Origin of the sequence: Kocuria atrinae (assembly GCF_039531425.1) — a bacterium.
GTDB lineage: Bacteria > Actinomycetota > Actinomycetes > Actinomycetales > Micrococcaceae > Kocuria > Kocuria atrinae.
Map to the genome: position 1 here is coordinate 1 of NZ_BAAAQA010000018.1, position 57550 is coordinate 57550.

General features: G+C 63.8%; 55 protein-coding genes (1 of these 55 cut by a window edge). 7 read left to right on the plus strand and 48 right to left on the minus strand.

Features of this window, described 5'->3' with window-relative positions; translation table 11 throughout:
• Window positions 1-451 precede the first annotated feature (451 nt).
• From tyrS to ABD283_RS09320, 7 genes are all read right to left on the minus strand, one after another.
• Window positions 452-1756: a tyrosine--tRNA ligase gene (gene tyrS, locus ABD283_RS09290; RefSeq protein WP_344224714.1), complete on the minus strand. Its 1305-nt coding sequence runs from the start codon at window positions 1754-1756 to the stop codon at window positions 452-454.
• A gap of 13 nt (window positions 1757-1769) precedes the next feature.
• Window positions 1770-4088 carry a HelD family protein gene (locus ABD283_RS09295; RefSeq protein WP_344224715.1) on the minus strand — a complete coding sequence of 773 codons (2319 nt, stop codon included), beginning with the start codon at window positions 4086-4088 and terminating at the stop codon, window positions 1770-1772.
• A 58-nt stretch (window positions 4089-4146) separates the two neighbouring features.
• Window positions 4147-4674: an adenine phosphoribosyltransferase gene (locus tag ABD283_RS09300; protein ID WP_344224716.1), complete on the minus strand. Its 528-nt coding sequence runs from the start codon at window positions 4672-4674 to the stop codon at window positions 4147-4149.
• Window positions 4675-4723: 49 nt separating this feature from the next.
• Window positions 4724-5446, minus strand: coding sequence for a DNA-3-methyladenine glycosylase (locus ABD283_RS09305; RefSeq protein WP_344224717.1), 723 nt, complete (start codon window positions 5444-5446; stop codon window positions 4724-4726).
• 12 nt (window positions 5447-5458) lie between these two features.
• Complete coding sequence (argH, locus tag ABD283_RS09310; RefSeq protein ID WP_344224718.1) at window positions 5459-6904, minus strand: argininosuccinate lyase; 1446 nt, start codon at window positions 6902-6904, stop codon at window positions 5459-5461.
• A gap of 113 nt (window positions 6905-7017) precedes the next feature.
• On the minus strand, window positions 7018-8226 hold the full coding sequence (locus ABD283_RS09315) for an argininosuccinate synthase (RefSeq protein WP_344224719.1): 1209 nt from the start codon (window positions 8224-8226) through the stop codon (window positions 7018-7020).
• A gap of 89 nt (window positions 8227-8315) precedes the next feature.
• Window positions 8316-9833 carry a long-chain-fatty-acid--CoA ligase gene (locus ABD283_RS09320; RefSeq protein ID WP_344224720.1) on the minus strand — a complete coding sequence of 506 codons (1518 nt, stop codon included), beginning with the start codon at window positions 9831-9833 and terminating at the stop codon, window positions 8316-8318.
• 252 nt (window positions 9834-10085) lie between these two features.
• Here ABD283_RS09320 and ABD283_RS09325 point away from each other — a divergent pair, with 252 nt between their 5' ends.
• The gene (locus ABD283_RS09325) at window positions 10086-10517 is read left to right on the plus strand and encodes an ankyrin repeat domain-containing protein (protein WP_344224721.1); all 432 of its coding nucleotides are present in this window, start codon (window positions 10086-10088) and stop codon (window positions 10515-10517) included.
• Between the two features lie 25 nt (window positions 10518-10542).
• Here the strand turns inward: ABD283_RS09325 and ABD283_RS09330 are convergent, their stop codons facing one another.
• The 6 genes from ABD283_RS09330 to argC form a co-directional block, all read right to left on the minus strand.
• Window positions 10543-11037, minus strand: coding sequence for an arginine repressor (locus tag ABD283_RS09330; protein ID WP_344224722.1), 495 nt, complete (start codon window positions 11035-11037; stop codon window positions 10543-10545).
• A complete protein-coding gene (argF, locus tag ABD283_RS09335) occupies window positions 11034-12008 on the minus strand; it encodes an ornithine carbamoyltransferase (protein ID WP_344224723.1) in 975 nt (324 codons plus the stop codon). Before argF ends, ABD283_RS09330 begins: the two co-directional genes overlap by 4 nt.
• Before the next feature lie 30 nt (window positions 12009-12038).
• Complete coding sequence (locus ABD283_RS09340; protein ID WP_344224724.1) at window positions 12039-13289, minus strand: acetylornithine transaminase; 1251 nt, start codon at window positions 13287-13289, stop codon at window positions 12039-12041.
• A complete protein-coding gene (argB, locus tag ABD283_RS09345) occupies window positions 13286-14233 on the minus strand; it encodes an acetylglutamate kinase (protein WP_344224725.1) in 948 nt (315 codons plus the stop codon). The genes ABD283_RS09340 and argB overlap by 4 nt, the downstream gene beginning before the upstream one ends.
• A 12-nt stretch (window positions 14234-14245) precedes the next feature.
• Window positions 14246-15451 carry a bifunctional glutamate N-acetyltransferase/amino-acid acetyltransferase ArgJ gene (gene argJ / locus ABD283_RS09350; RefSeq protein WP_344224727.1) on the minus strand — a complete coding sequence of 402 codons (1206 nt, stop codon included), beginning with the start codon at window positions 15449-15451 and terminating at the stop codon, window positions 14246-14248.
• A 72-nt stretch (window positions 15452-15523) separates the two neighbouring features.
• Complete coding sequence (gene argC / locus ABD283_RS09355) at window positions 15524-16573, minus strand: N-acetyl-gamma-glutamyl-phosphate reductase (RefSeq protein ID WP_344224728.1); 1050 nt, start codon at window positions 16571-16573, stop codon at window positions 15524-15526.
• Between the two features lie 174 nt (window positions 16574-16747).
• Between argC and ABD283_RS09360 the strand changes: the two genes are divergently transcribed.
• Window positions 16748-17722: a quinone oxidoreductase family protein gene (locus tag ABD283_RS09360; RefSeq protein WP_425552825.1), complete on the plus strand. Its 975-nt coding sequence runs from the start codon at window positions 16748-16750 to the stop codon at window positions 17720-17722.
• Window positions 17723-17845: 123 nt separating this feature from the next.
• Here ABD283_RS09360 and ABD283_RS09365 read toward each other — a convergent pair whose 3' ends face one another.
• The 9 genes from ABD283_RS09365 to infC form a co-directional block, all read right to left on the minus strand.
• Entirely contained in the window at window positions 17846-18442 is a 597-nt protein-coding gene (locus ABD283_RS09365; RefSeq protein WP_344224729.1) for a hypothetical protein, read from the minus strand.
• A 17-nt stretch (window positions 18443-18459) separates the two neighbouring features.
• Complete coding sequence (gene pheT, locus ABD283_RS09370; protein ID WP_344224730.1) at window positions 18460-21015, minus strand: phenylalanine--tRNA ligase subunit beta; 2556 nt, start codon at window positions 21013-21015, stop codon at window positions 18460-18462.
• 2 nt (window positions 21016-21017) lie between these two features.
• Window positions 21018-22076: a phenylalanine--tRNA ligase subunit alpha gene (gene pheS, locus ABD283_RS09375; RefSeq protein ID WP_344224731.1), complete on the minus strand. Its 1059-nt coding sequence runs from the start codon at window positions 22074-22076 to the stop codon at window positions 21018-21020.
• A 124-nt stretch (window positions 22077-22200) separates the two neighbouring features.
• The gene (locus ABD283_RS09380) at window positions 22201-23694 is read right to left on the minus strand and encodes a DHA2 family efflux MFS transporter permease subunit (RefSeq protein ID WP_344224732.1); all 1494 of its coding nucleotides are present in this window, start codon (window positions 23692-23694) and stop codon (window positions 22201-22203) included.
• Window positions 23695-23696: 2 nt separating this feature from the next.
• Window positions 23697-24176, minus strand: a complete 480-nt coding sequence (locus ABD283_RS09385) for a (deoxy)nucleoside triphosphate pyrophosphohydrolase (protein WP_344224733.1) — start codon at window positions 24174-24176, stop codon at window positions 23697-23699.
• Window positions 24173-25093, minus strand: a complete 921-nt coding sequence (locus tag ABD283_RS09390; RefSeq protein ID WP_344224734.1) for a TrmH family RNA methyltransferase — start codon at window positions 25091-25093, stop codon at window positions 24173-24175. The genes ABD283_RS09385 and ABD283_RS09390 overlap by 4 nt, the downstream gene beginning before the upstream one ends.
• An 8-nt stretch (window positions 25094-25101) precedes the next feature.
• Complete coding sequence (gene rplT, locus ABD283_RS09395; protein ID WP_016998297.1) at window positions 25102-25488, minus strand: 50S ribosomal protein L20; 387 nt, start codon at window positions 25486-25488, stop codon at window positions 25102-25104.
• A gap of 96 nt (window positions 25489-25584) precedes the next feature.
• On the minus strand, window positions 25585-25782 hold the full coding sequence (rpmI, locus tag ABD283_RS09400; RefSeq protein ID WP_016998296.1) for a 50S ribosomal protein L35: 198 nt from the start codon (window positions 25780-25782) through the stop codon (window positions 25585-25587).
• 125 nt (window positions 25783-25907) lie between these two features.
• Window positions 25908-27050, minus strand: coding sequence for a translation initiation factor IF-3 (gene infC, locus ABD283_RS09405; protein WP_344224861.1), 1143 nt, complete (start codon window positions 27048-27050; stop codon window positions 25908-25910).
• Between the two features lie 339 nt (window positions 27051-27389).
• Here infC and ABD283_RS09410 point away from each other — a divergent pair, with 339 nt between their 5' ends.
• On the plus strand, window positions 27390-27815 hold the full coding sequence (locus ABD283_RS09410) for a DUF1844 domain-containing protein (RefSeq protein WP_344224735.1): 426 nt from the start codon (window positions 27390-27392) through the stop codon (window positions 27813-27815).
• Here the strand turns inward: ABD283_RS09410 and ABD283_RS09415 are convergent.
• The 7 genes from ABD283_RS09415 to ABD283_RS09445 form a co-directional block, all read right to left on the minus strand.
• On the minus strand, window positions 27812-28672 hold the full coding sequence (locus ABD283_RS09415; protein WP_344224736.1) for an SseB family protein: 861 nt from the start codon (window positions 28670-28672) through the stop codon (window positions 27812-27814). The genes ABD283_RS09410 and ABD283_RS09415 overlap by 4 nt on opposite strands.
• Window positions 28665-29414 (minus strand): bifunctional 1-(5-phosphoribosyl)-5-((5-phosphoribosylamino)methylideneamino)imidazole-4-carboxamide isomerase/phosphoribosylanthranilate isomerase PriA, encoded by a 750-nt coding sequence (gene priA / locus ABD283_RS09420; RefSeq protein ID WP_344224737.1) that lies wholly within the window; start codon window positions 29412-29414, stop codon window positions 28665-28667. Before priA ends, ABD283_RS09415 begins: the two co-directional genes overlap by 8 nt.
• Window positions 29415-29492: 78 nt before the next feature.
• Complete coding sequence (locus tag ABD283_RS09425; protein WP_344224738.1) at window positions 29493-29654, minus strand: hypothetical protein; 162 nt, start codon at window positions 29652-29654, stop codon at window positions 29493-29495.
• Window positions 29651-30376, minus strand: a complete 726-nt coding sequence (gene hisH, locus ABD283_RS09430; protein WP_344224739.1) for an imidazole glycerol phosphate synthase subunit HisH — start codon at window positions 30374-30376, stop codon at window positions 29651-29653. Before hisH ends, ABD283_RS09425 begins: the two co-directional genes overlap by 4 nt.
• Complete coding sequence (gene hisB, locus ABD283_RS09435; protein ID WP_344224740.1) at window positions 30373-30990, minus strand: imidazoleglycerol-phosphate dehydratase HisB; 618 nt, start codon at window positions 30988-30990, stop codon at window positions 30373-30375. The genes hisH and hisB overlap by 4 nt, the downstream gene beginning before the upstream one ends.
• 116 nt (window positions 30991-31106) lie before the next feature.
• Window positions 31107-32210, minus strand: a complete 1104-nt coding sequence (locus ABD283_RS09440) for a histidinol-phosphate transaminase (RefSeq protein ID WP_344224741.1) — start codon at window positions 32208-32210, stop codon at window positions 31107-31109.
• A 37-nt stretch (window positions 32211-32247) separates the two neighbouring features.
• The gene (locus ABD283_RS09445) at window positions 32248-32607 is read right to left on the minus strand and encodes a LysM peptidoglycan-binding domain-containing protein (protein WP_344224742.1); all 360 of its coding nucleotides are present in this window, start codon (window positions 32605-32607) and stop codon (window positions 32248-32250) included.
• A gap of 306 nt (window positions 32608-32913) precedes the next feature.
• Between ABD283_RS09445 and lexA the strand changes: the two genes are divergently transcribed.
• Window positions 32914-33663, plus strand: coding sequence for a transcriptional repressor LexA (gene lexA / locus ABD283_RS09450; protein WP_425552826.1), 750 nt, complete (start codon window positions 32914-32916; stop codon window positions 33661-33663).
• A 109-nt stretch (window positions 33664-33772) separates the two neighbouring features.
• Here lexA and ABD283_RS09455 read toward each other — a convergent pair whose 3' ends face one another.
• Together ABD283_RS09455 and hflX are read right to left on the minus strand one after the other, a co-directional pair.
• Window positions 33773-35833, minus strand: coding sequence for an ATP-dependent DNA helicase (locus tag ABD283_RS09455; RefSeq protein ID WP_344224744.1), 2061 nt, complete (start codon window positions 35831-35833; stop codon window positions 33773-33775).
• 2 nt (window positions 35834-35835) lie between these two features.
• Window positions 35836-37485, minus strand: coding sequence for a GTPase HflX (gene hflX, locus ABD283_RS09460; RefSeq protein ID WP_344224746.1), 1650 nt, complete (start codon window positions 37483-37485; stop codon window positions 35836-35838).
• 86 nt (window positions 37486-37571) lie between these two features.
• On the opposite strand from hflX, the gene ABD283_RS09465 reads away from it, so the two are divergent.
• Entirely contained in the window at window positions 37572-38195 is a 624-nt protein-coding gene (locus ABD283_RS09465; protein WP_344224747.1) for a class I SAM-dependent methyltransferase, read from the plus strand.
• 111 nt (window positions 38196-38306) lie between these two features.
• Here the strand turns inward: ABD283_RS09465 and dapF are convergent, their stop codons facing one another.
• Genes dapF through miaB form a run of 3 tightly spaced genes read right to left on the minus strand, consistent with a single transcriptional unit; the run spans window position 38307 to window position 41710 of the window.
• Window positions 38307-39239: a diaminopimelate epimerase gene (dapF, locus tag ABD283_RS09470; protein WP_425552830.1), complete on the minus strand. Its 933-nt coding sequence runs from the start codon at window positions 39237-39239 to the stop codon at window positions 38307-38309.
• 22 nt (window positions 39240-39261) lie between these two features.
• Complete coding sequence (gene miaA / locus ABD283_RS09475; protein ID WP_344224748.1) at window positions 39262-40197, minus strand: tRNA (adenosine(37)-N6)-dimethylallyltransferase MiaA; 936 nt, start codon at window positions 40195-40197, stop codon at window positions 39262-39264.
• A 1-nt stretch (window position 40198) separates the two neighbouring features.
• Window positions 40199-41710 (minus strand): tRNA (N6-isopentenyl adenosine(37)-C2)-methylthiotransferase MiaB, encoded by a 1512-nt coding sequence (gene miaB, locus ABD283_RS09480; RefSeq protein ID WP_344224863.1) that lies wholly within the window; start codon window positions 41708-41710, stop codon window positions 40199-40201.
• 69 nt (window positions 41711-41779) lie between these two features.
• On the opposite strand from miaB, the gene ABD283_RS09485 reads away from it, so the two are divergent.
• Complete coding sequence (locus ABD283_RS09485) at window positions 41780-41977, plus strand: FAD-dependent oxidoreductase (RefSeq protein ID WP_344224749.1); 198 nt, start codon at window positions 41780-41782, stop codon at window positions 41975-41977.
• Here the strand turns inward: ABD283_RS09485 and ABD283_RS09490 are convergent.
• The 14 genes from ABD283_RS09490 to rpsO all read right to left on the minus strand — a co-directional run bounded on the left by ABD283_RS09490 (window position 41974) and on the right by rpsO (window position 57341).
• Window positions 41974-42600 (minus strand): regulatory protein RecX, encoded by a 627-nt coding sequence (locus ABD283_RS09490; RefSeq protein ID WP_344224750.1) that lies wholly within the window; start codon window positions 42598-42600, stop codon window positions 41974-41976. The genes ABD283_RS09485 and ABD283_RS09490 overlap by 4 nt on opposite strands.
• A 16-nt stretch (window positions 42601-42616) precedes the next feature.
• The gene (gene recA / locus ABD283_RS09495) at window positions 42617-43750 is read right to left on the minus strand and encodes a recombinase RecA (protein WP_344224751.1); all 1134 of its coding nucleotides are present in this window, start codon (window positions 43748-43750) and stop codon (window positions 42617-42619) included.
• Between the two features lie 163 nt (window positions 43751-43913).
• Window positions 43914-44135, minus strand: coding sequence for a DUF3046 domain-containing protein (locus tag ABD283_RS09500; protein ID WP_344224752.1), 222 nt, complete (start codon window positions 44133-44135; stop codon window positions 43914-43916).
• Between the two features lie 100 nt (window positions 44136-44235).
• Entirely contained in the window at window positions 44236-44661 is a 426-nt protein-coding gene (locus ABD283_RS09505; RefSeq protein ID WP_016996785.1) for a helix-turn-helix domain-containing protein, read from the minus strand.
• Window positions 44662-44817: 156 nt separating this feature from the next.
• Window positions 44818-45315: a CinA family protein gene (locus ABD283_RS09510; protein WP_344224753.1), complete on the minus strand. Its 498-nt coding sequence runs from the start codon at window positions 45313-45315 to the stop codon at window positions 44818-44820.
• Window positions 45315-45968, minus strand: a complete 654-nt coding sequence (gene pgsA / locus ABD283_RS09515) for a CDP-diacylglycerol--glycerol-3-phosphate 3-phosphatidyltransferase (RefSeq protein ID WP_344224864.1) — start codon at window positions 45966-45968, stop codon at window positions 45315-45317. Before pgsA ends, ABD283_RS09510 begins: the two co-directional genes overlap by 1 nt.
• A complete protein-coding gene (locus ABD283_RS09520; protein ID WP_344224754.1) occupies window positions 45968-48904 on the minus strand; it encodes an FtsK/SpoIIIE family DNA translocase in 2937 nt (978 codons plus the stop codon). The genes pgsA and ABD283_RS09520 overlap by 1 nt, the downstream gene beginning before the upstream one ends.
• An 82-nt stretch (window positions 48905-48986) precedes the next feature.
• On the minus strand, window positions 48987-50681 hold the full coding sequence (locus ABD283_RS09525; RefSeq protein ID WP_344224755.1) for a ribonuclease J: 1695 nt from the start codon (window positions 50679-50681) through the stop codon (window positions 48987-48989).
• 16 nt (window positions 50682-50697) lie between these two features.
• Window positions 50698-51633: a 4-hydroxy-tetrahydrodipicolinate synthase gene (dapA, locus tag ABD283_RS09530; RefSeq protein WP_344224756.1), complete on the minus strand. Its 936-nt coding sequence runs from the start codon at window positions 51631-51633 to the stop codon at window positions 50698-50700.
• Between the two features lie 19 nt (window positions 51634-51652).
• Complete coding sequence (locus ABD283_RS09535; RefSeq protein WP_344224757.1) at window positions 51653-52321, minus strand: tetratricopeptide repeat protein; 669 nt, start codon at window positions 52319-52321, stop codon at window positions 51653-51655.
• Complete coding sequence (gene dapB, locus ABD283_RS09540) at window positions 52318-53085, minus strand: 4-hydroxy-tetrahydrodipicolinate reductase (protein WP_344224758.1); 768 nt, start codon at window positions 53083-53085, stop codon at window positions 52318-52320. Before dapB ends, ABD283_RS09535 begins: the two co-directional genes overlap by 4 nt.
• A gap of 12 nt (window positions 53086-53097) precedes the next feature.
• Window positions 53098-54516, minus strand: coding sequence for a M16 family metallopeptidase (locus ABD283_RS09545; protein WP_344224759.1), 1419 nt, complete (start codon window positions 54514-54516; stop codon window positions 53098-53100).
• Window positions 54517-54537: 21 nt separating this feature from the next.
• Window positions 54538-56805, minus strand: a complete 2268-nt coding sequence (locus tag ABD283_RS09550; protein WP_344224760.1) for a polyribonucleotide nucleotidyltransferase — start codon at window positions 56803-56805, stop codon at window positions 54538-54540.
• Window positions 56806-57071: 266 nt separating this feature from the next.
• On the minus strand, window positions 57072-57341 hold the full coding sequence (gene rpsO / locus ABD283_RS09555; protein WP_344224761.1) for a 30S ribosomal protein S15: 270 nt from the start codon (window positions 57339-57341) through the stop codon (window positions 57072-57074).
• A 192-nt stretch (window positions 57342-57533) separates the two neighbouring features.
• On the opposite strand from rpsO, the gene ABD283_RS09560 reads away from it, so the two are divergent.
• Window positions 57534-57550: the 5' end (the start) of an S-ribosylhomocysteine lyase gene (locus ABD283_RS09560; RefSeq protein WP_344224763.1), read on the plus strand. It continues 442 nt past the right edge of the window; only the first 17 of its 459 coding nucleotides appear in the window; the start codon lies at window positions 57534-57536; its stop codon lies beyond the right edge, outside the window.

Here is a 57550-nt window from a genome sequence, read left to right on the forward strand (position 1 = left end):
CCAAAAAATAAAACATTCTTGGTATCAACAAACTAGGCACACTATTGAGTTGACAAACAACAAACCACACGGCGGATCTTAGCGATTCTGTCGTTGGTTGAAATTTCTGCTTCTCTGTTTCGAACCTCTCGGTTCTGCTCGGAAGCAACTTTTCTATCGTAGTACCGTCTGTCTCGGCGTGTCAACTTGATCTCTCAAGCATCTTCGCTGCCACTTCAGGTAGCTGTCGATTCCGCATGAACAAGGCGCAGGAACAACCTGTGCTGATCTTTACGGGATGTTCACCGCTGCTTTGGTCTTTCGGCCTTGCCTTGCGGCGACTCGGACTACATTACACACGGATCGGGTGGCGCGCAAAACCACTGTTCGCTTCCCTACTCAGTCATGTGAAGAGCCCTGGACTGCTCCCGCAGCGGGAACAATCCAGGGCTCAGTACTCAGTACTCAGTACTCAGACGACAGTAACTGCAGCGAGGTTCTTCTTACCCCGGCGGAGCAACACGAATCGACCGTGGAGCAGATCATCAGGATCCAGAGTTGCGTCCTCGCCCGAGACTTTGTGGTTGTTCACCGAAACCCCGCCCTCTTTGAGGGTGCGGCGGGCGGCCGACTTGGATTCTGAGAGGCCCGTAGCAACCAGCAGATCAACGATCGATGTCTGATCGGCATCGACCTCCGCGTGGGGCAACTCGGCTGCAATCATCCCCAGGGTTTCCTCATCGAGCTCAGAGAACTGGCCCTTACCGAAGACAGCCGCCGATGCGGCGATCGCCTTGCGCGTGGCGTCTTCACCGTGGACCAGGGTGTTGACCTCGTAAGCCAGTGCCTTCTGAGCTTCCCGTCTGTACGGTTCCGTCTCCGTAAGACGACCGAGTTCTTCGATCTCCTCGCGGGTGCGGAACGTGAAGACCTTAAGCCGGTCCACCACATCCGCATCTGCGGTGTTGAGCCAGAACTGGTAGAAGGCATACGGAGAGGTGAGCTCCGGGTTCAACCAAATTGCGTTGCCCTCAGACTTACCGAACTTGGTGCCGTCCGAGTTGGTGATCAAGGGGGTACCGATTGCGTGGACCGCAGCGCCCTCAACCTTGCGCACCAGTTCAGTACCCGAGGTCAGGTTGCCCCACTGGTCCGATCCACCGGTCTGGAGTACACAGTCGTACTCGCGGTACAGGTTCAGGAAGTCCATACCCTGCAGGATCTGGTAGCTGAATTCGGTGTAGGAAATGCCCTCATCCGAATTCAGCCGCTTGGCCACGATGTCCTTCTTGATCATGGTGCCCACGCGGAAGTTCTTGCCGACGTCCCTCAGGAAGTCGATTGCGGACATCTGAGATGTCCAGTCCAAGTTGTTGACCATTCGTGCGGCGTTCTCGCCTTCGAAGGAGAGGAACCGCTGCACCTGCTCGCGTAGTAACTCAACCCATTCGGCCACGGTCTCGCGGGAGTTCAGCACGCGCTCGGACGTCTGACGGGGATCACCGATCAACCCGGTAGAACCACCGACCAACCCGATGGGGTTGTGACCCCCCAACTGCAAGCGGCGGAGCAGCAGCAACTGAACCAGGTGCCCCAAGTGCAAGGAGGCAGCGGTTGGGTCGAACCCGCAGTAATACGTGATGGGCCCCGCTTCCAAGGCATCCTCGATGGACTGGGCGTCCGTGGATACCTGGACCAGGCCGCGCCAATTCAATTCTTCCCACAAGGAATTGAAAGTCGGGTCGTTGTGCTGCTTACTCAGATCGGTGGTTGACACGAGGACTAAGTTATCAGTCTTGCGACGTGGAGCCGGTTTGTTCCACGCCCGCAGGCATGCCATGCGCGGCCACCATGTAAAGGCGCTGTGTGGGTCGAGTCATAGCCACGTACAAGTTGCCCACTCCCCCGGCAGGATCGCCGGCAATGTCACCCGGTTCCACTACCACCACGGAATCGAATTCAAGTCCCTTGGCGTCCCAGGGGGTGAGCAGCATGATTTGGCGATCCAGACGCCGCATACCCGCAGCTACCAGCCCCGGGAACGCTTCATCGAGGGCTGAAGCCACCGAAGCAATCGAGTCACCCGGGCACACCACCCCGATGAGCCCGCCCTCGACGAGCTCTAGTTCGCCGCGCACTTGTTCGACCACCGAGTCAGCCACTTTTTTCTCGTCAGCCACGGTGATGAGTACAGGATCTTGACCGTCACGAACGGCTTGCGGGTCGGACACGCGAAGGCCTGCTGCGCGCGCGACCCGCACAGCGGCGTCGGCAATGGGCTGGGGTGTGCGGTAGTTGACCGTGAGCTCTTCGAGGGAGAATCGGTCCCCCACGAATGGCTCCAGTGCGCCCTCCCACGTGGTCGCGGCAGCGGCATTTCCGGCCTGGGCGATGTCGCCCACCACCGTGAACGACTTCATGGGACACCGGCGCATCAGTGTGCGCCATTGCATGGCGGACAGTTCCTGCGCCTCGTCCACCACCACGTGCCCGTAGGCCCAGGTCCGGTCCGACGACGCCGCTTCGGCCGCCGTCATGCGCCGTACCGATTCCTCGTTCAAGGTGGTCAGTTGGTCCACGGTGATAATCCCCTGGGCACCGATGTCTTCGAAACCCTCGGCCATCGTCGCGAGAACCTTCTCCGCGGACTCGGCCGCCTTGCGTTGCTCGGCCGCTTGGCCGCGCATTTTGATACCCGCGGAATCGAAGTCACCGAGCAGTTCCGCGGCCTCGTCGAGCAGGGGAACATCGGCCACGGTGAGCGGGGCGTCGGGTGCCCTGAGCAGTTGCGCCACCTGCGCATCACTGAGCTCGGGAGCCGCGGAACGCAGGTAGTGCTCCTTGGAAAAGAGCTGACGCACCAGCTGCTGCGCTGTCAACGGCAACCACAACAGGTTGAGGGCAACTCGTACTTCGCGTGACTGGCGCAGGTCTTCCTTCAAGTAGGAGCGGTCCATGGTGGAACCGGCCTTGTCGTTGAGCTGCTGACCCAGGGTCTCGGCGAGTTGCTTGATGATGATCTTCACGAAGGTAGCGCGGGCTTCATTGTGAGGCTTACCCGTGGCGCGGGCGCGTTCACGAGCGAGTCGAACCAAGGAGCGCTTGATCTTGACGGAGTGGCCGTCCACGGTCAGCCAGAGGTTCTTCTCCGGAACCTTCTCGCGATCGGCGACCGCTTGCTTGATGACCTCGACCATGTGCAGCCCGGACTTCCACCGGGCCACCCACGGATCCCGCTCCACGGTTCCGTGCACGCCCGGGTACAGATCCGCCAAGGATGACATGACCACGCCGGTCTCGCCCAGTGCAGGCAGCACACGTTCGATGTACCACAGGAAGGATGAGGACGGTCCGACAATGAGCACCCCCGACTTGGCAAGGCGTTCGCGATATTCGTAGAGCAGGTACGCGGCACGGTGCAGTGCCACGGCCGTCTTACCCGTACCCGGTCCGCCCTGGACCACGCGTACGCCCTTGAGTGGAGCGCGGATGATGCGGTCCTGTTCGGCCTGAATAGTCGCCACGATGTCATTCATGCGACCGGTGCGGGTTTTGTTGAGCGCGGCCATGAGGGCGCCTTCCCCGCGCACGATCTCATCCTGGTCCAGCGCGTCCGCGTTGAAGACGTCATCCTCGATGGCCGTGACATTGCGCTTTTCCATGATCAGGTGACGACGCCGCGCGAGTCCCTGCGTGTTGCGGGCGGTGGCTTGGTAAAACGCACCGGCTTCACGGGCACGCCAATCCAGGACCAATCGTTGATGGTCCTCTGTGGCGAGGCCGAGGCGGCCCACGTAATAACGTTCTTCTTCCTCGGTGTCGAGACGCCCGAAAACCAAACGCTCATCCACCGATTCGAGTTGCGTCAAGCGATCTTCGTAATGGGATGCGAAAGCATCGCGCTCGGACTTCGCCTGGTGGCCGCCGCCGTAATCACTACGCCGCACCTTGGCGAGTTCCTGACCATTGATCTCACGCAACTCGTCCAGACGTTCATAGGCCTGTGCAACATAGTCCCGTTCCAGCTCGAGCTGCTGGGCGGTTCTTTCAGACGCGGACTCGGTCACGCAATTCACCTCACGGGGACGGAAAACGACCGCCGGTTCCATAACCAGCGGTCGTCAATCCTATCGCGCTCCCACGACAGAACATGTCACGGGGCGAAACTCAGACACGCAGCAGGGCGCGAATTCGGTGCCCGCCCAGCTGGGCGCGGCCGCGCAGTGCGGTCAGTTCCATGATTACGCCGAAGCCCGCCACGTTGAATCCGGCGCGGGTCAGTAGTGACGCGGATGCGCCCAGAGTGCCGCCGGTGGCCAAAACGTCGTCGAGGACCAGGACGCGGGAACCGCGCGGGACGTCATCAGTGTGAATCTCCAGCGTTTCCGTTCCGTACTCCAGGTCGTACTGCTGCGAAATGGTCTCGCGGGGCAGTTTGCCCTTCTTCCGTACAGGGACGATTCCCACACCTGAGGCATACGCCACGGCGGAGGCGATCATGAATCCTCGGGCCTCCACACCTGCCACGCAGTCGTACTGGCCCCGGAAGGCATCGGTCAAGGAGTCCACGGTGCGTTTGAAACCGTCACCGTCCGCGAACAGCGGAGTGAGGTCACGAAACAGCACCCCCGGCTCGGGGTGGTCCGGGATCTTGGCGCACAACCGGTCAATCATCTGCTCTACGGATTCAGTCACCGGACCATCGTATCCGCCGTTTGCCCCACACGAGCCGTTCACACGGATGCTACGGCCGGGTTCTGCGTTTCTTGACGGCTGCTTTGCGGTAGGGCGAGACCGTCGGGTCGTTCTTGAGCGCGAACCGCCACGGGAATGCATCCGTACCGCCCTCGCCGGACACACCGGTTCGAGCGGTTGTCACCATGTCCGCCGCCCCAGAACGATCCGGCAGAACGAGTCCCGTCCACGGCTTCTGGTATCCGGGCTGCTCCGCCACGAGACGTTGTGCGGCCAGGACCGGATCCGGCGCCCTGCCCAGAAAACGCAACGGGGCGCCGTCGTCGGACCGATCCAGGGCAAGCGCCTGGGCCACGTTGCCCGGGCCCCGAGCCAGCGCCACGTGAGATGGTTCGGTGGCTCGCTGGGCACTACGACGACGCCGCGCCGCGTCCTCCCCCGCCACGACCTCCCCGGCGCGGATGAGACAACCACCCGCGTGGCCGTCGGGTCGACAGACGAGATTCAGTGCGTGGTGCAGACCGTACGTGAAGTAGACGTAGAGATGGGCCGGCGGGCCGAACATCGAGTTGTTGCGCGCCGTACGGCCTCGGTAGGTGTGGGCACCAGGGTCCGGAAGATCCGAATCCGCAGGCCCTCCGTACGCCTCGATCTCGGTCAGCCTCAGTGCCACCGTGGCCTGTTGATCTGACCGGACCAGAACCGCGCCCAACAGCGCCGGGGCAGCTTCCGGCGCTGTTGCGGACAACAATTCTTCGAGTGGATTACTCACCGTGAGGCCAGGTCAGGAAACGATCGGCTGACGGGATTCGAACGCGGCCAACTCACCCAGCTGCCGCTTGAGTTCGTCCAGCTGCTGGGCGACCGCCGCCGGAGCCGTGCCGCCCTGGGAGTTGCGGGAGTTCAGGGAACCCTCGACCGTCAGGACCTCGCGTACCTGCGGAGTGAGGTGTTCGGAGATCTGGGCGAACTGCTCATCCGTGAGATCCCACAGCTCAATCCCGTTCTCCTCGCACACGCGCACCGCGTCACCGGAGATCTCGTGCGCCTCGCGGAAGGGAACACCCTGGCGGACCAGCCATTCGGCAACGTCCGTGGCCAGCGCGAAGCCCTGGGGCGCCAGCTCGACCAGACGCTCCGGGTGGAACACGAGCGTACCCATCATGCCGGACACCGCGGGCAGCAGGACCTCGAGCTGGTCGATCGCGTCGAAGACTGGCTCCTTGTCCTCCTGAAGGTCGCGGTTGTAGGCGAGCGGCAAACCCTTGAGCGTGGCCAGCAGGCCAGTGAGGTCTCCGATGAGACGGCCGGCCTTACCACGGGCGAGCTCGGCGACGTCCGGGTTCTTCTTCTGCGGCATGATCGACGAACCCGTGGAGAAGGCGTCGTCCAGGGTCACGAACGAGAATTCCTTAGTGGCCCACGTGGTGACTTCTTCACTCATGCGGGAGATGTCCACCGCCGCCATTGCGGTGACCCAAGCGAACTCGGCGTAGACGTCGCGAGACGCTGTGCCGTCGATCGAGTTGAAAACGGCGGACTCGAAGCCCAGCTCCGCAGCAACCGCGTTGGGGTCCAGTCCGAGCGAGGAACCTGCGAGCGCGCCGGAACCGTACGGAGATACCGCCGCGCGCTTGTCCCAATCCACCAGGCGCTGGACATCGCGCAGCACGGCCCACGCGTGAGCGAGCAGGTGGTGCGAGAGCAGAATGGGCTGTGCGTGCTGCAGGTGCGTGCGTCCGGGCATGGGCGCGTACGGGTAGCGCTCGGCCTGCGCGATGAGAGCGCGGACCACGTCCAGTAAGTCCTTGGCGATGATGGCCGCGTGGTCTCGCAAGTACATGCGGCCCAGCGTGGCGATCTGGTCGTTACGGGAACGGCCGGCACGCAGTTTGCCGCCCAGCTGCGGTCCAGCGCGTTCGATCAAGCCACGTTCCAAGCAACCGTGTACGTCTTCGTCGGACTCCGCGGGTACGTAGTCGCCGGTACGGACGTCGGTCTCGAGCTGATCGAGCGCAGAAATCATGCCGTCCAGTTCCTCAGTCGTGAGCAGGCCGGCTGTGTGGAGCACACGAGCGTGAGCGCGGGAACCCGCAATGTCATACGGAGCCAACCGCCAGTCGAACTGCGTGGACTTGCTCAAAGCGGCCAGTGCGTCCGCGGGTCCCCCGGCGAAACGACCGCCCCACAAAGCGCCCTCGTTGGTTCCGTGCTGCTGGTGCTGGGCCATGCTGCTCCTTGCTCGCGAGATGGTTCTCATTGGGTGCCGGTGAAGGACACCGGGCGTGAATCCGGCCGGGCTCCAGTCTAGGAGCCCGGCCGGTCATGACGCGTCAGTGGCGATTAGTTCTCTCCCGCCAGGCGCTGCTCGCGCTGGGAGGCAACCTTGGACGACATGCCGAACAGCTCGATGAAACCGCGTGCATTCGACTGGTCGAACGAGTCACCCTCGTCGTAGGTGGCCAGGTTGAAGTCGTACAAGCCGGTGTCGGAACGGCGGCCGGTCACGGTGGCACGGCCGGCATGAAGTTCCATGCGGATGTCACCGTTGACGTACTTCTGGGTGTCATCCACGAAGACATCCAGGGACTTCTTGAGCGGCGAGAACCACTGGCCGTCGTAGACCAGTTCGGTCCAGCGCTGGTCCACGGTCTTCTTGAAGCGGGCCTGCTCGCGCTCGATGGTCACGTTCTCCAGTTCGCGGTGAGCCGCGATCAGGGTCATGGCACCGGGAGCCTCGTAGATCTCGCGGGACTTGATACCCACCAGACGGTCCTCAACGATGTCGATCCGGCCCACGCCCTGGGCGCCCGCACGACGGTTGAGCTCCTGGATCGCCTGCAGTGCGGTCACCGGCTTGTTGTCGATCGCCACCGGGACACCTTCCTTGAAGGTGATGACCAACTCGTCCGCGGGCGGCGGGAACGTGGGGTCGTCGGTGTAGTCGTAGACGTCCTTGGTGGGACCGTTCCAGATGTCCTCCAGGAAACCGGTCTCCACAGCACGACCCCACACGTTCTGGTCGATCGAGAACGGGTTCTTCTTGGTGGTCACGATGGGCAGGTCGTTCTTCTCCGCGTAGGCGATGGCCTTTTCACGGGTCAGAGCCAGGTCACGCACCGGGGCAATGCACTTGAGTTCGGGACCCAGGGTCTGGATGCCCACCTCGAAGCGGACCTGGTCGTTGCCCTTACCGGTGCAACCGTGAGCCACGGTGGTCGCACCGAACTGCTTGGCGGCCTTGACCAGGTGCTTGACGATCACCGGACGGGACACGGCCGACACCAGCGGGTATGCGTCCATGTACATGCCATTGGCCTTCAGCGCAGGCATGCAGTATTCCTCGGCGAACTCGTCGCGGGCATCGGCCACGTAGGCCTCTACCGCGCCGCAGTCCAGGGCACGCTGGCGAATGGTCTCCAGATCCTCGCCACCCTGTCCAACGTCAACGGCCACCGCAATGACCTCGGCACCCGTGGCTTCGCCGATCCAACCGATAGCCACCGAAGTATCGAGACCTCCGGAGTATGCCAACACAACGCGATCGCTCACGGTGCTCTCCTCACTTTGCTGCACGACAAAAACTCTGCGCACGGGCCATACCCGCGCCTCAATGCATGACTATACAGCACTATTTGTAATTATGCATTGAGCGTGAGTTCGCGCTTGAGGATCTTGCCCGTAGGGCCCTTGGGGAGCTCGTCCAACACCTTGTAGTGACGGGGGTACTTGTACTTGGCCACCCGCTCCTGGACGAAAGCATCCAACTCTTTGGTCACGTCCTCGATGCTTCGATCGCCCAGCTCCTTGGGATCGAAAACGACGACGGCGCCCACTTCCTCCCCGTGCTTCTCATCCGGCACTCCCAGGACAGCCGCTTCCACGACACCGGGGAACTGGTACAGCACCTCTTCGATCTCGCGGGGGTACACGTTGTAACCACCGCGCAGGATCATGTCCTTCTTTCGGTCAACGATGAAATAGACACCATCTTCGTCGCGGCGCGCCATATCCCCCGTGTGGAACCAACCGTCGCGGATGGCGGCCTCCGTGGCCTCAGGGTTCCTCCAGTAGCCCTTCATCACGTACTTCCCGCGGACCACCAGCTCTCCCACTTCACCATCGGCAACCGGCTGATCCTGGCCGTCGAAGATATCCAACTCTGCCCCCTCCACCGGGGTTCCAATGGATCCGGGCTTGCGAATGCCGTCCGGCTGGTTCAACGAGACCACCGGCGACGTTTCCGAGAGACCGTATCCTTCATGGACGGTGGTGTTGAACACCTTTTCGAACTTCTCGAGAACCTCCACCGGCATGGGTGAACCGCCGGATAGCGTGGCGCGCAAGTTGATTCCCTCCACTGCCTCCGGCCCCATCTGATTGACCGCGTGCAGCAATGCGACATACATGCTGGGCACACCAACGAACACCGTGACCTTGTCCCGACGAAGGATTTCAAGGGCCTTGACCGGGTCGAAGCGCGGCAACAAGGTCACCGAAGCGCCCTTGGAGACCACTCCGTTGAGCGCAACAGTCTGCCCAAAGACGTGGAAGAACGGGAGACCTCCGAATTTCACGTCGTCCTCAGTGAGGGAGAACCCGTCTGCGGACATCGTGGCATTGGAACGTAAATTGAGATGGGTCAGTTCCGCGCCCTTGGGCTTACCAGTGGTGCCGGAGGTATAGAGCAAGACCGCGGTGTCGTCATCATTTCGGTCGACCACCTCGTGGTCGGGCTCCACACTCTGGAGCTTCTGCATGGTTTCCTGCGCACCGATGGCCACCACGGGGACGTCACCTGCGTCCTTGGCGGCCTGCTGACTCGCTTCGATCATGCCTTCCCAGGCCAGGACCGCAGAAACTTCTGCATTGGTGAAGTGGTAGGTGAGTTCACGCGGGGTCAGTAGCGGGTTGAGAGGAACCACGATGGCTCCAATGCGCAGAATTGCGTAGTACAGGACCGGCATATGGGGAACGTTGGGCATGACCATGGCCACACGGTCGCCCGGCTTGATCCCCTGCGCCTTGAGCATCGCTGCCGCCCTGGCCGAGAGGTCGTTGAGCTGCGCGTAGGTCAACCGGGTGTCATCCAGGATGATCACGGGGCGGTCTGCGTAACGCTCCGCGGATTCTGTGAGCAGGGTGGCCACATTGGTCATGAAAAGTCTCCAAGTATTGGTAGTGATCTATGACACATGAGACTGCCAGTATCGGATATTGGAGTCAATCCGACGCTCCGCGGTCGTTGCTGCCAAGGCGCTCAGCATTCCCCACCCGGGGCGATTGAGGAAGCAGGCGTTCAACCCCGCAAGGTCAAGGTGTAGATGTCGGAGTGCCGTGCGACACTGTCCTGGTGACGCCCCATTTCGGGTGAAACCGCACCTTGTCAGTTCGTTCAGGAGGAACCGTCCGTGCCCGCACCGGAGAGCAATGCCCAGCAGCCGCAGTTGAGCGACGAAGAAATCGCCTACGTCAATTCCCTCTTCGACGCAGCCCGCGAGGGTAAGAACGATTACCTGCGGGAGGCGCTCCAGGCAGGTGTTCCCGCCAATCTGACCAATGGCAAGGGCGATACCCTGCTGAACCTGGCGGCCTACCAGGAGCAGGAAGAGACGGTTTTCATGCTGCTCGAACACGGGGCGGACACCGAGCGGGTGAGTGATGTGGGATTTACCGCGCTGGTCTGCGCCGTGTTCCGGGGCAATGAGCCGATCACCCGCAAGCTCTTGGAAGCCGGCGCGGGGCAGGCCACGGGTAATCAGCATGCCCAGGACGTGGCCAAGGTCTTCGGGCAGGAGCACCTGCTGCCCGTCCTGCAGGAGTTCGAGCCCCGCGAGTCCTAACGAGGACGAGTCGGCCAACCAGGAATCAGTGGGCCAGGTCCAGGAACTTCTGGGCCACAGTGTCCCCGCCCTGGGGATCGCGGCACACCACCATGATGGTGTCGTCTCCGGCAATCGTGCCCAGAATGTCGGAGAGCACGGAATGATCAATCGCCGACGCGAAATATTGGGCGGCCCCGGGTGGGGTCCGCAGAATCACCAAGTTCGCACTTGCCTCCGCGGTGACGAGCAAATCCTTGCAGAGCCCTGCCAGTCGGGCGTCCAGGGTTTCGCGCGTGATCCCGCTGGCAGGCGAGCGATCGGCTCCCGCTTGCGGCACCGCATACACCAGACCACCTTCTGGTGAGCGCACTCGCACGGCTTCGAGCTCGACCAGGTCCCTGGAGAGGGTGGCTTGGGTGACCTGAACGCCGTCGGCGGCGAGCAATTCCGCCAGCTCCGCCTGCGAATGGATATCCCCGCCGGTCACAAGCTCCATGATGCGGGCTTGCCGGGCGGTCTTGGTGGTGGGAATGCTCACTGCTGGCCTCCGGCGCGACGCAAAGCATCGGGACGATCCGACGACAGTCCAGAAGAATCAAGCAGCCAGGTGAGCAGGGCCTTCTGAGCATGCAATCGGTTCTCGGCCTCGTCCCACACGAGCGACGCCGGACCGTCAATAACCTCGGCCGACACCTCATTGCCACGGTAGGCCGGCAGGCAGTGCAGGAACACGGCGTTCTCGGCGGCCTGCGCCATGGCTTCTGCAGTCACGGAATACGGGCGGAAAATATCGGAGCGATCAGCCTTCTCGTTCTCTTGCCCCATGGACACCCACGTGTCTGTGACGACCGCATGGGCACCCGCGAGCGCTTCGCCCATATCCGTGGTCACCAGCACGGAACCGCCGGTTAGAGCGGCGCGTTCCTGAGCGGCGTCGATAACGTCCTGGCTCGGCAGGTGCGAGGCAGGTCCGGCGATCCGCACGTGCATGCCGGCGGTGACGCAACCGAGCATGTACGAGTTGGCCATGTTGTTGGCTGCGTCACCCACGTACGTGAGAGTCAGGCCCTTGACGTCACCGAAACGCTCTCGAAGCGTGAGTAGGTCGGCCAGGATCTGGCACGGGTGGTAGTCATCGGAGAGTGCATTGATGACGGGCACGGAGCTGTACTCGGCCATTTCCTCCAGGCCGGACTGCTCGAAGGTCCGCCACACGACCGCCGCAAGCATGCGGGAGAACACTCGCGAGCTGTCCGCAACGCTCTCCTTGTGACCCAGCTGCGACTCCCCCGGATTGATGATGAGTGGATTACCGCCCAGGTCGGCCACTCCTGTTGCGAAGGAGACCCTGGTGCGGGTGGAGGTCTTGTCGAAAATCACTCCCACGGTTTGGGGACCGGCCAGCGGTCGGCGGCTGAACCGGTCGGCTTTGAGGGCCGCGGCCAGATCCAGCACCTCCTCCTGTTCCTCAGGGCTCAGATCGGTATCGACCAGAAAATGACGCAACAAGGGGGTTCCTCCTGGGGTGAATGAAGTCTGTTAAGAGCCGGCGAGCGCGGCGCGGGCGTCGCGGATGATGCCCGGCAGGGACGCCACGAAACTGTCCGTTTCCTGCGCGGTGATGATCAGCGGCGGCGCCAGCCGCACGGTGCTCGGGCCGGTCGCGTTGATGATGAAACCAGCTGCGCGAGCCGCCGTCACGACAGCGGGTGCCAGGGCCTGCTCGGGTGAGTCCTGGACCAAGTCGATACCGATCAGCAAACCGTGCTGCCTCACCTCACGGACCTCGGGCAGATCATTGAGCGCTGCGGCCAGGTGCGCGCCCACGACGTCGGCGTTGCCCAGCAAGCCCTCGTCCTTGATGACGTCCAATGTGGCCGACGCCGCCGCGGTCGCGAGCGGGTTGCCGCCGAACGTGGTGCCGTGTTGTCCCGCGGTCAACAGCGAGGACACCTCGGTACCAACGGTGATCATGGCGCCAATGGGGAAACCGCCACCCAGACCCTTGGCCAGAGTGATGGCATCCGGGAACACACCCTCCGGCAGCTGCGCGGTGGTCGCGAGCCACTGTCCAGTGCGTCCGATGCCGGACTGCACCTCATCGACGATCAAGAGTGCACCGTGCTCGCGAGTCAGTTCGCGGGCGCGAGCGAGGAACCCGTCCGGCAGCACGTGCACCCCGGATTCCCCCTGCACCGGTTCTACGATCAGTGCCGAGACGGTGTCGTCCAGTTCCGCCTCGAGCGCCTCAATGCTTGCGGGGATGTGCGTGACTCCCCCGGGCAACGGTTCGAAGGGTGCCCGGTAGGCCTCCTTGGCCGTGAGTGCCAGTGAGCCCATGGTGCGGCCGTGGAACGCATTCTCCAGCGCGAGCACCCGGGTGCGGGCTGCGCCGTCCGGGCCGGGACGAGCCGCCCCATGGCGGCGTGCGAGCTTGAACGCGGCTTCGTTGGCCTCGGAACCCGAATTGGCGAAGAACACATGTGAGCCTTCGGGCGCATCGGTCAGCTCGAGCAACTGGTGCGCGAGAGAAATACCCTGCGGTGAGGTGAACAGGTTGGAGATGTGCGCGAGCTTGCCCGCCTGCTCGCTGACCGCCGCAACCCAATCCGGGTGCGCGTAACCGATCGAGTTCACCGCGATACCGCCGAGCAGGTCGAGGTAACGCTTGCCGTTGGCGTCGGTGACGTACACGCCCTGTCCCTCGGTCAGGACCAGCGCGGGATCGCCGAACACCCCCAACAGGTTGTCCTTGTAGTCCTGCAGCAGTTCGTTCTGCGAATCACTCATGCGACATCTCCGTCCGGGGTGACCTCGGTGCCGATACCGGTGTCGGTAAAAATTTCCAATAGCGATGAATGCGCCGAGCGCCCGTCCACAATGGATGCCCGCGGCACACCGTTGTCCACGGCCCGCAGGGCAGCCTGCATTTTGGGGATCATCCCGGATTCCAGGGAGGGCAGCATTTGCCGCAGTTCCGTGGTGGTCAGCGACGAGATCAGGGAGGACTTGTCCGGCCAGTTGGCGTACAGGCCTTCCACGTCCGTGAGGGCCACGAACTTCTCTGCACCCAGCGCAACGGCAACCTCGGCCGCCGCGGTGTCCGCGTTGACGTTGAGCACCTCACCGGTCAGCTCACCGGAGCCGTCGGAAGCGGACGGATCGTCAGCGAGTTCGGGCGCGATCGAGGCGATCACCGGGATCTTGCCGATCTCGATGAGCTGTTCCACGGCCGCGGTGTTGACCTTTTCCACGGTTCCCACCAGGCCCAGATCCAGCGGTTTCCCGTCCGAACCCGTGCGAATCCTGCGCGCTTGCAACAGGCCCGCGTCCTCACCGGACATGCCCACCGCGTACGGTCCGTGCGCGTTGATGAGGCCCACGAGTTCACGCCCCACCTGCCCGGTGAGCACCATGCGGATCACCCCCATGGCCTCCCGGGAGGTCACCCGCAGTCCGTCCTTGAACTCGGACGGAATGTTCAGGGTGGACAACATGGCGCTGATTTGCGGCCCCCCACCGTGGACGACCACGGGTTTGATGCCCATGTGACTCAGGAAGACCATGTCTTCGGCAAAGGCGCGGCGGAGGTCGTCATTGATCATGGCGTTGCCGCCGTATTTGAAGACCATGACGGATCCGGCGTAGCGCTGGATCCAGGGCAGCGCCTCCATGAGGGTTTCGGCCTTGGTCTGGGCGGTCTCGTACCTGGTGTTATCGCTTAAACGTGACATGACGGGCGCGCGTCAGCTGGAGTACGCGCTGTTCTCCTCAACGTAATCGTGGGTGAGGTCGTTGCTCCACACCGTGGCCTGGTGATGGCCGGCCTTGAGATCAATGACGATGTCCACGGCGCGCGCTGCGGCCATGTCCACGTTGTCGCGGGAGTCACCGATGGCACCGTTGCGGCACACCATGACCCCGTTGATGGTCACGTCGATCTGGTCCGGATCGAACTGCGCGGCCGTGGTGCCCACGGCAGAGAGCACGCGGCCCCAGTTGGGGTCGTTACCGAACACCGCGGCCTTGAGCAGGTTGGAGCGGGACACCGTGCGCGAGACATCCTCGGCCTCGGTTTCGGTGGCCGCTCCCACTGTGGTGATCGCGATGTCGTGGGATGCGCCCTCGGCGTCGGTAATCAGCTGCTGTGCCAGGCTGTGGCACACGGCGGTGAGTGCGCGGGTGAATTCCAGCTCGTCCGCGGTATTACCGGAGGCGCCGGAGGCCATCAGGGCCACGGTGTCGTTCGTGGACATGCAGCCGTCCGAGTCCGTTCGGTTGAACGTCACCCGGCAGGCCTCACGCAGCGCGCGGTCCAGAGCGTCGGCCGGCAGCTTCGCGTCAGTCGTGATGACCACGAGCATCGTGGCCAGGCCGGGGGCGAGCATGCCCGCGCCCTTGGCGATACCGCCCACGGTCCATCCGTCCCGCGCGGCACACGCCTGCTTGGAGACCGAGTCAGTGGTCATGATGGCCTCGGCGGCCGATTTTCCGGCCTCGGGTCCGGCGGCGAGCGCGTCGGTCACCGCGGGGATCCCAGCCTTCATCACATCCATAGGCAGTTGCTCACCGATCAGACCGGTCGAACACACGACGACGTCGCCGGCGCCCACTCCCAGCCGCTCGGCCACATTTTCCGCCGTTTCGTGGGTGTTCTGGAAACCCTGCGCACCGGTGCACGCATTGGCGCCACCGGAGTTGAGGATCACCGCACGACATGTTCCCTGGCGGATGACTTCACGCGACCAGTGCACGGGAGCTGCGGCCACCCGATTGGACGTGAGTACGGCCGCGGCGGTGAACTCGGGCCCGTCGTTGACCACCAACGCCAGGTCCTTTCCGCCGGAAGCCTTGAAACCGGCCTCCACACCGGCCGCGCGGAAACCGGCGGCCGCGCACACACCGTAGTTGGTGTCCACGGTGATATCGGGAACGGGGTTGTGGGATTCCATGAGAACTCCTGGAGCGTGAATCGTGAGCGTCGTGAGGTAGGTACGCGAGCGACGTCGTTCGTTCGCGGTGTCTTAGGGCGCGAGGCCCTGGAGCTGGAGCCCGGTGGTCTCGTCCAATCCCAGCGCAATGTTGACGGACTGGACGGCACCACCGGCTGTGCCCTTGGTGAGGTTGTCCAACACCACGCTGACGATCAAGCGGTTCGCGTGCGCATCTACTGCGAGCTGGAGCGTGACGTGATTGGATCCGACCACAGACTTGGTGGTCGGCCACTGACCCTGGGGCAACACATGGATGAAGGGCTCGTCCGCGTAGGCATCTTGATAGGCCTTGAGCGCGGACTCGAAGGTGGTGCCATCAGCCAATGGAGCGGTGGCCGTGGTCAGAATGCCACGGGGCATCGGAGCGAGCGTGGGTGTGAACGAAATACTCACGTCCTGGCCGGAGGCCCAACCGAGGCCCTGCTCGATCTCGGGGGTGTGCCGGTGACCGCCGCCCACGCCGTACGGGGACATGCTTCCCATGACCTCTGCGCCGAGCAGGTGCGGCTTGGATGCCTTGCCCGCACCGGAGGTACCGGAGGCCGACACGATCACGATGTCTCGGGTCTTCACGAGGCCCGCCGCAACCGCCGGCGCAAGTGCGAGCAAGGAGCCCGTGGGATAGCAGCCGGGAACGGCGATGCGCGTGGCGCCAACGAGCTTCTGCCGTTGCTTGGCGCCGCTGGGGTCGATGATGAGTTCCGGTAGGCCATAGGGCCAGTGCCCGGCGTGGTCGCCGTCGTAGAACGCACCCCAGGCCTCAGAGGATTCCAGACGGTGATCCGCACCGGCATCCACGACCACGGTGTTCTCGGGCAGCTGGGCAGCGATCTCAGCGGATTGGCCGTGCGGTAGTGCCAGGAACACGATGTCATGACCGGACAGATTCTTCGGAGTGGTCTCCACGACCTCCATGTCCGCGAGCGCGCGCAAGTGCGGCTGCAAGGCGCCCAGTCGCTGGCCCGCGGTGGAGTGACCGGTCACGGTGGACACGGTGATCTCCGGGTGTCCGGCGAGCAGGCGCAAGACCTCTCCGCCCGCATAACCGGTGGCTCCTGAAACTGCTGCGGTGTACGTCATACCGGCCAGCATACCGCATGGATATACATAACAATCAATATTTATACATCGGGCCGCGATGGTTTATTACGCGCGTGGACGAGCGCGTCCCGTCAGGCTTGAACCGATCCCCGACGAGCGCAAGACTGACCGTGACCGTTGACTAGCGGCGCGTTTGCGCCCGAAGGAGGCACCGTGACCGACACGATGAAAGCTATTGCCGCGCAGGAAAGCGGCGGCCCGGACGTCTTGCAGCTGACCGATGCCCCCACCCCCGAACCCGGCCCGGATCAGGTCCTGGTACGCACCGCCGCAACCGGGGTGAACTTCATCGAGACGTATCAGCGCGAGGGCATCTACCCCGTCGAGCACCCCTTCACACCCGGTTCCGAAGGCGCCGGCGTGGTGACCGCGGTGGGTGAAAACGTCACGTCGGTGTCGGTCGGACAGCGCGTGGCCACCTCCGAGGCCACCCGCAGCTACGCGGAATACTTCGTGGTCGACGCGGCAAAGGCCATGCCGGTTCCGGACGAGATGTCCGATCACGACGCCGCCGCCCTCCCCCTCCAGGGGCTCACCGCCCACTACCTGGTGCGTTCCACATTCGAGCTCAAGCCCGAGCACACCGCGGTCATCACCGCGGCCTCCGGTGGCGTGGGCGGTCTGGCGATTCAGCTCATGAAACGCATCGGGGCCACGGTCATCGCGTTGACCTCGACCGCAGAGAAGGCGGAGACCGCACGTCAGCTGGGTGCTGATCATGTGCTGGGATACGAGAATTTCGCGGAGCAGGTCCGGGAACTGACAGACGGCCGCGGCGCGGATGTCATCTACGACTCCGTGGGTAAAACAACGTTCGATGAATCGCTGAAGGCCACGCGCGTTCGCGGCACGGTGGTGCTCTTCGGTGGGTCCTCAGGTCAGGTCCCGCCGTTCGACATCCAGCGACTCAACGGATCCGGCGCACTGTTCCTGACCCGCCCCTCTCTCGTCCATTACCTCCGGGATGCCGAGGAACGTGCCTGGCGGTGGAACGAATTGACGGACGCCGTGGTAGCCGGTGACCTCAAGGTTCGAGTGGGGGGCACCTATCCCCTGGCCGATACCGCGCAAGCGCACACCGACCTGGAATCCCGCAAGACCCAGGGCAAGCTGCTATTGCTGCCCTAGGTCAATGACCACGCGGACTCCCGAACGCGCAGCTCCGCGTACGACGAAGGGCCCGGTAAAGAACCGGGCCCTTCGTCATGCACTCTCTCGCTCACCCAGACTCGATGAGCTCACGAGCGGCGGTCAGCGTGTATGCCGATTGACCGCCCGCACGCCCCAGACCGTTCCCGCCAGGGACAACAATGCCAAACCGGCCAATACTGCGGCCTTCACGCGCTGACCCGTTACGGTGGAATCCGTGATGCCCTCGCCGTAGCTACCGGGGTCATCGGTTTCCATGACGCGCAACTGGCCATCCTCAACGGCCAACAGTGCGTCCACGGCCTCCGGGAAGTCCGAGTCCTGCTGTCCCGTCTCGCTACCGCGGAAGGTGATCTGGTCTCCGACCTCTACCTTGACCGGATCATTCAACTCGTTGTCGAACGGGTGGTCCTCCAACAGGTCGTTATCCGGCATGATGCCGGCGTAGATGCCGTTGAAGTCCTTGGTCACCAGATCGTGGGTCATGGTCTGGTACGTGCCCGAGACCACCATGGAATGACCGGCCCAATCCGCGAGTCGGCCCGCTTTGTCAAAGGCCAGTAGAGAGGCGACGGCGAAAATCAGTGACACCACGACACCCAGGAGGACGACCAGCACGATCCGCCAGCCGCCGGCTCTGGTACGCCGGGGCTGATCCTGCTCGTCGAAATCAAAGAACTCCTGGGCGTCGTGTGACAACGATTCTCCTTCTGGTGTCAGCCGCGCAGTTGCGCACCATGAGCGGCTTCCGCCGCGGCCACGGCCGCGGTGCGGGCCTCTGATGCTTCATCGGCGGTCAGGGTACGGTCCGAAGCTCGGAATCGCATGGCAATTGCCACGGACTTCTTGCCGTCCTCCACCCCGGTACCCGAATACACGTCGAACACACTGGCCGATTCCAACAACTCGCCAGCACCGGTCTCGACCGTGGCCAGAAGTTCCGCCGCCGGAAGATCCCCGTCCACGACGAGAGCCACGTCCTGCGTTGCCGCGGGGTATCCCGAAATCGACTCGGCTACAACGGACGGGATCTCTCGTTCGATCAGCGCCGAAAGATCCAGTTCCATCACGCATGTGCGCTCCGGCAGGTTCTGCGCAGCCACGAGCTTGGGGTGCAGCTCACCGGCCACGCCGATCGCCACGCCGTCAGCCGTGCTCAGTGTGGCCGTGCGGCCCGGGTGGAAGGCCTGATGCTGACCCTGCGTCACCGTGAGCTCCACGCCCAACACATCCGCGGCGAGCATGGCCGCGTCCAGGGCGTCCTGCCAATCCAGGCGACGCGGCGCGACCCAGGGCCCCGCAGCGGCGTCGTGACCGGCGAAGACTGCGGCGAGCTTGCGCGGCTGATCCGGGATCGCGGCGTTGAGACGCGCCAAGTCCTCTTCCGAGGGACGCTCACCCAGCGGCGGAATGGGCTGAGTGTCCGGCGAGTAGCCCTCAGGGAGGAATACGTGGCCGGATTCGAACAGCGCCAGATCGCGGAAACCGCGCGAGTGATTGCGTTTGAGCACTTCGAGCAGGCCCGGCAGGATGCTGACCCGCAGCAAGGGCTTGGCCTCGCTGATCGGGTTAGCGAGCTTGACCGATTCGACCGTGGTGCCTTCTTCAGCGGAGCCCCACAGGTTGTTCTCGTCCTGGGACACAAACGGGTAGCTGAGCACCTCGGTGAGGCCCGCGGCGGCCAGGGAATTGGCCACGCGGCGTCGTGCCGCCTGCCAGCGGGTGAAGCCACGGCCGGGAGGCGCGACAGGCAGTCGATCGGGGATCTTGTCGTAGCCGTCCAGGCGCGCAATCTCCTCAACCAGGTCTTCCTTGTCGCTCAGGTCCGGGCGCCACGTGGGCGGGGTGACCTTCCAGCCGTCAGCGGTCTCGAGGACGTCGGCACCGATCTCGCGCAGCGAGTGCTCGATGGTCTCGGGCGAGTAATCCACGCCCACACGAGATTCGGCGTATCCGGCGGGCAGGTCGATGTACTCGGGAGCAACCGTCTGATCGACGTCCGTCACGGCACCGGTGTCGGTACCGCCGGCGAGTTCGACCAACAGGTCGACCACGCGCTGAGCGGCCACCGGGGCGACCTGCGGGTCCACGCCGCGTTCGAAGCGCTTGGATGCTTCCGAGGGCAGCTTGTGACGACGGGCGGTGCGAGCAATCGAGATCTCGTCGAAGCGCGCGGCCTCCACCAGAATGCGCGTGGTGGAGGCCGAGACCTCGGTCGTGGCGCCGCCCATGACACCGGCCATCCCGATCGGGCCGGACTCATCCGTGATCAGCAGGTCCTCGGAGTCCAGCTCACGGGTCTTGTCGTCCAGCGTGGTGAGCTTCTCACCCTGCTGTGCCCGACGCACCGTGATGCCGCCCTGGAGTTTGTCCAAGTCGTAGTTGTGAATCGGGTTGCCGTACTCCAGCATCACGTAGTTGGAGATGTCCACGGGCAGGCTCAGGGAACGGACCCCGGCCAACCGCAGGCGGGACGACATCCACGGCGGAGTGGGCGCGGAGGGATCCACACCCTCGACCACGCGAGTCACGAATCGCGTGCAGCCCTGGCGACCGTGGATCGGTGCGTCGTCGGCCAGTGTGACCGAGAAACCGGATTCGGTGGCTTCCGGCACCTTGGGCGCCAGCTCAGCCACGGGATCGGTGAACGGCGAGCGCGTTGCATGGCAGTATTCGCGTGCCACGCCGCGCAGCGAGAAGCCGTAGCCGCGGTCGGGAGTCACGTTGATCTCGGCCGCGGAGTCGTAGAGGCCCAGCAGTTCCATGGCGTCCGACCCCAGCTCGGGGTCCAGTCCCAGGGTGGAGAGCACCAGGATGCCGTCGTGATCGTCGCCAATGCCCAGTTCGCGTACCGAGGCGATCATGCCCGCGGAGGTGTGACCATAGGTCTTGCGCGCGGAGATCTTGAAGTCTCCGGGCAGCACGGCCCCAGGCAGGGTCACCACAACCTTGTCGCCCACGGTGAAGTTATGGGCACCGCAAATGATGCCCTGTACACCGGACGGGTCGATGCCCTTACCGGTCAGGGTTTGTTCCTGACCCTCCGGAACCACGCGCACAGTGCACCAGTTCACAGTCTTGCCGTTGGAGTGGGTTTCCGGCTCCATGGTGAGCACCTGGCCCACCACGATCGGCCCGGAGAGCTCGTCCGTGGGGCGGTGGATGTCTTCTTCTTCGAGGCCCACCTTGACCAGGGTGGCCAGGACGTCCTCGGCGGTTGCGTTCTCGGGTACGGGCGCGTACTCGCGCAGCCATGACAAAGGAACTCGCATGATTAGATCTCCATCCCGAAGTGCTCGCTGAAACGGATGTCGCCCTCGACCATGTCGTGCATGTCCGGGACGTTGTTGCGGAACATCAGGGTCCGCTCGATACCCATACCGAAGGCAAAGCCCGAGTACCGCTCGGGATCGATGCCGGCCGCGCGCAGCACATTGGGGTGCACCATGCCGCAGCCGCCCCACTCGATCCAGCGGGGCCCACCCTTGGCGGTGGGGTGCCACACGTCCAGCTCGGCGGAGGGCTCGGTGAACGGGAAGTAATTGGGGCGCAGTCGGATCTGGGCTTCCTCACCGAACATCACACGGGCAAAGTGCGTGAGCGTGCCCTTGAGGTCGGCCATGGACAAGCCCTCGTCCACGGCTAGGCCCTCCACCTGGTGGAACACCGGGGTGTGGGTCGCGTCCAGTTCGTCCGTGCGGTAGGTCTTACCCGGGCACACCACGTACACGGGAAGCTCTCGCTCCAGCAGCGATCGCATCTGCACGGGCGAAGTGTGGGTACGCATGACCAGGTGCGAGGACGGCGGGTCCACGAAGAACGTGTCCTGCAGCTGGCGTGCGGGATGATCCGGCTTGAAGTTCAGGGAGTCGAAATTGAACCATTCGTGTTCGAGCTCGGGCCCGTCCGCGATCTCCCAACCCATGCCCACGAACACGTCGCCGATGCGGTCCATCAAGTTGGTGAGCGGGTGGCGCCCGCCCAGCCGCGTGCGACGCGTGGCCGCTGTGACGTCCACGGCCTCGTCCACGAGGATACGGGCGTCGCGCTCCTCTTCGAGCACCGCGGTGCGCGCGGCCACAGCCTTGTTCACGCGGCCGCGGGCCTGGCCGACGAGCTTGCCCGCCACGGCCTTCTGGGCCTTGTCCAGGCCACCGATCTTGCGGTTGGCCAACGCCAGCGGCGACTTCTCACCGGTGTGGGCCAGTCGCACGACCTTCAGTTCGTCGAGGTCTGCAGCTCCCTCGATCTCGTTGAGTGCGCGTTCTACGGCAGAGGTGACCCCGGCTTCGTCAGTGGGGTCCACCTCGATGGACGGTGTGGGTTCGGACATGGTTTCTCGCGTTCCTGCTCGCGGACGGGTTCAGCGGAAGACCTGGCGTCAGCGACGGCGCCGCGGTCCCCGTGTAAATGCCCGCAACGATCACGGTGCGGGCAGGTTCAGTCTAGTGGATCGGCTATGGGCTCTTCGTCTGCTGCTCTCCCCACCAGCGCGGCGGGGTGAAGAATGCCGCGGCAATCGCGCCCAGCAACAGCACCGCGGCCGGGAGCAGCAGGGTCTGGGTCACGGCTGCGGCGAATCCTGCCTGAAGCGCCTCGGGGAGACCACCCGCGCTCGACGACGCCGCGAGCGACGTCGTTCCCGCGCCCTCCGGGAGATTCGCGGCCAGTCTCGCCTGCAGCAGCACGGCGACCATGGCGGCACCGAGCACGGCGGCGACCTGGCGCGTGGTGTTGAAGACGCCGGAGCCGGCGCCCACGCGATCCGGGCGGAGATTGGAGGTCGCGGCGATCGAGACCGGGGACCAGACCATGGCGCTACCCAGTCCGATACCCAGCGTCATGACGGCCAACAACCACACCGGGGTGTCCACGCGCAGGGCAAAGGCATAGGCGGCCAGCGAGAGGGACATGATGATGAGTCCCGGGAGCGCGAGGGAACGCGGGGTGCGCTTGGCGAGCGACCGTCCCACGAGTGGCGCCAGAATCGCGGACAGCAACGACATGGGGGCGTAGCTCAAGGCAGCGAGCGTGGGATCGAGATCCCGGACGAGCTGAAGGTAAAGCATCGCGGGAATGATCATGGAGTTCACGGTGAAGCTGACCGCGCCGATCGCCACGTTGGCCAGCGAGAAGTTGCGGTCGCGAAACAGCGCGAGCGGTACCAGTGGCTCACCGCGGTTCTTGGCCTGCCACGCGACGAACGCGATCATCACGGCCACGCCGGTTCCGATGACCACGGGGATCGTGATGGGACCGACCACGGTGGACCAGCCGTACTTCTGACCCTCCTGCACGCCGAACACGATGAGGAACAGGCCCACGCCGGAAAGCACCACGCCCGGTATGTCCAGGGAATGGCTGCGGCGTTCGAGACGCGGAAGGTATTTGGCCGCGCGCCACAGGGCGTAAATTCCGACCGGAACGTTGACCCAGAAGATCCACTGCCAACCGGCCAGGTCCACGAGCACGCCGCCCAGGAGCGGTCCCACCAGGGTGGCGATGCCTGCCGTGGCTCCCCAGATTCCCATGGCGGTGCCGCGGGTTTCGCTCGGAAACATGCGGGTGATCACGGTCATGGTCTGGGGAGTGAGGATCGCCGCGCCGACCCCTTGAACCACGCGAGCGGCCACGAGACTTTCCAGGGTCCCGGCAAACCCACACCACAGGGACGCCAGGGTAAAGACCGACAGTCCCAGCAGGTACATGGTGCGCGGGCCGAAGCGATCCCCCAACCTACCGGTGATGAGCAAAGGGACCGCATAAGCGAGCAGGTAGGCGCTAGTCACCCACAGCACCCCACCAATGGGAGCATTCAGCCCGTCCATGATGGCGGGCACTGCGGTGGACACAATGGTGGCGTCCACCAGGATCATGAAGAAGCCCAGGACCATGGCCCACAGGGCGCTCCACGCGGCAGGATCCCGACGCGTTTCGGTTCGCAGAGCCATGGTCAGTGACCGCGGCGGGAGGCTTGAGGGCTCGCCTCCTGGAGTTGGTCGAGCAGGGCCTCCACGATGGGCAGGTCCGCCGGGATCCACTCGAGCTCGAGAATCGATGCGCGGTCATTCAATTCGACCCAACGCAACTGAAGGTGGTCCTTCCCCGCGGCCGGCTCACGTTCATCGATGACCACCGCGGTGAAGACACGCATGACGGCGGTTCCTTTGAGGGGCCATCCCTCCGGGTTCGGAGCGGGGACCTCGTCCAACGGGCGAACGGTCACGCCGAGTTCCTCGGTACATTCACGAACGAGTGCTTCTTCAGCGCCTTCTCCGGGTTCCTGTTTACCGCCCGGAAACTCCCACAGGCCACGAAGCTTCTTCGGGTAGGCGCGCTGAGCCACCAGCATGCGGGTGGGCGCCTGGGAGTTATCAAGGATGGCCGCGCCGGTGACCCGTGTGATCGGATCCTGCGCGGACGCGGTATTCATGAGTGAGCGCGGCGCTGGACTCGCGCCGAAGAGTACAAGCAGACTGTGGCTGCAGTGCCCACGTTGAGAGATTCTGCGGCTCCGTAGAGCGGCACGGCCACGGCCAGATCGGCGTGGGCCTTTTCATGGTCGGTGAGACCCTGGGCCTCGTTGCCGAACAACCACGCGGTGGGGCGGGACAGGTCGTATGGGGCATCGTCGGAACGTGCCACACCCGCGGACCGCAATAGCGCGGCGTCGGCGAGATCATCCACCGACACGTTTGCGTATCCGTCCGCAGCGAGAATTCCCGAGCCGCGCTCGTGGGCGGCGTGAGCGACGTCGACAAGGTCCGCTCCCGTGACGACCGGAACGTGGAACAGCGAACCGGCCGATGAACGTACGGCCTTGGGATTGAACGGGTCCACGCTGCCGGAGGTGAACACGGCAGCCCGGGCACCGGCGGCGTCCGCGGCGCGCACGACCGTTCCGGCGTTACCGGGATCCTGGACCCGGACCAGAACGCACGCCAGATCGGCCGGTGCCAGTGCAGCATGGAGGTCCAGGGCGGGAAGGGAGCAGACCGCCAGCATGCCCTGGGGCGTCACGGCGTCGGTCATGGCCGCCAGCACCTCGGAGGTGACCGCGCGGATGAACACTCCCCCGCGTTCGGATACGACTTCCAGGTCCGCGGCGATGTCCGGATGGCGGTCCAACTCGGATTCGGTGACGTACACGGCGTCGAGCCCCGGAAGACCGGGTGCCGGAGAATCAGAGAGCGCCAACCGCAGTGCTTCGCGCACGTTCTGGGGGCCCTCCGCGCGGAACAGTCCGCGTTTGGAACGAACCGAGCGCCTGGTCAACGCGGCTACGTCACGAACCCGATCGGCACGGGTGTTGGACAGCAGCCGGTCTCCCAGGCGCTCGGTGAAGTTCACGAGCCTGGTCAGGCAGCGTTGCGCGGTGCGGAGGTGTCCTCCGGCAGTGCGTCCTTGGCAACCTTGACCAGAGCGGCGAAAGCATTGGCGTCGTTGACGGCCAGCTCTGCCAGCATGCGACGGTCCACCTCAACCTCAGCAGCCTTCAGGCCCTGGATGAAACGGTTGTAGGTCAGGCCGTTGGCGCGGGAAGCAGCGTTGATGCGCTGGATCCACAGGCGACGGAAATCGCCCTTCTTCTTGCGACGGTCGTTGTAGGAGTAGGTGTACGAGTGCAGCACCTGTTCCTTGGCCTTGCGGTACAGGCGCGAACGCTGTCCACGGTAACCGGAGGCCATCTCCAAAATTTCACGACGCTTCTTGTGGGCGTTGACCGCCCGCTTCACACGTGCCACGTGTGTACTCCTTACGGTTCGGTTCCGATCACGATCGGAACAATCTCAAACTTCACTGCGCCGCTCTCACGGCACAAAACTTGGTGTAGCGCTGGCTTACTTGCCCAGCATCCGCTTGATGGCCTTGGCCTCGCCCGGGGTGCTCACGATCTGATCGCTCGCAAGGCGGCGGGTCAGTCGCGAAGACTTGTGCTCCAAGTAGTGGCGGCGGTTGGCCTGCTGACGCTTGACCTTGCCCGAACCGGTGAGCTTGAAACGCTTCTTAGCTCCACTGTGGGTCTTCATCTTCGGCATGGTGGCCGTCTCCTTTGGTTCAACCGGTGACGCACACCGGTGGGCCGCCGCTCGCAAGCGACGGCCACGCTTGTGTTGAGCGTGTTGCACGCCCAACGCTGTCAATTCACTGTGTGCTGCGCGCCTCAGCGCTTAGCAGGGCCCGGTTTGGGAGCTCCGGGCTTGGGGGCACCGGGCTTCGGAGCCGAAGCCGGCTTAGGGGCAGCCTTAGGCTTCTCCTCAGTCGCCTTGGGCTTGTCCTCGGCAGCCTTGGGTTTAGCCGACGCTGCAGCCTTTGGCTTGGCCGCGGAAGCCGCCTTGGGCTTCTCGGCCGATGCCGGCTTGGGAGCTGCCTTGGGCTTGGACGGCGACGCCGCTGCCTTGGGCTTCTCCTCGGGAGCTTCCTCAGCAACCTCGGTACGCTTTTCGGCTTCCTCCTCGGTCTCGGTCACTGCCGGGGCAGCCTGACCGATCTTGGGGTCCACCGCCGGTGCGTCCACGACCTTGGGCTCAGCCTTAGGGGCCTCGTCCTGAGTGGACTCGGCTTTGGTGTCCGCCTGGTCCGAGACCTTGGCCTGCTCAGTGTTCTGAACCGGGGTCTCTTCCGAGGTCTCCGGTGCGCTGGCCTTGCTCCGCAGTTCCTCCGGGAACGCATCCCCGATGGACTGGGTCACAGGGGCAGCCTTGGAGGTGTCCACCCGCTGCTTCCGCTCGTTGTCCGCCTTGGACTCGTCGCGCTGCTTCTGTCGACGGGCCTCAGCACGGGCCTCGGCCTTGTTCTTCAGCGGGCCGATGACCATGACCATGTTGCGGCCGTCCACGCGGGGGTTGGTTTCCACCACACCCACCTCGGCGACATCCTCCGCGAGACGCTCGAGCAAACGGACGCCCATCTCGGGACGCTGCTGCTCGCGACCACGGAACTGGATCATGGCCTTGACCTTGTCACCTGCGGACAGGAAACGCTTGGCGTGGCCGACCTTCGTCTCATAGTCGTGAGTGTCGATCTTGAGGCGGAAACGGACCTCCTTGAGCACCGTGTTGGCCTGGTTCTTACGTGCCTCACGAGCCTTGACCGCGGCCTCGTACTTGTACTTGCCGAAGTCCATGAGCTTGGCCACCGGAGGCTTGGCGTTGGGTGCGACCTCGACCAGATCGAGATCCGATTCGCGTGCTAGCCGCAGTGCGTCCTGGACGCGTACGATGCCAACCTGCTCGCCGCCGGGTCCGACGAGACGGACCTCCGGGACACGGATTCTGTCATTGATACGTGGATCGCTAATGCCAATCTCCTGATGTTCGTGGGTTTCCCCGTTGCTATGAACTACCGCAACAAAAAACCTCCGCTGCGATAGGCGCGAGCGGAGGTTGAAACCACACTGTCATCAGAAATTCCAAAGCATCACACACCTCACGGCGTGGACCTCGGATTTCCGGTCACTGACCCGGAGTCCTACAACCCGGTTTGACGCGGGCGGACGCGGGTGGGAGTTACCTCCACTTGCACACTGCCCAATAGTTTAGCGCATGGGACGCGATGAGTGCGAACCGTGGGAGTGATCCTCGACTCCCGCACCGTCCACAGCGGGCCGTCCTGTGGTGTCGCAGGACTGTTTTAGAGTAGATCCATGACCGATGCACCGCGCAACGAGCGCTTCGAATTCGACGACAACACCCAGGGCCACGACGCACACGGCGCCCCCGATGAGACCGTCGAGGCGGTCAATGAGCAAATGCGCGACATCGCGGAGGTTCCCGCGGTTGAGGTCATCACGACCGCCGCGGTTCACCTCATGAGCGCCGCGGCCGTGAAGTGCGGTCTGGCCGCCGGCGACGACGCCGAGGAACTCAAGGATCTGGACGAAGCCCGCAAGCTCATCACTGCTCTGGCCGGTTACGTCACCGCTGCCGCACCGGAGATCGGTTCGCAGCACGCCGCTCCCCTGCGTGACGGTTTGAAGTCCCTGCAGTTGGCCTTCCGTGAGGCATCTCCGTTCCCGGACGCTCCCGGTTCCGGTCCCGGTGAAAAGTTCACCGGCCCGGTGTTCGGCTAAGCGGTCAGGCGAAGCCCCAAGGAATCAACGTTCTCGGCCATGATCGGCTCGGTGACCAGCTTCTGCTGGTACTGGCCGATCGTGGCCTGAACCATTTCTTGGGTCAGTCCTGGAGTCAGTTGCAGCACGATCACGAGTTCCGGACCCGTGGCTCCGCCCTTCAACAGCGCGCCGTCCGATCGCTTCCCATTGATCCCGGGGCCCGGCTCGGTGCGTGCGGAGACAATGAGTTCCATACCGAGAGCTGCGCGCAGCACGGCGTCGTCCACGGACAGATCCGCGTACGACGGCGTCCAGGCCATGTCTTTCGCCACGCACCACATTGCGGGGCGACGCACCACGAAGGCCGGGTCAGAACCCGGATTCACAACCAGCAAATCCGAACCGTCCTGAACCGCGGACAGCGCTGCCTTGCGGATATCTACCGCAACGGGTCGCGCCTGAGAGTTCCACGCGGACAGTTCATCCACAGCGGTGAACACCGGCAGAGCCTTGCGACCGTCGGCGGTCCGCAGACTCACCAGGGCCATGTCGGCCTCCTTGTCGGAGACGAGCCCGTGTTCGGTGATCTCCGAATGGGAGACCTCTGCCACGATCGACACGAACACCCTGATGCCGGGGAGTGCGGCAACGACTTCGGATTCGGAGGCGCGCCCTTCTCGCCACGCTGCCAAGGCGGCGGCAATTCCGGGTGCCGCGGCGCCGTCGTCGTCGGGAAAGAGGTGTGTGTGGCTGGTACCCTCCCCCAGGTTGCGACCCTCCCACGCCTGGCCGCCGGTGTCCTCGCTACCGCCGGCCGAGCGCAGTTGCGCAGCGATGTGCGCGGGCAGCGGACGGGGGTCGGAGCTTTCAGGCATTCGGGCGGCCGGCCACTTCGAGAGCCTCGGGCAGCGTGAACTTACCCGCGTAGAGAGCCTTGCCCACGATGGCACCCTCGACGCCCACGGGCACGAGTTCGCGCAGCGCAGCGATGTCTTCGAGGGAGGAAACGCCGCCGGAGGCAACGACCGGCTTGTCGGTGCGACGGGCCACCTCGGCCAGCAACTCCACGTTGGGGCCCTTGAGCGTGCCGTCCTTGGTCACGTCCGTGACCACGTAGCGGGAGCAGCCGTCGGCCTCGAGGCGATCCAGGACCTCCCAGAGATCGCCGCCTTCCTTGGTCCAGCCGCGAGCGGCCAGGGTGGTACCACGAACGTCCAGCCCCACGGCGATCACTTCGCCGTGCTCGGCAATCACGCGCTGGGTCCACTCGGGGTTCTCGAGGGCGGCGGTGCCCAAGTTGATGCGGGCGGGGTTGAGGGAGAGAACCCGCTCGAGGGATTCGTCGTCACGGATACCGCCGGACATCTCGATCTTCATCTCGATCCGCTCGGCCACGCGACGCAGCACGTCGATGTTGTCGCCGCGACCGAAAGCCGCATCGAGGTCGACCAGGTGGAGCCATTCAGCCCCGGCTTCCTGCCACATGAGGGCAGCTTCCACGGGATCGCCGTACCCGGTTTCCGATCCTGCCTCGCCCTGGACGAGGCGCACGGCCTGGCCGTCCTGCACGTCAACCGCGGGCAACAGTTCCAAACGGGGGGTGGACTCCTGAGACATGGTTCTCCTTACCGGCGGTCAATACCGCTCAATGGATTTCAACGATTTGATGCCGCAGCCCACGCTGCGGCGAGGACACTACAGGGACGTGATCCAGGAATATCCGCCGTAAATGATCAGCGCCAGAGCGATGGCCGTCAGGAGCAGCACCGACCACAGAGGTTTCTTCTGCTGCTTGAAGGAAATGGCACCACCGGCGACAAACGCGCCCAGCACCATGGTCAACATGGCGAATGTCATTTCTCGACCTCCGCACCATGCTCGGGCATACGGTCTGCCATGCGACCGGTGCGCGGCAGCGTTCCCAACCAGTTGCGCAGCAGAGCGATGCCGGCCGCCGAGGATTTCTCCGGGTGGAACTGTGTAGCGCACAGGGCGCCGTTCTCCACCGCCGCCACGAACCGGCCGCCGTGTTCGGACCACGTGACACCTGGTGCCTTCATCCGATCGATGGTCTGATCGAAATTCCAGTCCTGCACGCCGTACGAGTGCACAAAGTAGAAGCGCTCACTCTCGATGCCTTTGAAGAGGACCGAGTCCTGGGGCGGTTCCACGGTGTTCCACCCCATATGGGGAACCACCGGGGCGTTCAACCGTTCCACCGTTCCGGGCCACTGGGCCAGGCCCTCGGAACGCTCACCGTGCTCGACGCCCTCATCGAACATGACCTGCAAACCCACGCAAATGCCCAGGACGGGACGGCCGCCACTCAACCGACGGTCAATGAGACGAGGAGCCTGAACCGACCGGAGGCCGTCCATCACGGCGGCAAACGCACCCACACCGGGGACCACCAGCCCATCAGCGTCCATGACGTCATCGGAGTCGGCGCTGAGCTTCACGCGAGCCCCTGCGGCTTCCAGCGCTCGCACGGCCGAATGCACATTGCCGGCACCGTAATCGAGAACGACGACACACGGGGCCTGTTCCGTCTCGGTCACCTGTTCATTACCGGGGTTCACAAAGCTCCCTTGGTGGACGGGATGGCATTTGCCATGCGGGCATCGGGTTCAACGGCCTCGCGCAACGCACGTGCCAGGGCCTTGAACTGTGCTTCCACGATATGGTGCGGGTCCCGACCGCGGATCACGTCAATGTGCAGGCACAACTGGGCGTGGTAGGCGAAGGACTCGAACACGTGGCGGGTCATGGAACCGGTGAAGTGACCGCCGATCAAGTGGTACTGCTGGCCTTCGGGCTCGCCGGTGTGCACCACGTACGGGCGACCGGAGACGTCGACGACCGCCGAGGCCAGCGCCTCGTCCAACGGAATGGTGGCCTGACCGAAGCGACGGATACCCCGCTTGTCGCCAAGGGCCTTGAGAAACGCATCTCCGAGCACAATGGCGGTGTCCTCCACGGTGTGATGCACATCGATGTCGGTGTCCCCGTGAGCCTGCACGTTGAGGTCGATCAGAGAGTGCTTGGACAGCGCCGTCAACATGTGGTTGTAGAAAGGCACCGTGGTCTCGATATTGGACTGGCCGGTGCCGTCCAGGTTCAGTTCCACGCGCACGGTGGATTCGCTTGTCACGCGTTCCACCACGGCCGTACGAGGTGAGTTGGTTGGGGACATAACGGGGTGTGACTCCTCGAATTCTGCAAGCGCCTACCGGATACAGCGGCGCTCTCCAGTTTAGTAGGCGGACCTGATGGGCCCGCTCGGTGACGGACAGGTGACTTACCCGCGGGTCATTTCTGCTGCAGGTAGTTCTCCACGGCGGATAGGAACGCGGTGGTCTCATCCTCCGTGCCCGCGGTCACGCGCAAGTGGCCCGGGATACCGACATCACGCACCAGCACGCCCTGATCCAGAAGGCTCTGCCACATGTGCTGGGCATCCGCCATGCCTCCGAAGAACACGAAGTTGGAATCGGACTCCGCGGGTTCGAGGCCCATGCGCTTGAGATCGTCAACAATGCGGTCCCGCTGCATCTTGATGTCTTCCACGGTGCTCAATAGGACATCGCTGTGCTCGAGCGCAGCAAGCGCTGTGGCTTGGCTGACCGCCGACAAGTGGTACGGCAAACGGACCAGGCGAATGGCGTCCGTGACTTCGGGGGCGGCAGCGAAATACCCCAGTCGGGCACCGGCCAGCGCAAAAGCTTTACTCATGGTGCGGGTGACGATCAGCCGGGGGCGCCCCTGGAGCAACGTCAGCGCGAATGGTGTACCGAAGCGAGCGAATTCCGCGTACGCCTCATCGACGATGACCATGGAGTTGGATTCTTCCGCGGCCTCGTATACTGCCTCGACGACATCCAGGCCCAGGGCAGTACCCGTGGGGTTATTGGGTGAACACAGGAACACCACGTTCGGCCGGTGCTCTCGGACCTGGGCTGCGGCGGACTCCGCAGTCAACGTGAAATCATCTGCGCGCTGACCCGCAATGAATTCGGTCCCGGTTCCGGACGCGAGCAGGGGGTACATCGAATACGTCGGCACGAAGGTCAGAACGGAACGGCCGGGCCCACCGAAAGTCTGCAAGATTTGCTGCAGGATCTCGTTGGATCCGTTGGCGGCCCAGAGGTTGTCCGCCTCGAGATCGTGGCCCAAATAGGAAGCCAAGGCAGTGCGAAGTTCAGTGAACTCGCGATCCGGGTAACGATTGAGCTGTCCTGCGGCCTGGGACACGCGTTGCGTGATGGCATCCACCACAGGTTGCGGGACGGGATGGGTGTTCTCGTTCGTGTTCAGGGCAACCGCAACATCCAGTTGGGGTGCTCCGTACGGGGACATGCCCCGCAGATTCTCACGCAGGGGCAGGGCTTCTAGGCGATCGAGATTGTGGCTCACTCCCCTAGCTTAAGCGCCGGGCAGTACTTCCCACGATTCAGGGTGCGGGGATCTCCAACAACTGACCGGCGGAAAGCTCAGATGACGCCAATCCGTTGAGCTCGACGATGTCATCCATGACCTCGCGAGTATCGCGCTGCGGGTCAGCCGCATAGGCGATCTCCCACAGGGACTGGTCAGATTGAACGGTGACGGAGTGGGTCACCGGCTCACTCATGGGATCGGTGTTGGCCTGGACAGTGGACGGCAGTAGGAAAATGACCGCGACCACCAACAGTGCGGCGGCACCCGTGATGAGCGGCAGCCCGATGAAGACAAACCGTCCGCGGCGGGTCAAATTGAGCTTGGGTGCGCGGGTGATGGATCGAGCGCTGGCGGGCAAGATATGTGTGGTCATGGCAACCTCCTGGTGATCTTTCCGGTGACCGCGGGATGAAGCGGCAGGGTGTTCGAACCCTTTCCCCGGCGTTAGAACACGTTTTCGAATATCTGCGTTAAGTTCTAGCACGGGTGTACGAACCTTGTCGAGAGAAAAATCGAACATGTGTTTGAGTCCTCACTCTTGGCGCACTAGTCTTGAAGCAACGTCCGTACTAGTTGATCGAACATCTCTGACACGCATAAGCGGCAGGATCGAACTCGGCGGGTACAGAGTTCGTCGCGGTTGACCCGCGGTCGGAAAATGGTGAAAGGACCCCAGCTCGTGAGCACACCTTCCCCCTCCGGTTCGGAGTCCCAGCGGCCCCAACGGCCGTTGACGGCGCGCCAGCGCACCATCCTGGGTGCGGTGCAGCGAGCCATCGGTGACCGTGGTTATCCCCCATCGATGCGCGAAATCGGGGACATCGTGGGCCTCGCATCTCTGTCGAGCGTGACCCACCAGCTGGGCCAACTCGAGAAGCTCGGGTACATCCGTCGTGATCCTCGACGCCCCCGAGCCATGGAAGTACTGCGTCCGCTCTCGGAGGCTGAACTGGCGAGGGAACTCGGTGACCCTGAACCAGCCGAGCAGTCCACGGCTCCCGCCGCCGGATCGGTGCACAACGTCACGCAGCTGCCCGCCGGTAGCTCCGACGACTCCATGGCCTCGGTGCCATTGGTCGGTCGAATTGCCGCCGGTGGCCCCATCACGGCCGAGCAATCCGTCGAAGACGTGTTCTCACTGCCGCGCGAATTTGTGGGCCACGGCGATCTCTTCATGCTCAAGGTGTCCGGCGATTCAATGATCGACGCCGCCATTTGCGACGGTGACTGGGTCGTGGTGCGCCAGCAGAACACAGCCGTGAACGGAGAGATCGTCGCGGCGCTGCTCGACGATGAGGCCACGGTCAAGACCTTCCGTCAGCGCGACGGTCACACGTGGCTCTTGCCGCAGAACACCCAGTACGAGCCCATCCTGGGAGATCACGCCACCGTGATGGGCAAAGTGGTCTCCGTTTTCCGCTCACTCTGAGACACCCTCCCAACCTTCGAATCAGGCCCGGTAGGTGAACACACCTACCGGGCCTGATGTCTATGAGTGGAGTTCGTGCAGCGACTGCTGAGCGGTTGGCCGAGCCGAATTACTGCGAGCTACTGAGCCGTTTCAACGCGCCGAGCACTTTGGTCTTGTCTGCGGTGGGCCACAACGGTGGCAGGGACTTGGTCAGGAAGGTCCCGTAGCGCGCCGTCGCGAGCCGGGAATCCAGGACCGCAACCACGCCTCGATCGTTGTGGGAACGAATCAAACGTCCCGCGCCCTGGGCCAACCTCACTGCCGCGTGGGTGGCGGAGACGGCCATGAACCCGTTCCCCCCAGCGCGTTCGGTCGCCCTGGTTCGAGCGGTTCCCAGGGGGTCGTCGGGACGAGGGAAGGGGATGCGATCGATGACGACCAACCGGCATGAGTCCCCGGGCACATCAACGCCCTGCCACAGACTTATGGTGCCGAAGAGGCTTGCTGTGGGGTCGTCCGTGAAATCCTTGACCAGCGATGGCAAGGATGCTTCTCCCTGGCAGAGAATTTCGGTATCGATCAGCTCTCGTAATTTCTCAGTGGCTTCTTCGGCGGCGCGGCGGGAGGAGAACAGCCCCAGGGCTCCACCGTTGGACGCCTTGACGAGTTCAGCGAGTTCGGCGAGTTGATCCTCGGACACTCCCCTGCCCGGCTTGGGCAGATGCCGGGCCACGTAGAGAATGCCCTGCTTGGGGTAGTTGAACGGGCTCCCGACATCCACCCCTCGCCACGGTGGTGCACCGGACCCCTGCAGTCCGAGGGCTCCGGCCACGGATGAGAACGATGACCCGACCGCCAATGTGGCCGAGGTCAGCACCACCGTACGGCCGTCGAAAAGTCCCTCTCTCAGGGCTCCCGCCACGCTGAGCGGGGCAATGTTAAGGGTCGCTGGTTCGCCCGCGTCCGGTGACACGTACCCGGAAGACTGGTCCCAGCGGCCTACACGAGAGATCCACAGAACATCATGGTCCGAATTGGCATTGAGCATGCGATCAGCGGTGTCCAGGATCTCTGAGAGTCGCGATCGCGCGGCATGCCTACCCGCGTCCTCTGCGTTGGAATCGCCCTTGGTTGCGCTGAGTCCGGCGCGCGCTGCGTCCTGGACACCGCGCACCGCGTAGACCTGCTCCTCGGTGAACCCCCGCGGCAGCAAGCCGTTGGGATCGCTGTTGAAAGCTCGGTCGAAGGCGTCCGCGGCCTTATCGAGATCCTCGTGTGGTGCGGCAGTGTGCTTACGGACTCCGCTCGCCGCTGCGCGAACCGCCGCGCCGGACAGTGCACCCGTGACCGCGCCTGTGACGCGGTCCTGCAATTCATGGGCCTCGTCCACGACCACCACATCGTGTTCGGGCAACACCGCCAAACCTTCGAATGCGTTGATGGCCAGCAATGCGTGGTTGGTGATCACCACGTCCGCCTCGCCGGCCGCCAGCCGAGCCTTCTCGGCAAAGCATTCTTCGATCAGCGGGCACTTGCGCCCGATGCACTCACGAGCGGTCACGGAGACCTGCCGCCACGCGGCGTCTGAAACACCCGGTTGCACGTCGTCCCGGTCCCCGGTTTCGGTGGACTCGACCCACTCACGCAACCGTTTTACCTGTTGCCCCAGCTTGCCCACGGCGGCCTCCCCGCCCCGTGCGGAACCGGCCGGCGCCGCAAGATTGAACAGAGCGGCGTCGTCATCGGTGGGATAACCACCGCCGATCTTATGGAGGCACGCGTAATTGGAACGGCCCTTGAGCAGAGCCACATTGGGCCGGTGATCCAAATGCTCCTCGACCGCGTCCAACACGCGCGGCACATCGCGTCCGGTGACCTGCGATTGAAGGGCCAAGGTCGCGGTGGAGATGATCACGGGTTTATCCGCAGTCTGGGCATGCTCGAACACGGGAACCAGGTAGGCCAGGGACTTACCCGTGCCCGTGCCGGCCTGAACCAGCAGGTGTTTGTGCGTGTCCAAGGCCTCGGCCACCTTGGCGGCCATGAACCGCTGGCCTTCACGCCGCTGCCCGCCCATGGCGGTCACTGCGGCGTCCAGGAGCTCGAGCGAATCCTTGGCCCCGGGCAGGGTTTCGGGGCGAATGTCCGAAATATCTCGCCCGGTCTCATCGATGAACGGGTCAGCCATACCTATGCGGTTTCCGCACCGTTCTGGCCCGGCAGCGTGTCCTGTGACGACGCCGCTCCAAGCCGATACTGCTCGAGTTCCGCCACAAGGTTCCCCCGCACGCGCACGCGCAGCCGAGTGCCTTCCTCGGTGTGCTCCGTGCTCAGGATCTCCGCGTCTTGGGCGTGCAACCGTGACACGACCTCACCGTGGACGTACGGAATCAGCAGATCCAGCTCGTGATCCGGGCGCGGAATCGCGCGCGAGATCAGCTGCTTGAGTTCCTCGATGCCCTCGCCCGTGCGCGCAGAAACCGCGACGGACGGGCTCTCGTGATTGAGCAAGCGGCCCAGGACCACTGGATCCGCAACATCGGATTTGTTCAGCGCCACGATCTCCGGAATGTCGGTGGCACCCACGTCCGCGAGGACATCTCGGACAGCTTTGAGCTGGCCCTCGGGGTCCGGGTGGGAGGCATCGACCACGTGCACGATGACATCGGCGTCAGCTACTTCTTCAAGCGTGGAGCGGAATGCTTCGACCAGCTGCGTGGGCAGTGAGCGCACGAACCCGACGGTGTCCGAAAGCGTGTAGCCGATGCCGTCAGGAGTTTCTGCCTTGCGCACCGTGGGATCCAGCGTGGCGAACAGAGCGTTCTCCACGAGCACGCCCGCGTCCGTGAGGCGGTTGAGCAGCGAAGATTTGCCCGCGTTGGTGTACCCGGCAATGGCCACCGACGGAACGGAGAACCGCTTGCGGTTGAGCCGCTTGGTTTCGCGGGCGGGCTTCATGGCTTCGATCTCGCGGCGCAGCTTGGACATGCGCTGACGAATACGGCGGCGGTCGAGCTCGATCTTGGTTTCGCCCGGGCCACGAGAACCGATACCTTCACCAGCCGCCGCGCGACCGCCGGCCTGCCGGGACAGTGACTCGCCCCAACCACGGAGGCGGGGAAGCATGTATTCCAGCTGGGCCAATTCGACCTGCGCCTTGCCCTCCTTGGACTTGGCGTGCTGGGCGAAGATGTCCAAGATCAGACCGGTGCGGTCGATGACCTTGACCTTGACCACGTCCTCCAACGCGCGGCGCTGGGACGGTGCGAGTTCTGCATCCACAACCACGGTGTCCGCGCCGGTTGCCGCAACCACGTCCTTGAGTTCGATGGCCTTACCCGAGCCCAGGTACGTTCCGGGATCCGGGTTCACTCGGCGCTGGAGCATGCCGTCCATGACCTCGGAGCCGGCAGTTTCCGCGAGTGCTGCGAGCTCACGCAGGGAGTTCTCCGCGTCCGCCAGAGTGCCGGCGGACCACAGGCCCGCGAGCACCACCCGTTCCAGACGAAGTTGGCGGTATTCGACCTCGGTGACATCTTCGAGCTCGGTGGAGAGTCCGGCGACTCGGCGCAGCGCGTGTCGTTCGGCAAGGTCTTGCTGTTCGCCGTCCGCGTCGGAGAACTGCGGATCCTCGTCGAGGAGTTCGCGTGCGCGGCCCAAGGCCTCCCTGCGCTGTTCGGTGGCATCCTGAGTGTCGTCGCGAAAAACGGCGGGTTCCTTCTGCGCGTGAGCGCGAGCCAGAACCCTGGCGACGACGTCTTCGAGATCGGCGCCCGAGGGTTCCCCAGATGTCACCGGTGCGCGGTGTTGGGAGTCTTCGGGGCGGTGAGATTCAGTCATAATTCCTTGATCTGCAAGCTGCTGATAATTCGTTCAGTCTATCGCTGCGCCCCGACACGGAGCACTGAGAGATAACATGTGGAGCCATGGCCCCAGAACCGCACAGTGCGCATTACTTTGTGACCGATCCGTCCCTGCCGGAGAAGCCCCGGCAGATTTCAGTGGACCTGCGCGGTCGCGAAGTGCGAGTTCAGACCGCCGCCGGAGTGTTCTCCCCCGGTGACCTGGACAAGGGAACCGCCGCGCTGCTGCGCAACGTTCCTGACCCGAGCGGCCGTCAATTCTTGGATATTGGTTGTGGCTGGGGCCCGTTGACCCTGGCCATGGGGCTGGCTGATCCGGAGGCCACCGTGACAGCGGTCGACGTCAATGACCGCAGCCTGGACCTCACCCGCCGAAACGCCGACGCCCACGGGCTTTCCCACGTGGAGACCTTCCGCCCCGAGGACGTTCCCCAAGATCGCCAGTTCGACACTGTGTGGTCCAATCCGCCCATTCGCGTGGGTAAGGAGGCACTCCACGAGATCCTGCTGACGTGGCTACCTCGCTTGGCCCCTGGGGGCACCGCTTGGCTGGTGGTTCAGAAGAACCTGGGCGGCGATTCACTCCAGCGTTGGCTCAGTACGGTCCTGGACGCCGCAGAGTTCACGATCGAACGTACTGCCACGGATAAAGGGTTCCGGATCCTTACAGTAGAACGCTCGCGGTAGCGCTACCATTCCCGACTCCGGCCCCGCGGCCTTTCACTCGGACCGTGACGTGGGAACAGCAACCCGACCCAGGCCTGTTCGGCAGCCCAGGCGCCCGGCTACCGGCCCTCGCTAGACCAGGATGGCGCGAGCCACCACGCGAGTCGGACCGGCCAACACCACGTGCTCGGTGCCGTCGGTTGCCGGCACGAATGTCACGGACAGTACACCGCCCGGAACTTCCACCAACCAGCGATCCGGAGCATCGACACCGCCCCAGAAGCGGGTTGCCGCAGCTGCCGCACAGGCACCGGTACCGCACGAATGGGTCTCCCCCACTCCGCGCTCGAACACTCGCATGTGGATACGGCCGACCTCGACGTCGTCGTGATCCACGGGCACCACGAACTCAACGTTGGTGCCGTCCTCGGGCTCCGGAGAAACCGACGGCGCGCGGCGAAGATCCAACTGGTCCAGCTTGTCCTCCTCGGACAGAGCCACCACCGTGTGCGGGTTTCCCATGCTGATGGACAGACCCGGGCGAGGGACGTTCAAACCGTCGGTGGTCACCACGGCGTCCGAACCCTTCTCACGGGCATCTTCACCAGCCATGAAACTCCACGGACCCATGTCCACGGCATAGCCGCCGTCCGTGCGGGCCACGGAGCGCACCCCCGCGCGTGTTCCGATGCGCAGCTGTGATCCCTGCGGGAGCTCCACCAGCCCCTCACGCACCAGGTGGTCCACGAATACACGAACCCCGTTGCCGCACATCTGGGCAATGGAGCCGTCAGCGTTGCGGTAGTCCATGAACCACTCGACCGAGGGGTCTTGATCGAAGAGTTTGCGACCTTCCGGTAGCTCGGTAGTCCGAACCGCGCGGATCACCCCGTCAGCGCCCAGGCCCATATGACGGTCGCACACGGCCGCCACGGTGTCCGCTGTCAGCGAGACCTCCCCGTATTCGTCCGTGAATACCACGAAGTCATTGCCGGTTCCGTGGGCCTTGACCACTTCATGGTTCACCAGTTCACGCCAGTCCACGGTCTTCACTCCCCGATCCACAGTTTCAGTCACGGCCGTCAGTTTACGCGGCCTCAATCATCCTCACGGCATCACGTGCGAGTGCGTCCACGCCGCCCGGATGTCCCGCGTCGAGCCAGTGCACCCGCGGGTCCGCGTGGAACCAGGTGCGTTGTCTCTTGGTGAAGCGCCGGGTGGCCACCACGGTGTCCTCCCGGGCCGCTTCAAGGGTTCGCTCCCCCGCCAGTACATCCAGAAGTTGGGGATATCCCAGGGCCTTTCCCGCGGTGGGGCTCTCACGCAGTCCTCGCCGTTCGAGCTGGCGCACCTCGTCCAACCATCCCGCGCTGAGCATCCCATCGATACGTTGCGCGAGACGCTGGTTCAGCAGCTCTCGGTTCATATCCAAGCCGAATTGGATCGTGGGTCTCACGTACTCACGCTGCGGCATGAACGAGGTGAACGGCCGCCCGGTGACTTCGTAGACCTCCAGGGCACGTACCAGCCGCCGGTCATCCTTGACGCGCTCTGCAGATTGGGGGTCGACGTCGTTCAGTCGCGCCAGGAGCTCGCGCCGCCCTTGCTCGGCCAACTCGTTCTCAAGCCGGGCACGGACCGCGGGGTCCGTTCCGGGGAATTCAATCGCGTCCACGGCCGCGCGAACGTACAGTCCGGACCCACCGGCGAGAATCGGCACTTTGCCGCGCCCGGCGACGTCGTCGATGGCGGCCCGAGCATCCGTCTGGAACCGGGCGACGGAGGCTTCCTCCGAAATATCCATGATGTCCAAGAGGTGGTGCGGAACCCCGCGCCGCTCGGCGACCGAAAGCTTGGCGGTGCCGATGTCCATGCCCCGATAGAACTGGAGGGCGTCCCCGTTGATGACCTCGCCTTCGAAGTGCTCGGCGAGGGCCAGCGCTAGATCCGATTTACCAGTTCCGGTGGGGCCGACCACGGCGATCAGCGGTGCGCCGTGGGCGGGCCAGGAGAAAACGGCCACGCTAGTTGGTGCGCAGGGTGGGCATGCCGAGTCCGACGGCGCCTGGTTTACCTGAACTACCGGTGCCGCACGATTCTGCCTGGGCAGCTTCCCAGGCGTCCCCGCCTCGGGAACGGCGCAGCGAGTATTCGGAGGCGTCCTGAGGATCGGCCAGGAGGTGGTAGGCGGCCGCCGCCGTCACGGGGACCGTCACGAAGTCACCCGGGCGCGGGGCCTCAGCGCCGTCAGGCACGGAGAAGTGCACGAGCCGCTGGTCCTGCGAACGACCGCTCAGGCGGTGGGTGCTCTCCGATTTACGGCCCTGGTGTGCGCTGATCAGGACCTCCACGGTGGAGCCGACCAACTGCTGGTTCAACCGTGCACTGATTCGGTCCTGCAGAGCCGTTAGTCGTTCGAAACGCTCTTGGACAATGTGGTGCGGAACCTGATTCGCCATCTCGCCGGCAGGGGTGCCAGGGCGAATCGAGTACTGGAAGGTGAAGGCGGAAGAGAACTCGGAGGCCTCGACCACGTCCATGGTGGCCTGGAAATCTTCCTCGGTCTCACCGGGGAAGCCAACGATGATGTCCGTGGTGATGGCTGCATTGGGGATCTGTTCGCGGACTCGGTCAAGAATTCCGAGGAACTTCTTGGACCGGTAGGAGCGTCGCATGTCCTTGAGGATCTGGTCCGAACCGGACTGCAACGGCATGTGCAACTGCGGCATGACGTTGGGCGTCTCTGCCATCGCATCGATCACGTCGTCTGTGAACGCTGCGGGGTGGGGGCTCGTGAAACGAACACGTTCCAGACCCTCGATCTCACCGCACGCGCGCAGGAGTTTGGCGAACGCACCGCGGTCACCGAACTCCACACCGTAAGAGTTGACGTTCTGACCCAGGAGAGTGACTTCCACCGCGCCCGAGTCCACGAGCGCCTGCACCTCAGCCAGGATGTCACCGGGCCTGCGGTCCTTTTCCTTACCGCGCAGCTGAGGCACGATGCAGAACGTGCACGTGTTGTTGCAGCCCACCGAAATGGAGACCCACCCGGCGTACGTCTGTTCGCGTTTGGTGGGCAAAGTGGAAGGGAAAGTCTCGAGCGACTCGAGGATCTCGACCTCGGCCTGGTGATTGTGGCGAGCACGCTCCAGAAGAACCGGCAACGAACCGATGTTGTGGGTACCGAACACCACATCCACCCACGGGGCCTTGTCCACGATGGTGGAACGGTCCTTCTGCGCAAGGCAACCGCCCACGGCGATCTGCATGCGCTCGTTGCGCTTCTTGGCCGGTGCCAACTGACCAAGCTGGCCGTACAGCTTGTTATCCGCGTTTTCACGCACCGCGCAGGTGTTGAACACCACGAGATCGGGGTCTCGATCCACGGCGGGCACGTAGCCGGCTTCTTCGAGCAGACCGGTGATGCGCTCCGAATCGTGGGCGTTCATCTGACAGCCCAGGGTGCGCACCTCATAGGCGGGCGCGGGTAGATCAGAGGCGGAGGGGGCGGCATTTGCCAGGGTGTCGGTCAGTTGAGTCACCCCACTATGTTAAGGACCAGGTCAAATTAACCCGAACCTTCATGAGAAAGGGTGGCGACTATGCGCGCGGCGGTAATCGGTGCCGGAATCGGAGGTTTGAGCACTGCCATGGGGCTGCAGCGCAAAGGTGCCGATGTGACGGTTCTGGAACGATCCAACCGGTTACGCCCCGGGTGCCTGCACTATCCATCACCGGAGAGGTTGGAGGTCGAGCCGCCACCGGCGCAATGTTCGGCGAGACGGACGCTCGCTTGCTAAATGCTGGGCCAGGGGTCCGGTTCCGAAAAGTCATCCTCGGTGCCGAACGCCGACAGCTCCTCTTTCACCACTCCGAAGGCGAGTCCGGGCGGGTACCCCTTGCGGCCGAGCATGCTGACAAGCCGCCGAGTGACCTTGTCGACTTCTTTGCGATCCGAGAAATCGATACTCTTGGGCATTTTCTTCCGCACGAGTTCGTGGGCGTCCTCGGTCTCGTCCTCGTCGGTGCGTTGTTCGAGAGCTTCCTCAGCCAACTCACCAGTGATGCCCCGTTGTTGGAGCTCACGACGTAGTGCACTGCGGGAAAGCTTGCGTGTTTCCGCTCGGGACCGGACGAACATAGCGGCGAAGGAGCGGTCGTCCACCAGGTTGACCTCTTCGAAGCGGTCCAGAACTTCTTGGGCCACTCCTTCGGGAACGTCACGGTCAGCGAGCTTGTCTTCGAGCTGTTTACGAGACTTGGCGGACGCGGTGAGCTGGCGCAGCACGATGGCTCGAGCAACTTCATGCTGATCGGGCTCATTGTCCTGACCGGCAGCGCCTTCCGCGGGCGGCTCCGCAGGACCTCGGTATCGGGCCGAGGCCCTGCGGCGCCGGGAGTTGTAGCGAGAGGACTGGCTCATCGCTCAGTCACCTCGATCAGAACGCGGGTAGTTCCGGTTTGCTGGCATTGGGAACCTCGAGGATGTCATCCTCCGAGGCTTCCACTTCGGCGTCGTCTTCGGGCTCCTCGGTACCCTCCGCAATACCGAGCTTGACGAGGATCTTCCGCTCGATCTCCGCTGCCAGCTCAGGGTTGTCCTTCAGGAACCGGCGGGAGTTTTCCTTGCCCTGCCCCAGTTGGTCGCCCTCGTAGGTGAACCAGGCGCCGGACTTCTTGACGATGCCGTGCTCGACACCCATATCGATCAGGCCGCCCTCGATGGAGATGCCCTGGCCGTACAGAATGTCGAATTCGGCCTGCTTGAAGGGCGGGGCCATCTTGTTCTTGACGATCTTGGCGCGGGTACGGTTACCCACGGGATTAGCGCCGTCCTTGAGAGTTTCAATACGACGCACGTCCACGCGCACCGAAGCGTAGAACTTCAGAGCCTTACCACCGGTGGTGGTTTCCGGAGATCCGAAGAACACGCCGATCTTCTCGCGCAACTGGTTGATGAAGATGGCGGTGGTATTCGTGTGTGACAGGCGCCCGGTGATCTTACGCAATGCCTGTGACATCAAACGTGCCTGCAGGCCCACGTGGCTGTCACCCATTTCACCTTCAATTTCCGCCTTGGGGACCAGCGCGGCCACGGAGTCGATCACGACGATGTCGATGGAACCGGATCCCACCAGCATGTCCATGATCTCCAGGGCCTGCTCACCGGTGTCCGGCTGGGACACGAGCAGATTGTCCGTGTCCACTCCGAGCTTCTCAGCGTAAACGGGGTCCAGCGCGTGCTCGGCGTCGATGAACGCGGCAATTCCACCGGCACGCTGAACGCTGGCTACGGCGTGGAGCGCCACGGTGGTTTTACCGGACGACTCAGGGCCGTAGATCTCGACCACGCGACCGCGCGGGAAACCACCGATGCCCAGAGCCACATCCAGAGCGATGGAACCGGTGGGAATGGTCTCGATGCGAGTGGCCGGGCGGTCACCCAGACGCATGACCGAACCCTTGCCGTAGTTCTTGTCGATCTGTGCCAGGACAGTATCCAGAGCCTTCTCGCGATCGGAGCCGACCACCTGAGAGGGAACGGTACTGTTTCCCTTTGACTTGGCTGCCATGATTCACCTCGGTTCTTAGGGGCCGGTGTTCTGGGCCCTGTTGTTTGGTTCGTGTCTCAACCTACTGAGCGGGTCCGACACGCATAAGGGCCCACGGGGGATGTGGAGCCCGGATCATCTGATTCGAATATACATTCGATTGGCGTTCGACGCCATTGCGGCACTAGGACTTGGGCTCCTTGTCCGGGCCCCACCAACGGTCCTGGGGAATCTCCTGCGCCTTGCAAAGCGCGAACCAAACCTGCTTGGGATCGATGCCGGCGTCGAGGGCCTCGACAGCAGTGCGATCCCCCACTTCTGCCATGACGAGATCCCGTGCCAGAACTTTGGAGTACCCGGACCCGAACTCATGGGCCATGAGCTCCCAGAACGTACTGATGCGCATGCGACCTTTCCTCGTGGATTTCAATGGTGGGGTGACATAACAAGGGCCCGCCGACAATGCCGACGGGCCCTGAAACTCTAGCGCTGGTGAGCGGTTGGGATTAGTGCGCCGAAGTGGCTGCGCCCCCGCGCAACTGACGGACCTCGCGAGTGAACTCCTCGGTCATCTCGGAAGGCACGGTATCCGGAATGTAGTTGCCCTCGGCGTATGCGAGGCGATCTGCAACTTCACGCAGCATCTGTGACAGGGGGATTTCGAGAGCGGTGCAGATGGATGCCAACAGCTCGGAGGACGCTTCCTTCTGGCCGCGTTCCACCTCGCTCAGGTAGCCCAGCGACACGCGAGCACTGTGCGAAACTTCTCGCAGAGTACGTCCCTGGCGCTGGCGAACGCTACGGAGCACTTCACCAATTTCTTGTCGCAAAACGCCCACTTTGACGTCCTTCGTCTCGGCATGTTCTTCGTCGGACAGTCCCACGTCCTTCCAACGGACGACACCATTGACGGACACGGGTTGCTTCGTCATGTGAATTGCCTACTCCTCGTACGAACGGTCAAACCGTTAAACCAGGTGCTTTCAGTCGGGCCTTAGCCACAACCTTGACCCTGGGCGGCTCAAGTTGAGCCTCTGGTAGTAGTAACCTTCTTGCACGTTCAATTGTTCCTTGTTGGCGAAAGAATTTCACTGGAAGTTGTCTGTGAGCTCGATTTGTGACGCGAGAAAGTCCACGGCCCGGGAAACTGACTCCTGACGAATGGCTGCCCGCCCGCCGTCCAGGTGCAACTCGAGGTGGTGCTCGCCTCGTGGACCGCTAACGCCGATGTACACAGTGCCCACGGCCTGACCATCGTGAGGTTCGGGCCCGGCCACGCCCGTGGTCGACACGGCCCAGTCGACACCCAGAGCGGACCGCGTGCCCAGCGCCATCGCCTGAGCGATCTCGGGATCTACGGCTCCCCTGGTCTCGAGCAGATCGTGCGACACGCCCAGAACCTTTTCCTTCACGGCGTGCGAGTAACTGACAACGCTGCCCTCAAAGCAGGACGAGGCCCCCGGCACGTCAACAATGGCCGCGGCCACGGCACCGCCGGTCAGCGATTCGGCCGTCCCGATGGTGACCTCGTGCGTGACGGCCAATTGAATAAGATCCACGGCCGTATGGAGCCCGGACTCGGCCATTACCGGCTCCCGTTCCCGGGGTCCTTGTTCACTGCCGCGTTTCGCAGCTGAACAGCCTTGATCACGTAATCGATGCCGGTGATCACGGTGACGATCAGTGCCAGCGCCGTCAGCACCCATGCGAACCACAGCCACCACGCGCCCACGAACGGGGCCAGGGGTAGCAGCAAGGCGATCAATGCCGCGGTCTGCAGCACGGTCTTGGTCTTGCCCCCCTTGGAAGCGGCCATGACGCCGTAGCGAATCACCACGAACCGCATGACCGTGATGCCCCATTCGCGCACCAGAATCACGATGGTCACCCACCACCACAGCTCCCCCAGCATGGAGAGCACCACGAAAGCGGCGCCGGTCAAGAGCTTGTCCGCAATGGGGTCTGCGATCTTGCCGAAGCTGGTGATCAAGTTGCGCGCGCGGGCGATATCGCCGTCGAGCTTGTCCGTGTACATGGCCACACCGAAGACCACAACGGCCGCCCAGCGCATGGGCATGGAATCCTCGCCGTGAGTTCCGCCCGCCCACAGGAACCACACGAAGAAGGGCACCATGACGATCCGCAGTGCCGTCAGCGCATTCGGAAGATTCCAGTTGGATGAGTTGGGCGGCGGATCGGCCACCGCTCGGGGTGCGGGTGTTCCGTCTTTTCGAGCCATCATCGTCCGGTCAACTCCCAAGCGTCGTGTGAATCATCGTCGTCGTCACCGTCGTGGTAGTCCTTGGCCACGTCGGACAGGCTGGCTTCCACGGGATCCTCGCCGTAGTCGACGGAACCACCGGCGCCCGCCGACGGCGCTGCGGGGCCTGCCGCGGCATCGTCGTCACCCGGGGTCGAGGGCGGTTCCTCGCCGCGAATGAGGGCGAGGGTGGCCGCGAGGTCGTCGGGCTTGACGAGAACGTCTCGGGCCTTGGAGCCCTCAGAAGGCCCGACCACTCCTCGGGACTCGAGAAGGTCCACCAGGCGGCCCGCCTTGGCGAAGCCCACGCGGAGCTTGCGCTGCAGCATGGACGTGGAGCCGAATTGGGTGGTGATGATGAGTTCGGCGGCCTGCAGCAGCACATCCAGATCGTCCCCGATGTCCTCGTCGATCTGCTTCTTGGGGGCTTCCTGGATCACGTCTTCGCGGTAGTTGGTCTGCATCTGCGTCTTGACGTGTTCCACGACCTTGTGGATCTCGGACTCCGAGACCCACGCGCCCTGCACACGCATGGGCTTGGACGCGCCCATCGGAAGGAACAGGGCGTCACCTTGGCCAATGAGCTTCTCTGCACCGGGCTGGTCCAGGACCACTCGCGAGTCGGTCACGGATGAGGTCGCGAACGCCATACGCGAGGGCACGTTGGCCTTGATCAGACCCGTGACCACGTCCACGGACGGGCGCTGGGTGGCAAGCACCAAGTGGATGCCGGCGGCGCGAGCGAGCTGAGTGATGCGCACGATGGCATCCTCAACATCGCGAGGGGCGACCATCATGAGGTCCGCGAGCTCGTCCACGATCACCAGCAGGTACGGGTACGGGCGGATGACCCGCTTGGAACCGGGCTCAGGCTGCACCTTGCCGTTACGCACGGCCTTATTGAAGTCGTCGATGTGCTTGTAGCCGTAGTGCGACAGATCGTCGTAGCGGGCGTCCATCTCACGGACGACCCACTGCAGGGCCTCGGCGGCCTTCTTGGGATTGGTGATGATGGGGGTGATCAGGTGGGGAACGCCCTCGTACGCGGTGAGTTCCACGCGCTTGGGGTCCACCATGACCAGGCGCACCTCGTCCGGGGTGGATCGCATCAGGATGGACACGATCATCGAGTTCACGAAGGAGGATTTACCGGCGCCGGTCGCACCGGCGACGAGCATGTGCGGCATCTTGGCCAGGTTGGCCACCACGAAACCGCCCTCGACGTCCTTGCCCACACCCATGACCATGGGGTGCTCGGAGGTCCGCGCGCGCTGCGAGCGCAAGACGTCGCCGAGGGCAACGGTCTCGCGGTCGGTGTTCGGGATCTCAATACCGATGGCTGACTTGCCGGGAATGGGCGACAGGATTCGGACATCGGCCGACGCCACTGCATAGGCGATGTTCTTGGACAGCGCCGTGACGCGCTCCACCTTGGTACCCGAGCCGAGTTCGATCTCGTAACGGGTCACGGTGGGGCCGCGGGAGAAACCGGTGACCTCGGCATCCACATTGAACTGCTGCAACACGTTGGTCAGTGCCGCTACCACGCGGTCATTGGCTTCGGAGCGGTCCTTTGCGGGCGGGCCCTGCACCAAGTTTCCGGGATCGGGCAAGTTGTACGCCATGTCTCCGGCGAGCTGCAGCTGCTCGGAGCGTGCCGGAATGGGCGCCGACGGCGTGTGGGTCCGTGCGCTCTCGGGCTCGTCCACCTCGGCCAGCGCGGGGGCCTCCGAGGCCTCGGCAGTGTCGGCGGCGGGTTCCAGACCCTGTTGGCGCCGCAACTTGTCCGCGGCGATCTGGGACTTGGTGGGACGCTTCACACCCGGCCGCACGCTCGGGATGTCCTCCGTGTCCTGCACCTGGACACTCGCAGGGCCCGCAGCGTCCGAGGACGTGGAACCGGACGTGGCGGAGTCACCGTCGTCGGAAAGATCGAAGACGCGGGTGCTCGAGGAGCCCTCGGCGGCTTCGCGACGCTTGGCCTCGTCCACCACCGCGCGTTCGAATGCTTCGTCCCCGTTGTACGCATCCAGCTGCGCCTTTTCACGACGTCGCTCGGCGCGGGTCTGGCGCTTGCTGCGCTTCTTCTCCGGCCGGGCCGGATCGAGGTAGGAACGGTCGTGCTCGGGGTCCGAGATATCGGTGGGCCGGGGCTCGCCCTGCCCCATGAGCTTGTTGTAGCCATCTCGCAGGCGCGGCCCGATCTGGCCGATGGGGGTAGCTGTCATGACGAGCAAAGAGAGGAAAGCGAGAACGCCGAGGACGACGAACGCACCCCAGTGGGTCACCAAGGCGGACAACGGATCAGCAGCCAAGAAGCCGACGAAACCACCGGCCTGCCAGATCGCTTCGAAACCCTGGTTGAGCTGGGGCTGCCCCCCGGCGATGTGGGCGATACCGGAGCCCGCAACCGTCAGCGCCAACAAACCGATCGCAATGCGATTGTTGGCCTGAGTTTCGGTGGGATGACGGAAAGCCCGCCATGCGAAGAACAGACAAAACGCAGGTAACACGAGCGCCATGAAACCAAAGGTGCCGCCCACGACCGCGTGTACCCAGGAGGCGGGCATGGAGATGAAAATGGCATCCACTCCCCGGAGGTTCCACCATTCAACCGCCGCGATGAGTACGGCCAACACGAGCCACACGAGTGCTCCGCCGTCGCGGCGTTCATCGGGTGCCATGTCTGTGCGCACGGTACCGATCCGACGAACACCCGCGCCCACCACGTGGCCCAGGCCGGCCCACGCATTGACCATGGCACGGAGAAGACGGCTACCGGCCGAGGGTCCCTGTGGTGCGGACTTGGCCGAGGCCTTGGATGAGCTCTTGGTGGTGCCCTTGGACGAGCGGGACGAGGTCGAGGTTCGAGATGTTGACTTCGACGATCGCGGAGGGGAAGTTCGTGACGCCATATGTTCCAGAATACCCGGCCAATGCAAAGCCCGCCCCGACATCGAGTCGGGGCGGGCTTGCACGCTACTGGGCGGACGTGGCTTAGGCCTCGACCACCACGGGCACGATCATGGGCTTACGGCGCAGCTTGCGCGAAACCCACGAGCCGATGGTGCGGCGAACGACCTGTTGCAACTGGTGCGCAGAGTGGTTCTTACCGGACTCGCTCATGGCGTCTTCGAGGGCCGCAATGATCTTCGGGCGGATCTCGTTAAAGACTGTATCTTCCTCCGCCACACCGCGCGCGTGAATGTCCGGGCCGGACACAATCTTGCCGGTGTCGCGGTTGACCACGGTGACCACGGAGATGAAGCCTTCCTCCCCCAGGGTCATGCGGTCCTTGAGGTCCGCATCAGTGATCTCGCCAACGGAGGAGCCGTCCACGTAGATGAACCCGCATTCGACCTGACCGGTGATCTTGGACTTGCCGTTGTGCATGTCCACCACGGTGCCGTTTTCAGCGAGCAGCACATGGTCACCGGGGACACCGGTCTCCTGTGCCAGGGCACCGTTGGCGATCAGGTGGCGCACCTCACCGTGGACCGGCATGACGTACTCGGGTTCCACAATGTTGTAGCAGTACAGCAATTCGCCAGCGGCGGCGTGACCGGACACGTGCACCTTGGCGTTGCCCTTGTGCACCACGTCCGCGCCCAGACGCATCAGGCCGTTGATCACTCGGAACACCGAGTTCTCATTGCCCGGGATCAACGACGACGCCAGGATCACCGTGTCACCGGCGTTCACCTGGACCTTGTGGTCGCCGTTGGCCATGCGGGACAGAGCAGCCATGGGCTCGCCCTGGGAACCGGTGCACATGATCACAAGCTTGTCGTCCGGGTAGTCCGCGGCCTTCTTCTGGTCGATCAGCACGTTGGGCGGAACGTCCAGGTACCCGAGCTTGTCGGCGATCTCCATGTTGCGAATCATCGAGCGTCCCATGAGCGCGACCTTGCGACCGCTGGCCACAGCGGCGTCGAGCACCTGCTGCACGCGATGGACGTGGGATGAGAAGGACGCCACAATCACACGCTGGCGGGCCTTGGCGATGACGTCAGCGAGCACGGGGCCAATGGCCTTCTCGGTCGGGACGAAGCCCGGGACCTCGGCGTTGGTGGAGTCCGTCAGGAACAGATCAACACCCTCTTCGCCCAGGCGCGCGAAGTGCCGCAGGTCGGTGATGCGACCGTCCATAGGCAACTGGTCCATCTTGAAGTCGCCCGTGTGCAACACGGTGCCGGCCTTGGTCCGCAGGAACACGGCCAGCGCGTCCGGGATGGAGTGGTTGACGGCCACGAACTCGCACTCGAACTCGCCGAGTTTCTCCACCTGGCCCTCGCGCACAGCCAGGGTGAAGGGCTTGATGCGGTGCTCCTTCAGCTTGGCCTCGATCAGCGCAAGCGTGAGCTGGGAACCGACGATGGGGATGTCCGGGCGGCGCTTGAGCAGGTACGGAACAGCACCGATGTGGTCCTCGTGACCGTGCGTGAGCACGACCGCCACGATGTCATCCAGGCGGTCCTTGATGTTGTTGATGTCCGGCAGGATCAGATCCACACCGGGTTGAGTTTCTTCGGGGAACAGCACACCGCAGTCGACCACGAGCAACTGCCCGTTGATCTCGAACACGGTCATGTTCCGACCGACCTCGCCCAAACCGCCCAGCGGGATGACGCGCATGGTGTCTGCGGCCAACGCGGGAGGTTCGGACAGGTCAGTGTTGGTCCATCGGGTCATGTGACCTCTTTCGTCTTTAATTGTTCAAAGTGTCTGCCAGGACCGAAGCACTCAGATCCGCCCGGATCTGTTCGATTTCGGCCTGGGTGGGCGCCACGTGCGGCAGGCGCACGGTGTTGTTCGGCAGGCGCCCCTGCCAATTCAGAATGGTCTTCGCGGCCACTGCACCGGGCACGCGGGTCATGGCGGCGCGAACCACAGGAATCAACTCGTTGTTGACCTTGCGGGCCGTCTCGAGGTCACCGTTCAGAGCTGCGTCCACGAGGGTGCGGAAGCGCGGCGTGTCCAGGTGGGAGGTGACACCGACTAGTCCGGCCGCGCCCAGAGCGATCCATGGGAGGGTCAGTCCGTCGTCGCCGGAGTAGTACACGAGGTCCGTTTCGGCCATGACGTGGGCGGCCGCGTTGAAGTCAGCCTTGGCATCCTTGACGGCCACGAGGTTCTCGTGGGACGCCAATGAAATCAAGGTTTCCGGGGCGATCGGCACACCCGAACGACCCGGAATGTCGTACATCATGATGGGCGTGTCCACGGAATCCGCCAACGAGCGGAAGTGCGCCTCGATACCGGCCTGCGTGGGCTTGCTGTAGTACGGAGTGACGATCAACAGACCGTCCATACCGATCTTCTGCGCTTCCAGGGACAGGTACCGCGAGTGCTCCGTGTCATTGGATCCGGTACCGGCGAGCAGGGGCACACGCCCGCCAACTGCGTCCTTGACGGCCCGGAAGACCGCGAGGTTCTCTTCGTCGGTCATGGTCGAGTACTCGCCGGTGGTGCCGCACACCACCAGTCCGTCACACCCGTCGTTGACCAACTCTTCCGCGAGATGCCCCGTGGTTTCGAGGTCCACCGTTCCGTCGTCCTTGAACGCGGTCACCATGGCGGTGAGCAGAGTTCCGAACATGGGAGCGGGGCGGTCGGGCTGAGTGGCTACGCTGCGATCGGTCATATCCCCAAGGTTACCGTGATCACCGCGCGAGCGCCGCCCCCGGGTCGGTGCCTCGGTACAACGCGATGGCGGTGCGCATGGCACCGCGGGCACGACGCCCGTCCGAACTTGCCGAGTAGGCCAGGCTCAATCGGTACCAACCGCGCCAATCCTCGGGATTCGCCTCGACCTCTTCGCGCACCGTGTGGAAGTGCTGGTCCGCGGCCTCACGGACATACCGGCCCGACGGCGTTTTGGGCAAGTTGTCCTCGGGGAGCCCGCCCTCCGCGGCGAGGGTCCGACCAAGTTTTTCGGTGCGTGCGCCAAAAATGATCTCGCGCACCATGGCCCACGTGCCTACGGCAGGGATCACGAGCATCGCGACCCCGAAACCCTTGACGATCCAACCGTCGGTGTTCAGCAGGAGCACTGCACGCTGGAATGAGAGCCCCAAGTAGAGGGCGAGGAGCGCGATCATGAGCGCCGCCAGGATCCGCCCCTTGGAACCAATTTCGAGCACGGTGAAGACCGCGGCGAACGCCAGCATGGCCATGATCCAGATCTTGGAACCCGTGGAGATGGGCAGGATCACCACGGTCAGCAGTGCCAGGACAATGACCGCTGCCACCCACCAACGCAACGAACCGCGCTTCCCGGTATCTGGGCGTTCGGTCCCGAGTTCTCGGGCATCGGATTCTTGGTTACTCACAGGCCCAGATCCATGTAGCCGTCCAGTCCGTGAGTCAGCCCCGGGTGCTTGGCCACTTCGCGGACACCCAGTACCACTCCGGTCATGAAAGAGATCCGATCGAACGAATCGTGGCGGATCGTCAGCTGCTCCCCTGTGTTGCCCAGCAGGGTTTCTTGGTGGGCCACCAAACCGCGCATCCGGACGGAGTGCACGTGCACGCCGTCCACCACGGCACCGCGGGCGCCGTCGGGATCGGTCTGGGTCGCGTCCGGTGAGTCGGCCACGCCGGCCTCCCGGCGTGCCTTGCCGATCAACGACGCCGTGCGGGCGGCAGTTCCGGACGGCGCGTCCAGCTTGTCGGGGTGATGCAGTTCTACGACCTCCACGGACTCGAAGAACGCAGCTGCCGCCTCCGAGAACTTCATGGCCAGAACCGCGCCCACTGCGAAGTTCGGAGCGATCAGGACACCCACTTCGGGGTGCTCGGCCAGCTGAGACTCGAGGTCCGCAAGCGCCTGAGCATCCCACCCCGTGGTACCCACAACCGCGTGGATACCGTGATCGATTGCGAAGCGCACGTTATCGCGTGTGGATTCCGGAACGGTCAGGTCAATCATGACCTGCGCGCCCGAGTCGACGAGGGTCAGGAAATCATCTCCGCGCCCCAGGGCGGCAACCAGTTCCAGGCCGGGAGCACGCTCCACCGCGGCCACCGCTTCGGAGCCCATGCGTCCCCGGTGGCCGAGCACGGCAACCTTGATGGTGTTGTTCGATTCAGTCATCTCAACCACTCCTTAGTTCTGGGTCGGCAAGTTCTCGGTCCGGACCTGAGGCCCCACCACGGTTTGCACGGAGGATGCGGCCGAAAGTTCCGCTGCCAATGTCTGCACGTCCTGGGACGTCACAGCGCGAATCCGGTCCAGAGACTCGTCCACGTCCATGTACACACCGGTCTTCAGCTCAGCTGAGCCCAACCGGGACATCCTTGAACCAGTGTCCTCCAGTGCCAACACAGTGGCACCGCTGAGCTGGCCCTCGATCTTCCCAAGTTCCTTGGTAGTCATTCCGTCCTGAGCCAGACGGTCCAGCTCGTCGCGCATGAGTTGCGCCACCTGGTCCACGCGGTCCATCGTGCATCCCGCGTACATGCCGAAATACCCTGCGTCCGAGTACGCTCCGGAGAACGAGAATGTCGAATAGGCCAGGCCCTTCTGTTCACGGATGGTGTGGAACAGCCTGGATGACATACCACCACCCAGGGCCGCGTTGAGGACGGTCATGGTGAACCGTCGATCGTCTCCTACGCGCAGAGCCGGTCCGCCCAGCACCACGTGCGCTTGCTCCACGGGGCGGTGGAACACCTGGGTTCCCGTGAGTGGAGTGAGGACGGCGGATTCATTGGATCGCCGCGCACCCACGGCACCGGGTGCATCCGGATCCCAACCCGCGCGGGTCAGTGAGTCACGCACCCAATCGACCACATGATCGTGCTCGAGCCCTCCCGCGGCCGTGACCACGAGGTTCTCGGGGCGGTAAGCGGCCCTGTAGTGCTCCCACACAGCGTCACGAGCCACGGTGCGGATCTCCTCGGGCGTCCCCGCAATGGGGCGCGCCAGGGGTGAACCGTCCATCACACCGGCAATGAACTGCTCGAACGCAAAATCAGTGGGATCATCACGATCCATGGCGATCTCTTCGAGGATCACTCCGCGCTCACGGTCGAATTCGTCCGGGTCCAGCACGGCGCTCGAGAACATGTCCGCGAGAACGTCAATGGCCATGGGGAGGTCATCGGAAAGCACCCGAGCGTAGTAGCACGTGCTTTCCTTGGCGGTGAACGCGTTGGACTCCCCGCCCACGGCATCGAATGCCTCGGCGATGTCCAGAGCGGTCCGCCGCGCTGTGCCTTTGAACAGCAGGTGCTCCAGGAAGTGAGTGGACCCGAGCATTCCCGGAGCCTCGTCACGAGAGCCCAGGCTGACCCAGAACCCCACGGAGGCCGAACGTTGCCCGGGCATTTTTTCCGTGAGCACGCGAGTACCGCAGGGCAGCACGCTGCGGGTGATCACGGCGCCGTCGGCGTCGTCGTGGACCACGTGGGTGAATCCGGTGGTGGCGGGCAAAGAAGCTGAGTACGCCCGAAGGCGGGCGTCCGCGGTGGAGAAATTCTCCCCGGGATCGCCCGCCTCCAGCGGAAGGTGAACTACCGTCATGAACCTCGAGTTACCCCTCGATCAGCTCTCGTTGACGGGTTCGGACTCGAGCTCTTCGGCCTTGTCCTGGTCCGCAACGACCGGAGCCAGCGAGAGCTTGCCGCGATCGTCGACCTTGGTGATCTCGACCTGGACCTTCTGGCCCACGCTCACCACGTCGTCCACTTCGTTGACGCGCTTGTTGTCATTGAGCTTGCGCATCTCGGAGATGTGCAGCAGACCGTCCTTGCCCGGGGTCAGGGAGATGAACGCACCGAAGGTGGTGGTCTTGACCACGGTACCCAGGTAACGCTCGCCCACCTCGGGAACCTGCGGGTTGGCAATCGCGTTGATTGCCGAACGAGCGGCTTCTGCGGACGGTCCGTCCACGGCTCCGATGTACACGGTGCCGTCGTCCTCGATGGAGATGTCCGTTCCGGTGTCCTCCTGGATCTGGTTGATCATCTTGCCCTTGGGGCCGATGACCTCACCGATCTTGGAGACGGGTACGTTCACGCTGATTACACGAGGAGCGAATTCGCTCATCTCGTCCGGAGCGTCGATCGCGGAGGTCAGCACATTCAGGATGTACAGACGGGCCTCGCGAGCCTGGCTCAGGGCGGCGGTCAGCACGGACGCGGGGATGCCGTCGAGCTTGGTGTCCAGCTGGATAGCGGTCACGAACTCGGAGGTACCGGCAACCTTGAAGTCCATGTCACCCAGCGCGTCTTCGGCACCCAAGATGTCCGTCAGCGCAGCGTAGCGGGTTTCGCCGTCCACGGTGTCCGAGACGAGACCCATGGCGATACCGGCAACGGGTGCACGCAGCGGCACACCGGCGTTGAGCAGCGACAGGGTCGCGGCACACACGGAGCCCATGGAGGTGGAGCCGTTGGAACCGAGGGCCTCGGAGACCTGACGGATCGCGTACGGGAACTCCTCACGTGAAGGCAGCACGGGCGTGATGGCACGCTCTGCCAACGCACCGTGACCGATTTCGCGGCGCTTGGGCGAACCCACGCGGCCGGTCTCGCCGGTCGAGTACGGCGGGAAGTTGTAGTGGTGGATGTAGCGCTTGTGCTTGACCGGGGACAGCGAATCGATCTGCTGCTCCAGCTTGAGCATGTTCAAGGTGGTGACACCCATGATCTGGGTCTCTCCACGCTCGAAGATCGCTGAACCGTGCACGCGGGGCAGCACCTCGACCTCGGCGGTCAGCTCACGGATGTCCGTGAGACCACGGCCGTCGATGCGGACCTCATCCTTGAGGATGCGCTGGCGCACGGTCTGCTTGGTCAGTGCCTGATAGGCACCGTTGATCTCGTCCTTGCGGTCGGCGAAGGGCTTGCCCTCACCGGTGAGCTCCGCCAGAACGCTCTGGTGCAGCTCGTCGGTGGCTGCTTCGCGCTCCTGCTTGCCGGCAATGGAGTACACCTCAGCCAGACGGTTGCCCACGAATTCTTCGACAGCCTGAGTGGCGTCCTCGCCGTAACCGCCGAAGCGGGGCAGTTCCATGGCGGGCTTGCCGGCGCGAGCGACCAGATCGGCCTGGGCGTCGCACAGCGCCTTGATGTATGCCTTGGACGCCTCGATGCCCTCGGAGACGAGCTCCTCGGTCGGGGCAACTGCGCCCTGGCCCTTGACGAGCTCCCACGAGTTGTCGGTGGCCTCGGCCTCGACCATCATGATCGCGACGTCTTCGGAACCATCAGCGGTGGTGACCACGCGGCCGGCCACGGCCATGTCGAACACGGCGTTCTCGATCTGGGAGTGCTTGGGGAAGGCGATCCACTGGTGGTTGCCGTTCTCCCCGGGCATGAGAGCCATGCGCACGCCGCCCACGGGGCCCTGGAAGGGCATGCCGGAGAGTGAGGTGGACATGGACGCGGCGTTGATGGCCACGGTGTTGTAGATCTCGTCCGGTGCAATGGACAGCACGGTCACGACGACCTGGACCTCGTTGCGGATTCCCTTGCCGAAGGCGGGGCGCAACGGACGGTCGATCAGGCGGCAGGTCAGGATCGCATCCGTGGACGGACGGCCTTCGCGGCGGAAGAACGAGCCCGGGATGCGGCCCGCGGCGTACATGCGCTCTTCAACGTCCACGGTGAGCGGGAAGAAGTCAAAGCCTTCGCGCGGGTTCTTGCCCACTGCGGTGGCCGACAGCATCGAAGTTTCCTCGTCGATGGAGACCAGTGCGGAACCGGCGGCCTGCTTGGCCAACCGGCCGGTTTCGAAGCGCACTACGCGCTTGCCGTACGAACCGTTGTCGATGATTGCTTCTGCACTCTGAATTTCGGGACCCTCCAAGGGTCACCTCCGTTTCTTCTGTTGCGAAAAGCGCGACATACCGGTCTTCGATCGAGGCGCTCACACTGCGTGCTGCATTGCGAAGGCCACTGTCGAGGACCGCGATATGGTGCGCGAATCCGCCACTATCTTTTTCTTTTAGGTGTTTCGGCCGGTAGGCCGGTGGTTCCTGGTGGAACCTGACGGTGTTCGTCACGAACAGCGCCGGTTACGGCGGTTCCCCGCGCTTTCACGTGTGAAAGCACGGGGAACACCGAGAACCTAAATCACTTACGCAGGCCGAGGCGCTCGATGAGCGTACGGTAGCGGGCGATTTCAGTGCGACGCAGGTAGTCAAGCATGCGACGACGGCGACCCACCAGGGCCATGAGGCCGCGACGGGTGTGGTGGTCGTGCTTGTGCTGCTTCAGGTGTTCGGTCAAGTCGGAAATACGACGGGACAGCACAGCAATCTGCACCTCGGGCGAACCAGTGTCACCCTCGTGAGTTGCGTACTCCTTGATGATTTCCTGCTTGATAGCGGCATCCAGTGCCATAGGTAACTCCTTGAGTTAGTACCGTGACCGCCCGGTGCACAGGGTTTGCGCCCGGGTTTCGGGTGGATCACCCGAGATCTGACCGCCACGGACTGCAGTCAGGCCGTTGACCAGTCTAACGGACAGCGCTCAATACGTCGTATTAGGCGGGTCACCGTTATGGATGTCCCCGTCAACTGGGACAATGGGGCCATGAAGAAAATGAATGT

Bases quoted from the DNA above. Each gene is read 5' to 3' on its own strand.
- ABD283_RS09445 (WP_344224742.1), bottom strand. From the start codon at position 32,607: ATGACCACACATATCTTGCCCGCCAGCGCTCGATCCATCACCCGCGCA.
- ABD283_RS09510 (WP_344224753.1), bottom strand. From the start codon at position 45,315: ATGGCCGAGTCCGGGCTCCATACGGCCGTGGATCTTATTCAATTGGCC.
- ABD283_RS09455 (WP_344224744.1), bottom strand. From the start codon at position 35,833: ATGGCTGACCCGTTCATCGATGAGACCGGGCGAGATATTTCGGACATT.
- dapB (WP_344224758.1), bottom strand. From the start codon at position 53,085: ATGACTGAATCGAACAACACCATCAAGGTTGCCGTGCTCGGCCACCGG.
- ABD283_RS09415 (WP_344224736.1), bottom strand. From the start codon at position 28,672: ATGCCTGAAAGCTCCGACCCCCGTCCGCTGCCCGCGCACATCGCTGCG.
- argB (WP_344224725.1), bottom strand. From the start codon at position 14,233: ATGTCACGTTTAAGCGATAACACCAGGTACGAGACCGCCCAGACCAAG.
- argJ (WP_344224727.1), bottom strand. From the start codon at position 15,451: ATGGAATCCCACAACCCCGTTCCCGATATCACCGTGGACACCAACTAC.
- argC (WP_344224728.1), bottom strand. From the start codon at position 16,573: ATGACGTACACCGCAGCAGTTTCAGGAGCCACCGGTTATGCGGGCGGA.
- ABD283_RS09465 (WP_344224747.1), top strand. From the start codon at position 37,572: ATGGCCCCAGAACCGCACAGTGCGCATTACTTTGTGACCGATCCGTCC.
- ABD283_RS09500 (WP_344224752.1), bottom strand. From the start codon at position 44,135: ATGCGCATCAGTACGTTCTGGGAGCTCATGGCCCATGAGTTCGGGTCC.
- hflX (WP_344224746.1), bottom strand. From the start codon at position 37,485: ATGACTGAATCTCACCGCCCCGAAGACTCCCAACACCGCGCACCGGTG.
- dapA (WP_344224756.1), bottom strand. From the start codon at position 51,633: ATGACCGATCGCAGCGTAGCCACTCAGCCCGACCGCCCCGCTCCCATG.
- hisB (WP_344224740.1), bottom strand. From the start codon at position 30,990: ATGTCCCCAACCAACTCACCTCGTACGGCCGTGGTGGAACGCGTGACA.
- ABD283_RS09525 (WP_344224755.1), bottom strand. From the start codon at position 50,681: ATGACCCGATGGACCAACACTGACCTGTCCGAACCTCCCGCGTTGGCC.
- ABD283_RS09340 (WP_344224724.1), bottom strand. From the start codon at position 13,289: ATGAGTGATTCGCAGAACGAACTGCTGCAGGACTACAAGGACAACCTG.
- ABD283_RS09380 (WP_344224732.1), bottom strand. From the start codon at position 23,694: ATGGCTCTGCGAACCGAAACGCGTCGGGATCCTGCCGCGTGGAGCGCC.
- priA (WP_344224737.1), bottom strand. From the start codon at position 29,414: ATGTCTCAGGAGTCCACCCCCCGTTTGGAACTGTTGCCCGCGGTTGAC.
- pheS (WP_344224731.1), bottom strand. From the start codon at position 22,076: ATGTCCGAACCCACACCGTCCATCGAGGTGGACCCCACTGACGAAGCC.
- ABD283_RS09295 (WP_344224715.1), bottom strand. From the start codon at position 4,088: ATGGAACCGGCGGTCGTTTTCCGTCCCCGTGAGGTGAATTGCGTGACC.
- ABD283_RS09410 (WP_344224735.1), top strand. From the start codon at position 27,390: ATGACCGATGCACCGCGCAACGAGCGCTTCGAATTCGACGACAACACC.
- ABD283_RS09490 (WP_344224750.1), bottom strand. From the start codon at position 42,600: ATGAGCCAGTCCTCTCGCTACAACTCCCGGCGCCGCAGGGCCTCGGCC.
- argH (WP_344224718.1), bottom strand. From the start codon at position 6,904: ATGGCCCAGCACCAGCAGCACGGAACCAACGAGGGCGCTTTGTGGGGC.
- pheT (WP_344224730.1), bottom strand. From the start codon at position 21,015: ATGCGAGTTCCTTTGTCATGGCTGCGCGAGTACGCGCCCGTACCCGAG.
- ABD283_RS09545 (WP_344224759.1), bottom strand. From the start codon at position 54,516: ATGACGGTAGTTCACCTTCCGCTGGAGGCGGGCGATCCCGGGGAGAAT.
- ABD283_RS09505 (WP_016996785.1), bottom strand. From the start codon at position 44,661: ATGACGAAGCAACCCGTGTCCGTCAATGGTGTCGTCCGTTGGAAGGAC.
- rpmI (WP_016998296.1), bottom strand. From the start codon at position 25,782: ATGCCGAAGATGAAGACCCACAGTGGAGCTAAGAAGCGTTTCAAGCTC.
- ABD283_RS09320 (WP_344224720.1), bottom strand. From the start codon at position 9,833: ATGACCAATGTGGCCACCCTGCTCACAGAATCCGCGGAGCGTTACGCA.
- ABD283_RS09385 (WP_344224733.1), bottom strand. From the start codon at position 24,176: ATGAATACCGCGTCCGCGCAGGATCCGATCACACGGGTCACCGGCGCG.
- ABD283_RS09425 (WP_344224738.1), bottom strand. From the start codon at position 29,654: ATGACATTCGCCATGTTGACCATGGTGCTGGGCGCGTTTGTCGCCGGT.
- ABD283_RS09485 (WP_344224749.1), top strand. From the start codon at position 41,780: ATGCGCGCGGCGGTAATCGGTGCCGGAATCGGAGGTTTGAGCACTGCC.
- rpsO (WP_344224761.1), bottom strand. From the start codon at position 57,341: ATGGCACTGGATGCCGCTATCAAGCAGGAAATCATCAAGGAGTACGCA.
- recA (WP_344224751.1), bottom strand. From the start codon at position 43,750: ATGGCAGCCAAGTCAAAGGGAAACAGTACCGTTCCCTCTCAGGTGGTC.
- ABD283_RS09520 (WP_344224754.1), bottom strand. From the start codon at position 48,904: ATGGCGTCACGAACTTCCCCTCCGCGATCGTCGAAGTCAACATCTCGA.
- pgsA (WP_344224864.1), bottom strand. From the start codon at position 45,968: ATGGCTCGAAAAGACGGAACACCCGCACCCCGAGCGGTGGCCGATCCG.